Below are 57,671 nucleotides of genomic sequence, written 5' to 3'. Positions count from 1 at the left end.
CATCAAAAAGATTCGTTAACCAAGGTGTTGGGCTGGGAAGGCGGCATCAATAAAGCGGCACTTATTGACCAGGTGGCATCGATGCTGCCGCCGGAAATTACCTGGAAGGAAGCCTGGGTGGACCCGGTTGACCAAGCGGCAAGCCGGAACCAGAAGACTATTTTATTTTCTACGCGGAAAATACGGATAACGGGAAATTCGGAGCGGATAATACCCGTAAATGAATGGATAGCCAGGATAAAAACAAAAAACTGGGTGAAAAATGTGCAACTGGATAGTTATGCATTTAGCAGCGAGCAAAATACCGGGATATTTACGATAGTAATTGATTATTGATATGCTTAAACAATTGCCATTTAAAAAACAATACCTGCTGATAGGCGCAACAATAGTTTTATTGCTCCTTAGTTACCAGTTTGCTTTTAAACGAACAATTGAAGCCTGGCAGATTAATAAAAACCTTAAAACGCAAATAGCGCAATCATCCGACCTGAGTTTGCAGCCCGCCTATCTTGAACGGAAAAGTAACAACCTTAACAAAATACTTAGTTTATATAAAACGGATACAGTAGCTTTCAGAAGCAATATCATCAGTACTATATCATTGATTGCGGAGAAAGAAGGGGTAAAGTTGAGTGATGTACCGTTGCAGAATGCATTGTATCGGAGCGATAAATTTATTATTCAGAAATTGAGTTTTGAGGGGGGATATTTCTCTTTAATCAAAGTGCTAAATCAACTGCAAAACTCACATGGAATTGGAGTTGTTAGAACAGTGACGTTAAAAATGCAGAAAGCAAATTCAAATGGTGATGTAAGAAGCAATATTGTTATGGATGTTTACTTTGTTGCAACAGTCTAGTCATCTGTACGGCATGGTTGATAGGCTTTGCTTTAACTACTCACTTTTTAAAATAATAGCGTTTGAGAAAAATAAATCAACTGCAAAGTGATTTTATATTTTGATGATTTAAATAATATTTATATTTGCCTTCAATTTAATGGGCTAATCGTTGCTCATTGCCAATTCCTTATCATAAACAAACACTGCTATCCTAATTTTCGGCATCGCTCCGCAAATCGAATATCGTGAAAACTTTATAAGGTCCGATTTTTTTGCTAAAACGCAAGGTAATCACGGGTTACTCTTGTCATTTTTTTGCAAAATATGAAATATCAATAGGCTGGTATTGACTTTTTTCATGCTCCCTCATTGAAAAATGTCTGATAGACCGTCCGGCGTTTGTGATTTTGAAAAAAATAAATTGAAAACTATAAATAACTAAACACAGTAATATGAAAACCTTTCTAACAACCGCATTCGCAATTTTATTATTTACCGTTACATGCTGCGCACAATGGACGGCCGGAACAGGTATTATAACAACTACTAACAGTGTTGGTATTGGCACAACGACCCCGTCGGCCAAATTACATGTTGTTTCAGCCGAGGTCAGGCTTACCGGCATAGGAACAACCGGTATCGCATCGAGCGGGGTATATTCTGTTTACGATTCAAATAACACCACCAGGGTTGGCTATTTTGGCGATGCTTCAGCAGGAAATTCAGATATGTACTTAAGAGCCGATGTTGGCGCGCTAAACTTTTCCACCAGCAGCGGCTCGATGTATTTGGGCACGACGGGGAATTTCGGCATCGGGACAGTGGCCCCCATCGCAAAACTTAGCGTTGCAGTAAATACTACCGCTACCGACGGGTTGTTTATCCAAAATTCAAGTAACACCACATATGGTACATTCATGGCAGCTGGTTCTGCCGGTGGTGGTTTTTCAAACTGGGCAAATTCAATGGTTCTTGAATCCGTACCGGTTTCAACCGGTGGATTTGTGCTTAGTTCATATACCGGAAACATAACGTTTCAGACAAGTAGCAGAACTAACAGAATGACCATTACTTCTGCAGGTAACGTTGGCATAGGTACCACAACGCCCGACCAAGCTCTCAGTGTAAACGGCACCGTACACTCAAAAGCAGTAGTGGTTGATAACAGCATTTTCCCGGATTATGTATTTAATAAAACATACGCTCTGCGCCCGTTATCAGCAGTAAAAACCTATATCGATTTAAACCATCACCTGCCCGAAATGCCATCAGCAGCCGAGGTTGCCAAAAACGGGCAGAACCTGGGCGAAATAAATACACTGCTGCTGAAAAAAGTGGAGGAACTTACGCTGTATATGATTGAAAAGGATAAGCAGGTAAAAGCCCTTGAACAACAAAACGAAATTTTGGTACAGCAGCAGGCCGAGATCGACCAATTAAAAAAACAGGTTAAGGAACTATTAAACAATAAAAACTAAATACAGCTTATATGAAAATCCTTTCAGCAACCATTATTGCAATTTTATCATTTACCATTACTTGCAGTGCGCAATGGACAACGTCTGGAACGACTATTTATAATAGCAATACCGGGAATGTTGGAGTTGGCACAACAACCCCGACGTTGGGTAAATTGCAAGTTCAAGGAGTTGCCGATGTACTTTCTCTTTTTTCCGATGGAAACGTACTGCAATTTAATGGCTGGGCAAACAATGATTTTAGAATAATCCAACGAACGAACGCCCCAATGACTTTTTGGACCAATACCATTGAGCGAATGCGTATAGACCAAAGCGGTAATGTAGGGATTGGCACTACAACGCCTGCACATCTATTGTCGTTAAATCACGGTGGAGTATTAGCGTGGAGGAACACTGCAAATAATTCGGAAACCGTAGGCTTTGGAACAGGCGGTTCAGATCAATTAATTGTTTATACCGGCGGCGTTCAACACCTGACAATCCTGGCCAATGGTAATTTAGGCATCGGCACCACAAATCCTGACCAAGCCCTCGCTGTAAACGGCACCGTGCACTCAAAAGCAGTAGTGGTTGATAACAACGTACTCCCCGATTATGTATTTAACAAAACATACGCCCTGCGCCCGCTATCGGCAGTAAAAACCTATATCGATTTAAACCATCACCTGCCCGAAATGCCATCAGCAGCCGAGGTTGCCAAAAACGGGCAAAACCTGGGCGAAATAAATACACTGCTTTTGAAAAAAGTGGAGGAGCTTACGCTGTATATGATTGAGCTTAACAAAACTGTGAAGGCACAGCAGCAGGAAATTGAAGCATTAAAAAAGAAAAACTAAACCTATATGAAAAAGATACTTTTTAGTTTATGTATTGCGCTTTGCTTTACGGTGATGCAGGTGATGGCACAATCGCAGGGGTTTATTCCCACGGTGTTTCAAAAATCGCCAAACTCGCAGGCATTTGATAAATATGGCAATTACCCGGTAAACCTGTTTAGCGGCTTGCCTGAAATTTCAATCCCTTTGTATACGGTTGAAGCAGGCAGCCTGCAGGTGCCGATTACGCTTTCGTACCACGCCTCGGGGCTTAAGGTTAATGAACCGGCAAGCTGGGTGGGCGCAGGATGGTCGCTTAATACGGGTGGCGGTGGCGTGACCCGGAATGTGTTAGGCCGGTCGGATGACAATGGCGGCTATCTTGGCAGCTTTCGTGATGCCAGTACACTGGCTCCAACTGCAGTAGATGCTGATATCGACTGGCTGTATTTCGTTACTAACAACCCTAACAACAATCAATACGATACGAGGCCGGATATTTACTCGTATGACTTGCCCGGACATAACGGTAAGTTCTTTTTTAATGTAAAGGATAGTTACAAAATTGAAACTATACCATATGCACCGTTAGCCATCAAAAAATCGAGCTCGGCGGGCAATATGTGTTTCAATATTGTTGATGAGCACGGTACCAAATACAATTTAGGCTACAATACCAGGGAGATAACCTCCACACCATCTGTATCAGGAGGGGTTGACGCTACTAATATAACCGCCTGGAAACTGGAAAACATGATTGGCCAGAATGGCAGGGATACTATAAACTTTGGCTATGCCAGCCAAAGTGTGACAACTATCGACAGGGGCCAGTCTGTAACCGTAGAAGACCAGCAGAGCCTCATTTATAGTTACGGTACGCCACCTTCCGGGTATGCCAATTTAATCCCGGTTGTGTCTGATAGTAATACTAGTTCGGGAATAACAGAACAGGACATCAGCACCATTACCTTTAAAAACGGGAAGGTTACTTTTACGCTTGATGATGCACCCCGCTCCGATTTGAATAACAAGGGGCTAAAAAACATAAAAGTATATACTTATAACTATGCCCAAAAAGCATATGAATTGCAAAAAACCATCGTTTTTTATAAAAACTATTATAATGCTTATCCAAGTGGTGCCGGCAGGTTAAGGCTCGACTCGTTACAAGTTTTGGATAAAGCCGGCGCCGTTACCCAACGTTACCGGTTTGCATATAACCAGCAGCTTGTGCCAACTTACAGCTCGTATTCAAAAGACTACTGGGGCTATTACAACGGTAAAATGAACGGGGTTTCGAACCCCACGCTGATACCGATGAAAGTTATTCAATTTGAGGGGCATCTCGGCGACACCCCAACACCACTTACCATTGGCAGTAGCGACTCGACCAGCCGCAACCCCGATACCACCTATATGCAGGCGGGCGTGTTAAAAACAATTTACTACCCAACCGGTGGATACACCACATTTGGCTATCAAACCAACCGGTACAAAGATATTTATGGTGCTACGCATTTTACCGGCGGCTTACGGATTGACAGTATTGCCAGCTACGACAATATCGGCTCCATCCCTGTTTTAAAAACATATCAATACAATACTGCCCTGCCCAATTTTATGACAGCGGGGTTTACAGGCCTTGTTAACTATGGCTTTTTTGTACATACCATAACAGCCCGAAACTGGGTAAACACTTCGGGTTACCCTGGGATAAACGCCACAAAAAGAGTAAGAACCTACCTGGCCGAATCGGCATTAAACCTTACACCTACAGACGGCAATCCGGTCGCCTATACCAATGTTACCGAATATACCGGTACACCGGGAACCAATATCGGAAAAAGTGTTTATACATTCAGAGATACGACCGACCAGTGGTCGGGCAGCGCAACTTCAACAGGCGTGCCTACTATTTTAGATTACTTTTATGCCCGGGGGCAATTACTTACCAAGGCAGATTACTTGCACAAAAGCAATGGCACTTATCAAATTGTTAAGAAAACAACCAATACATACACAGCATTCAAGGATACGGTTTATGCGGATGTGGGCATGGTTGTAGGCCAGTCTAAACGATCGGACGGCGTTGTTACCCAAGCTCACCCGGAACACGTCCTCGGTGGCGATAACGACTCTGATGCCTACCCGTTTGATGACTATAGTATCGCATCGGATGATAATTATTTAACAGGTACTACCACAACAACCTATGACCTTGCCGATACCACCAAATTGGTAAGCAGTACAGTGGCATATAATTATGGTACCGACATTGTTCACCAGCAAATTGCGAGCACCACCCATGTTGACAGCAAAGGCAATACCCGCACTACCAGTAACAAATATGCCTTTAATTATCCAACCGGAAATGCGGTAATTGATACCATGGTAAACCGTCATATGTGGGCCGATGGATTAGAAAAATCGGAAACCTACAAAATAGGCGCAGCTGCAGCCAAAACAACTTCGGCACAATTAAACCAGTTTAAATTCGGATACATAGCCAATTCCATTGTACCCGATAAGGTGAGCATATTAAATATAACGGCCCCGGTTACCGATTTTACCCCGTCCAGTGTAGCCTCGGGCGCGTTAACTAAAGACAGCCGGTACGCGCAAATGATAAGCTTTGATACCTACGATACCCAAAATAACATCGCGCAATACACGCCACGCAATGGTACCCCCGTATCTATATTATGGGATTACGAGTACCAGCTGCCGGTAGGGCAGGTTAAAAATGCCACCTTTAGTAATACGACAAGTGGGCAGGAAGCCTACACCAGCTTTGAAGCGCCCCGTCATAACGGCTGGAATTATACCGGCCCTACGGTTACCGACCCAACCGCGCCGAGTGGCAGCCGGGTTTATAACCTGGTGGGCGGGTCAGTTACATCGCCCAACATGGATGCGGGTAAAAGCTACGTGGTATCGGTGTGGAGCAATAACGGCGCACCAACGGTAACCGCCGGCAGCAGCCTTACCGGTACTCCGCTACGCTCAACGGGCAGCTGGACCTATTATGAATATACCGTGCCGGCCGGTAATAGTACTGTTACAGTTAGCGGAACGACCACCATCGATGAGTTGCGCATATACCCAACAGATGCGCAAATGACGACTTACGCCTATGCCACCGATGGCATCAGCGACATTGCCGATACCAAAGGCGCTATCAACCACTTTGATTACGATGCCTTTTCGCGCCTGAAAAACACTAAAGACTGGGCCGGCAATATTGTAAAAAATTATGGTTACCATACTTACGACCAGACGCATGGCAATGCTGCTATCGGCGCTACTACTTTTACGCGCGATAACTGCCCGGCGGGCACCTCACCAACCAGTACTACCTACTCGGTGCCGGCAAATAAGTACTATGCTGTAACTACCGCCGACGCCAACGCCGAAGCTACGTACGACCTTAATGTAAACGGACAGATAAAGGCGAATACAGTATGTGGTTGTCCGGTCAACATGATATCCTACACGCTAACCAACAATACCGGGCACTCGGGGTACCAGGCCACGTTCAGCGGTATTGCTACGCCCTATAACTTCCCGGCTACGGGAAGCACGGTGGTAAGCGTGCCGGCAGGCACCTATGCTACAGTAAGTATTAACCCCGTAGGCAGCTTTACGGCAACATTTACCATGGGCACACGCACGCCGCAAACAAGTGTGCACAGTGCAAGCTTTAACACCGTGGTGGTAGCCACAGGCAGTTCGGACTTAACATTAACCATTAACTAGGCCATGGTCATGAAAAAACAAACAAAACTTAGCTTATGGTTAACCAGCTTGTTAACCATTTGCTTTACCGCCATAAATGCACAAACTGTTGGCCCGGTAACTCTTTCGGCGGCAGGCACCACGGGTAATTATACCAGCAATGTAAGCATAACACTTAGCGCCGGCTTTAGCACCACGGTGCCATTTACCGCAAAAATAGTGTCGGTTGATTGCATCCCACTTACCACTACGCCAACGCTGAATGCTAATTACATTATCAGTAACAGCCCGCGCGTGGCCGGTTTTACCGACGAAAGCCAGCTAAATGGCCTGGGCACCTGCCAGCTAATGCAGGGCATACAGTATGTTGACGGATTAGGCCGCCCCATACAAAACATACAGGTTATGGCCAGCCCTTTCGGGTATGATATGATACAGCCGCAGGCGTATGATATTTATGGGCGCGAGATTGCCAAATACCTGCCTTACACACCATTAACGGGCACGGCAGGCAGCCTGCGTTCATCGGCCACCACAGCGCAGCAAACATTTTACAGCGCGCCGCCCGATAATGTGGCCACCATACCCAATGCCAATGCGCCAACCGCGTTTGATAACTCGCCGCTAAACCGGCCGGTTGAACAAGGTGCGCCGGGCAACGACTGGCAGCTTGGCCAGCATACCGTAAAAATGGATTACAGCTCGAACAACAGCATTATTTATACCACAGATTCGGTAAACAGCAGGCGCGTGGCAATATACGGCTCCAATATTGGCACCCCGGGCAACCAAACGCTGTATCGCAACGGCGGCGGCACAGCAGTGTACGCGGCAGGCACGCTTACCGTAACCATCAGCAAAGATGAAAACTGGGTAAGCGGCAGGGCCGGTACCATGGAGGAGTATAAGGACGTTGACGGCAAAGTAATATTAAAGCGGGTGTTTAATTATGCAGCAGGTGTTTTACAACAGCTGAGCACGTATTATGTGTATGACGATATGGGGCACCTGGCGTTCGTATTGCCGCCGGGGGCCAAGCCCGACAGCACAGCGGCCATCAGCAGCACCACACTGAATAACTTTTGCTACCAGTACCAGTATGATGGGTTAGGCAGAATGATACAGAAAAAGCTGCCGGGCAAAGGCTGGGAATATACTGTTTATAATAACATGGATCAACCTGTTGCCACGCAGGACAGCCTGCAACGCGCCGCCGGACAATGGATATATATTAAGTACGACGGAATGGGCAGGGCCATTAATACCGGGATATGGGCAAGCGCCACATCAAGGACATCGTTGCAAACAACGCTAACCGGCATAAACACCAACCTGTTTGAAAAGACACAAACCACGGGTACTGGGTATACAAATGTAGCCTGGCCTACCAGCGGCACAACGCCGCTTACCTGGAGCTTTTATGACAGCTACGCCAATGCACCCAGTTTACCTACGCAATTTGCGACCCCACCATCGGGAGCTGATTTAAGTACACGGGGGCAACTGGTGGCCACCAAAACAGCGGTGCTAAATACCCCAACAGATATGTTATGGGGTGCCCACTATTACGATTATTTTGGCAGGAGTTTCGCGGCTTACCAGCAGCATTATTTGGGCGGTACGCTGAATGCCGGTAATTACGATGTAATAAGCAGCACCTACGATTTTACAAACACGCCTACAACCACGGTTAGAAAACACTGGAACACCACCAGCGCCACCAACCCCTTGCTGACCATAACCAATACTTATTTGTACGACCACGCAGGGCGTAAGCTAAAGACCTGGGAGCAGATACAAAATGGTGCAAGTTCGCCCACTACAAAAACGCTGTTGAGTAAAATTGATTACAACGAAATTGGGCAGGTAAAAACCAAAAACCTGCACAGCACGGATAGTGTTACCTTTTTACAGCCTATTAACTATGCCTACAACGAAAGGGGCTGGCTGACTGGCAGCAACGCTGGTTTGTTCCAGATGCAGCTGCAATATAATACAGGCGCCAATAAGCAATACAATGGCAACATTGCCTATCAGCTTTGGGGAACGGCAGCAGCGCCGAATTCAAATACCTATACTTACACTTATGATAAGCTGAACAGGCTTACATCTGGCGCATCAAGCGACCACTTTGCTGAACGCGGAATAAGCTATGATGTAATGGGTAATATCAATACGTTGAACAGGGTGTACAATAATGTACTGATTGACAGCATGGTGTATGCCTACAGCAGTACCAACCAGCTGCAAAGCGTAAATGACAGATCATTAGATGCAGGAACTACAGGCTATCCGGCAGGCAGCCATGCTTATGGTTATGACGGTAACGGCAACGTAAAAACCGATAACAGCAAAGGGATTACAATAGCTTATAACTTATTAAACCTGCCGCAAAATATAACAGGTGGAAAAACCATTACTTACACTTATGACGCCACAGGAAATAAGCTCCGCAGGGCAAGTACAATAACCCATAACACCGATTATATAGGCGGCATCCAATATGACGGCACGACAACTGATACCCTTAGCTTTATACAAACCGAAGAAGGAAAAGCGGTACCAAACGGAGCAGGATACAACTATGAATATTACCTCGGCGACAACCTGGGCAATACCAGGGTGACTTTTGGAACGAAAACGGGAGCGGTAGTAACTTATCAAAATGATGACTACCTGCCATTTGGGATGGAAATTAACCGTAACGTATTAAATCCAAAAAATGAATATCTTTACAATAAGAAAGAATTGCAGGAGGAGTTGGGGCAGTACGATTATGGTGCCAGGTTCTACGATCCTGTAATTGCTCGTTGGACAAGCTTAGATCCATTAGCAGAAAAATCAAGAAGATGGTCACCTTATTCTTATGGATTAAATAATCCTATCAGGTTTATTGATGTCGATGGGATGTTTGCTGCACCACCGCCTGATGAATTTAATGTTGATACTAAAACGGGGACTATTACAAAAGTGAGTGACTGTGGAGGTGATGTAACAGATACGTATAATATAGGAACAACTGATAAAAAAGGAGTGTTTACATCAACTCAAACTATAGCAATCGACAGACCTGCCGATTGTGTAGGTGAAAACATAAATACTTTTAGAATTGAAGAAACAGCTAATTCGACTACAAGTACCTTTAATATCCCTGGTACAAAGATAACCGGCTTCATTTTGGAGCCCGGAGGCCCTTCTACAAGTGCTTCCGGCAAAGATCAGAGAATACCAGAAGGAACATATAATGTTGATGATCATAATACTAAAAAGCATCCTGATAGCTATGTATTATCCAATGACCAGGTTTCACAGGACAGAGCAATCCTCATTCATCCGGGTAACACTGGGGTTGATACGGAAGGATGCCTATTGCCAGGGGGTACCAAAGCAGCAGGCTCAGTAGGAGGCAGCAAAGCTAAAACGAAGGAAATATATGACAATATTAAAGCTAAGAAGCCTGAGAATGTCCAAGTAAATATCAATAATGTTATTCCACCAAAACCAGATGAAAAAAAATAGAGCCGTTTTAGCCTTGATGGTATTGTTGGTTTTTATACATGTAATTTCATGTAAAGGACAGGTTAACAATACACAAGCGAAGAATAGAAATAACAGCCAAACTGAAGCGCTGAAAGACGATTTTAATAAAGTGCAAGGGAAAGATAGCGTCAGATACGCCAAACTGTTTTTTGCTGCATTTCCAACTAACTTTGTATCCTTTAACTCAATTTATGGTTATAGCGATAAAGCAGGGCCTATGCCTTTATATAGTTTATATGAGAAGCACATTGGTTTGTTTTGTAAGTTAAATTCCACTCAACCAACGACAGAACACTTCAGTAAACTTATAAAGTTAGGCATAAACGGACATTGGGATGCTGATGCTGTAAATGCGTTACAAGACTGCATCTTAAGTCACGTAAGTGAAAAGCCTGGCTTGACTGTTACTTTACTTAAGCAATATAAAGACAAAGAAATACGTAGTTTTTGGCGGTTTTTATTCGATGGCCCTCATCCTGATCATAAAGATGTTAAAAAACAATACGATGTATTATATAAGAGTATTGGATTGATAGATAAAAGCATGGCAAATCTCATGCAAAACGAGTATATGAAACTTGTCAAAAGTTCAAGTAAGGAATAGTTTACACAAAGCCCGGCCACACCGGGCTTTGTTATTTAAGCTAAATTAAGGGCCTCCGACAGCGAATCTTTCAGCCTCTTTTTAGATACCAGGGCATCCAATATTGTAAAAAAGGCCGACTTCTCTTTTTCTTCTAATTGATCGATCAAAGCCATTTTCTCAATGACAGATTTATCATAGGAGTTTACTTCTGTGAGCATATCGTCAGCATTCACCAGTTCGGCAAGCCCAACGCCTAATGCCTGGGCCACCTTTTCAATGGTAGAGAAGGCAGGGTCAGTCTTGCCATTCTCAATACGTGAAAACTGGGCCTGATCCATGTCCAAAGATAGAGCCACCTCTTTCTGTGAAAGGTTCTTAGCAGTTCTTATCCTCTTTATTTGGTCGCCAATGTTCATGTAAATGCCTGATAGCACAACTAATTTCGCTAATGATGATTGATTATTCAAATTGTCCAGTGATGTAAGCAAATACAAATTGATTAATATATCAAATATAATAACTCTGCATCTTAATTGATAAGTCAAGGCTTACATTCCCTTTCAAAATCTATAAACCTGCCCTATCTGATATACAGCATTAGCTATCTGCGCAAAAAGAATATGCAAAATCGTTCGCGTTATGATAAATTATTCAAACAGGCAATGATAAAACACAGTATATTTGATTAATTAATCAAATATGATAGCTTTGGTAGTTGATTAATAAGCTATAAACTTTATTCATGACCAAAACCAAACTGATCACGGAAAACCCGGAGTTATTGCTTTACCTGGATGGTAAGCTGCATATCAGCATACTTGGCGGGATCAAACTGACAGGACTTGACCGCCTGAAAGTGACATTAAAGGTTGTTAGTACAGAAGACAAACAAAACGCCTTCCGTCATAGCCTGGATCTGTACAACAGTATTCAAACCGAACAGATGATCGAGAAATCAGCAGAGGCGCTCGACATCGGAACGAGCGAGATCGGTACGGCCGTAAGCCGATTGACTGCCGCTTTGGAGCAATACCGTTCAGAACGCTTGGAGGCCATGAAACCCATTCAGCCGGAAAAGAAGCAGCTTACCGAAGCCGAGCGTAAAGCGGCCATAGGGTATTTGAAATCAGCCAACTTATTGGAAAGAACAAAGCAGGCCATCGGCAAAAGCGGGATCGTAGGTGAGGAAATCAATGCTTTGATCGCCTATCTTATTTATACATCACGAACCCGTGAAACACCGCTTCATCTGTTATGCCTGGGCGCAAGCGGCACCGGCAAGACCTGGTTACAAGAGAAAGTAGGTGAACTTATCCCGGAAGAGGATAAGCTGGAGATCACCACGCTAAGCATGAATGCTTTTTATTACTTCGGCAAAGAGGAATTGAAATATAAGCTGCTGTTGCTCGAAGATATGGACGGCGCAGATAATGTGCTTTACCCGATCAGGGAGCTGCAGAGCAAGCGCCGGATCTCCAAAACGGTACCCCTGAAAGACAGCAAAGGAAATCTCAAAACGATAACCCTCCAGGTAGAAGGACCTGTTTGTATAAGCGGTTGCACCACCAGGGAGCAGATGTACGAAGATAATGCTAACCGCTGCATCCTGCTGTACATGGACAATAGCCCGGAGCAGGATGTCAAGATCATGGATTACCAGCGTAAAATGAGCGCCGGACTGATCGACCAGTACGCGGAAAAGAAAGTAAGGGAACAGCTTAAAAACGTGCAGCGCATGTTAAAGCCAATCAGCGTTAAAAATCCTTATGCCCCTTATTTGCAGCTACCGGAGGCGGTATTCAAACCCAGGCGCACCATGCTCCTGTTGTTACTGTTTACCGAAACGGTCACCTATTATCACCAATATCAACGGGACCTAAAAACAGACGAGGACACCGGGGAGCAGTATATTGAAACGACCATAGAGGACATACAGGCCGCTTTTAGCTTACTGGAAACCACCTTGCTTAAAAAGAGCGACGAGTTAAACGATGCCTGTCGCTCATTCTTTGAAAAGCTAAAAACGTACCTGAAAGAACAGGACACCGAAACCTTTTACAGCAAGGAAGTACGGGCTGCATTCCGGTTAAGCCCGAGCAGTATAGGTCGCTACCTGTATGAGCTGGAACGGATGGGCTATATTAAAATAGCCCGTGGTAGCCGCTACAAGGGCTTTGAATACAAAATACAAAGCTGGAACGACCTTGAAAACCTGGCAAATGATGCACAGGGCATGGTAAAATCCATTATGGAAAACATACAATCAGTAACCCGTATCCCACCAGTAACCCAAAGCTCTGATGGGTTACATAAAATGCAGGATACCAGCGAGAAAGACGCAGTAACCCACGAGCAGTAGAAAATGCAAGGCACACTAAAAAATCCGCTCTATATCCGCCATCTGGCGGGCTTTACCCAATGGCTGCGTATCCTCAACTTTGAACCAAGCAGCCCACGGGATATGCCCAAAATCCTAACCGAGTTCCTGGTCTATTTAGAGATTCAAAACTGCAACCACCCGCACGACATACAGCAGGAACATTTGAAAAAATACCTTGAACACCTGCACGAACGGCCAAGCAAAACCGCAGCCGGTGCGATCAGCCTTAACTACATCCGCAAGCACTTACAGGTGATCCGCAAGTTCAGCCGTTATCTCACCGAGGGCGGGCAGGAAAGCTTTGCGGTAAAAGTGCGCATCAAAGGTAAAAGCACCAATATAAAATGTATTCTTAGCCTTGCTGAAATCAGCAGCCTGTACGAGGCTGCAAAGGATGATACATTGGGTATGCGGGATAAAGCCATACTGGCTTTATATTATGGATGCGGCCTCCGGAAAAACGAAGGTGCCAATATCAATGTCCGGGATATTCTGCTGGATAAAGAACTGGTTTACGTTCGCAAAGGAAAAGGCTATAAAGAGCGTTACGTTCCACTGGCAGGGACCGGCAAAACGGACCTGGAGAACTATATCCTTTACGCTCGTCCGTTACTGGCCGGTGATAAAAAGGATAATGCTTTATTGCTGAGCGTTAACGGAACGCGGCTAAGCGGCCATATGGCCTATGAGCGGCTGCAAAAGTTAAAAGGAGTGGCAGGTATAAAGAAGCCAGCAGGTCTGCATACGTTGCGCCACAGCATTGCCAGTCACTTATTACACTCAGGAATGGCTTTAGAGCAGATACAGCGCTTTTTAGGGCACAGCAGCATGGAAAGTACACAGATCTATACGCATTTAAAGCATGAACAAATATAAGTTTGCCCCGGATATCCTGGAAGCTTTGAAAAGCTACCATACCTATTTGGAGCAAGAACAATACGGCAAAAACTACATCCATCAGAATAAAAACTATGCAGGCATCTTCCTGGAATGGATCGAAGAGGCAAGCCTGGCAGCAGAACAGGTTACTCATGCAGATGTGTTAGACTTTGCCGAGAAGCTAAAACAGGATGGCCAAAGCATCCGCCTGATCAACCGGGTGATGCTGGCCATCAGGTATTACTACACCTGGCTGCAACATGAGGGGCGAACAGGCTATAACCCGGCTGCCGGTGTTATTCTGAAAGGTACTATCAGGTACATTCCCCATGACCTTTTGACCAAGCCCGAACTGGAAGCGCTTTACGAAAACTACCCTATAAATGATGAACGCACACATCGGAATAAAGTGATGATCGGCCTGCTCGTTTTCCAGGGATTGACAAGGGACGAACTTCAAACCTTACGCGCGGAACACTTGAAACTTAGAGAGGGGAAAATAAACGTACCACAAACGGGCAAGCTTAATGGCCGGATGCTTAGCCTTGAACCACATCAAATACTGGAGCTACAGGAATATATCCTGGTGATCCGGCCTAAAATACTGGCGGAGCGCATGACCGACCGTTCAGGCAGAAAGCCTGATAAATATAAAGCAACGGAGGATATACACCGTCTTTTCATCAGCATAAACAGTCTGGATGATATGAAAAACAGCATCCTTCATCTCAACTATGCTTTGAGAAAGTTGAACCCGAAGTATAAACATGGTATGCAGATCAGGCAAAGCGTGATAACGGAATGGCTGAAAGAGAAGAATCTGCGGACGGTTCAATACATGGCGGGCCACCGCTACATCAGCTCTACCGAGCGATACCAGACCAATAATCTGGAAGATCTGAAAGATGCCCTGAATAAACACCACCCGCTGAAGCTATCTTAAATCATCAGGGGTTCAGGTGATCTTTTGTTAAGCAACCAAAAGCGGGAGAAGACGGGGCTGTCAAGGGAACGTGGAATAAATGGCCTGTGCGTGAAAAGCTTGCGGGTTTATGCCGCGAAAGTCCCTTTACTGACCTGGATTCGGAGGCTATCTTTGCTTTAACAAATGATCAACAAACACGGCCACCCCGTCGCAAAAAAACGACCAACATACGGCCTTGCAAATGAAAAACTATCCCTTATCTTTACCCCTAACGAACGTTCTTTATGGCACCTTGAAAGTGCAAACGGAAAACAGCCGACAAAGTTAAAACTTGATGGTAGCCAATAAGATTATGGCGCGCGGTTCTATGATCCGGTGATAGGGAGGTGGACGACCATTGATCCGCTGGCGGAGAAGATGCGGAGATATTCGCCGTACAATTATGGATTTGATAATCCGATACGGTTTGAAGACCCTGATGGCATGGGGCCAAAAGATATAATTTTAAGTGGCTCGGATGAATTCAAAGCAAAGGCATTTGAAGCACTTCAAATGCTCTCAAGTACAAAATTGGAACTAAGGAGCGATGGACAAGTTAAAATTGCAGAAAACGGTGTTTCTAATACCAATGAAAAACCTATAGGAACGGAACTCGTTACAAGTTTAATTAAATCTGATAAAGTGGTTACGATAACAGAAACATCAGGGGGTAACTCGACATCGGCCAATAATGAAACGGATGCCAATAAAACTGCAACTGGAAATGGCCCAGGCACAGGATCGACAGTTGAATATAACCCCGATGGAAAGGGATCGACTATCGTTAATGCTGATGGGTCTACAGGACGTCCTGCTCAAATTGGATTAGCTCATGAATTAGCCCATGCAGAAAGGAATAAAGATGGGAGCAGAGATATGGCTATCGATCAGAATAAAACAGACCCTGATTCAGGCCAAAAGGGTGTCTTAACTAAGAATGAAATTTTAGTTCGACAGAAAGACTCTCAAATACGTAAAGAGCAAGGAGTAGTTGAAAGAGCACAACCAAATTAATTATATGATTTTTCCTATGCAATTACTATTATATTTTTTACTTATTTTTTCTTGTAATAATGGCGTTAAAAATAATCAAATGCCTGTAAATAATGATGTGGTTTTCATCAATTGGAATAAGGCCACTCTTAAATCTATAAATAAACAAATTGAATTGGCAAAGAACAATTCCGAAATGGTTCTTTATAAAAATAGGCTATTGGCTTTTAAGGCGTTGATTAGTATTGATGATTCTGAAAAAGTAAATGCTAATTCTATACGTTATAAATTCATAAACGAGATAATGAAAAACGGTACTAATAGAAAAGAGTTTTACATAATTGAAGCAAATCATTCCGGAGAACAGGTTGAATTAAGAAACTATGTTGTTTATCCGATAGCCGGAGATATAGTTGATACTTACAATCTTATTGGAAATAGATGGGTAAAAGGTGTTTCATCAAAAAAGCTGAACTTAAACCTTAATGTCAAATTAAAAAAGAATCGTACGCAGTTTGGATTGGGGATTAATCAAGATGACATTATAATTACTCAATTTATAGATAATACAGTAAACGAATCAGAATATTATTTGTTTACAACGTTATCAAATGTAAGTGGTATTAAAAAGTTGTTGATATTGAGGTAAGCACCCGCTGTCCGTAGATTGCATCTACGGACGCCTATGCCTGTAGTTTTTAACTACAGGCATTTTTTTTATATTTACCACAACCTAATTTATCATTTTATGGCTCGCAAAGGTTATATCATTGGCGATCAGCAATCAATGTACTATCTTACTTTTACCGTAGTTGGCTGGATCGACATTTTTACCCGCCAATGCTACCGCGACATTGTGATCGAATCGTTAAAATTCTGTCAGCAAAATAAAGGGCTGCATTTGCATGCCTATGTCATCATGTCAAATCATGTGCATTTAATTGTATCGGTAGATGAAGGCTTTACTGTAAGTGGTTTTATAAGAGATTGCAAAAAACATACCTCAAAGAGGATACTTGATGATATTGAAAACAGCGGCGTTGAAAGCCGCCGCGAATGGATGCTTCATCAATTTAAGTATTATGCGTCGCGGCACCAGCGTAACGACACTTATCAATTATGGGAACACGATAATCACCCGGTTGAATTAATATCACGCGAATTTATACAACAACGGATAGACTATATTCATCAAAACCCGGTTGTGGCGGGCCTGGTTTATCGTGCGGAAGATTATATTTATTCCAGCGCATCCAATTATGCAGGCCTGGATCAGATTATTGAAGTGGACTGTTTGTTTGATATACTGTAGTTAGAAACTACAGGCATAATTGTCCGTAGATGCAGTCTACGGACAGCGGGGGGTTTCCTGTAGTTAGAAACTACAGGCATATTTGTCCGTAGACACAGTCTACGGACAGCGGGTCATTTTAATATAATTAAGAAATATATAGCTCCATAATGTCATGAAGGTTACAATTAAAAAGTTGTTGTTGATACTTGCTATTGCGATACCTATATTAGCAATAGCTGCACATTTTGTCCCTTTAATAAGAGATCAGATTTGTGTATATAAGTTAGGACCGGAATCAAATCCTTTAAGGAAAAAACTAAAAGCGCCGATAATTCCCGAGGGCTGGATCCTTGCGTCCAGTAACGAAAATTCAGCGCATTGGATCCGGAAACATGGTTACATTGGACACGAGGGAAAAACGGTTGTTTTTTTTAATTGTGAAATTAAGAAGGAATTAGATCTATATATTCTTAAACCAGCAAATAACAGCTTTAGACGAATTGAAATTTCATCGACATTCTCCGATATTAAAAGTTTGAATATCATGACCTTCACATATCGGAAAGGAGACAGTTTGGAGCTAATATCAAAACAAAAAGCCGATAGTCTATTGATAACAGAGGGAATTAAAAATGATTGGTAGACTTGTTAGGTGATATATTAAAACCTTTCATTCAGGAGCGAGTATGCAGCTTGGAGGCGTTTAGAGGTTACGTACTTGTGACCCGCGTTTAGGTAGCCAGCGTTTTTAACAGTATTTAGGTAGCCCGCTTTACAAACAAAGCGGGCTATTTTTATATAAACCGTTTTGCCAACCCAAAGCAAAAAATGTAGCTTCAACTCGTGAGCACCAAATACAAATTCCACGACCAGAACAAACTTTACTTCGTGAGCTTTGCCGTTGTAAATTGGATTGACCTGTTTATCAACAATGGGTATAAAGGTAATGCATAGACGCGCCCCGCTGTCCGATTTCTGTAAATTTTAACGGGGTTTACAGGTGTAAAGGCCTTTTATTTTATAATATATTGGATGCCAGCAATTTACCATTGGGTCGGGCTATACTGTAAACCCCGCCTGTAAACCCCAAATTAATATGTTGACTATCAGTATATTATAAAAATATAAAACTAAATACCACTGATAATCAGCAAGTTTCACAATGTTCCGCTCCGTTCCGTAAAAAAATGGAACGCTTTGGTCGCATTCAACCTTATGAACAAGGACCAAAATGTAATGATCAATCCCTACTGAAAACTATTACTCATCTGGAACAACGGCAGATACATCGATATTAAAATAACCCCCACAACCAGCCCAAGGAAGATAATGATCAGCGGTTCCATCATGCTGCTGAGGGTGCTGGTTTTGTATTCTACTTCGTCGATGTATTGTTCGGATATTTTGGCGAAAAACATGTCCAGCTGGTTGGTTTCTTCGCCAACTTTTATGAGTTGTATCATTTTGGAGGGATAAACCTTAAACTGCGCCAGGCTCTCATGTAACGATTTGCCGTTCATAATGTCGTCCTCCACCTTTTGCAGGGATGATTCGATGGGGTAGTAATTAATCATCTGCCTGATAAGTGCAATTGCACGCAGCAGGGGCAGGTGCGCGTTGATGAGCAGCCGCATGGAGTTGCAAAAGCGCGCCAGGTATATTTTTTGCACCAGATTGCCTACTACCGGCACACGCATTAAAATTTTGGAGGAGATCTCTTTAAACTTTGGTGTTTTGCGGGTAAACAGGATAAAGCCAATTATCAATGCCAGCAATATCAAAAAACGCCAGAAATTATTTTCCATAGCGTTGGAGATGCCGATGATTTTTTCGGTTATCCAGGGCAGCTTGCCGCCAAAACGCTTAAACACATCGCCAAACATGGGGACCACAAACTTCAGCATAAAAAATACGGCGCCCAATGAGGTGGTGAGTACTACGCAGGGGTAGGTAAGTGCCGATGTTATTTTACGGCGTTGCTTTATTTTGTTATGGTAAAATTTGGCCAGATCGTGCAGCACTTCAATCAGTTTGCCGGTTTCTTCGCCAATTTGCAGGCTGTATACCTCGTACAACGAAAATTTGCCGGTTTGCTGTAGCGCCTGCGAAAATGTGGTGCCGGTTAAAACGGCATCCTGTATTTTTTGGTAAAGTAATTTATCCTGTACTTTTTGCTGGTCGGCAGTTATCAGCTCAAAGCTGCTTTTCAAATTGATGCCGGCCTGCAGCAGTGAACTTAGTTCGAGATACAGGTATTCTTTCTTTTTATCGCTCAGTTCCTTGCTGCCAAAACTGATGTCGCGGTTAAGCAGGGCCATAAGGCCGCCTTCATCCTTTTGTTTGGATGGCTTCGCCTTTTTTTTGGTTTCGTAGCCGCTTAAATCAATTGATGGCATTTGGATTTTTTTCTATCAGGTTTTCGGAGCTGTATGTTTTATGGTAATGGTAACCAATGGTATCCTTTTGATACATCAATACAAAATCAAGCGCGTCTATTATATTCAGGTCGGCTTTGTCGTTTAACTCTGTCAACGGCATACTTTCAAAGCTTGCGTTTACGTCGCGGTTTTTTATTTTAAAGGTATCAATCCTGACGGCTTTTCTAAGAATATAATCGCCCGAAAATTCATACCGCACTAAGGCGCTGTCTTTTACAAAGGAAAATCCGGCCGAATCTTTTTTTATGATTTTTGCCTGATCAAAATCGCGGTTAACCAAATGGTCGAGCGTTACCAGTTCGCCCATGTCATTATTCTTGCTGGTAAACGAACTATAGGATTTTACAATTATGGAATACGAACTATAGGTGATACCAATAAGTATGGCGGCAACCATCATGGTGATGGTAACTTCCATTATGGTATATGCCCTTACTTTGTGTTTATTCATTGCTGTTGGTTATTACCTGTTGCAATTCGGCTATTTTTTGCTTGTTACTGTCGTAAGCAGTTAAATGTATTTCGAGGAGGGCGGCATCGCCGTTGTATGGCTTTGTTTCCTGTTCTATCCGGAAGTCGTCTACTATAACATCGGGTATTGCGTCTGCAGTGCTGTGTTCTGCCTTCTGCGCCATTTCATTTAGTATAGCCTGCGCCTTTAGTTTTTTTACCGATAGCGACATGCGTAATACGTTGGTGTATATCATCATGGCAATGCCAAACACAACGACAATAATTACCATCGATATGACCACCTCCAATATGGTGGAAGCCTGCACCTTGCTTTTTAATTTGCTTCCAGCCATTGTAAAATTTTCGTTCTTTTTTTAACTACCGGTACAAGGTCGCTGCTTACATAATATGGCGATAATGCTTTGGCATCAATTGTACTGTTAATCAGGTAATTTTCGTACAGGGTGAAAGTATTCCGGTACCAAAAACGACTGGTGAACAAACTGCCGTCGACCTCGCTTTTATCGTTCATCTGTGTAATACCATACGAATAAACCTGCCCTTTAATTTTCACATCGTTACCAATTAAAATTAACGGTTTCACAGGTTTGTCCAACTTATCGTAAGTGAAAATCAACCCGCAAAAAGTGCTGCTTTTTCCTATCGATAGTTTGGGCTGGCTATTTACCACGGGGTTTTTGAAGCGCATAACCCCGAGGCACGATGGGTAACTGAAATTGCAATTAGCTTCAACCCTTATAGAATCCGTGGCGAAAAGCTGGCAATTGCCGTGAAAGCCTGACTTAACTACGATGGCCCGTGCGTATACCTGTATGTTTTTGAAACTGGCAGTGCTGTCGACGGTTATCGTTGTGTCCGAAAATAAAATAATGTTGCCTTGTAGCTTAGTGTTTTCAATTGTTTTCGCTTTTTTCTTAAAATTGAAGATAAGCGCTTTGCGTAAAAAAGAATTTGAAATGGAATCAGCTTTAGTCAGTGTGGTATCGCCATTTGTATGCTGGTCAAGAAGCTGTTCAAATTGTCCCAGCCTCGCATTATTCATGGCAGGTAGTTTTCTTTCGCTATTATGTTTTGTACCTATAATAAGCCTTTTATCACCTTCGTACGATTTATTATCAACGTACGCTGTTTGTACTCCTGCTTTAGGTATAAAAACATCGCCGCGAATGGTGGTTTTTCCACTCAAGGAAAACGGCCGGTCTTCGTCAATTAAATAAAGCGCCGCCCATTTAGTTGAATCAATCGCATTTGCGAACGAAAAAGTTTTATACAGTGTGTCTTGTTGGATAAATGCTTTAACAATACCAATGTCAAATACGCCCCATGAAATTCTTCGCACACTTATTGAATCGGCCTGACCTTCAAACAGGTTCAGCGCTTTTTTGGTGACAGAGGAACTATCTGAACCGGCTAATAAAATATTTATACCAGAATTGAGATTGCTTTTTAACTGATAATACCTTGCTTTTGCCTGGTATTGCGCCCTGTAATAATAAGCCGCAACGATGATTGATGAACAAAGCAATCCGATTACAAGGGCAATGATAATTACAATATACAAGGCTGAAGCTTTAACCATGATGTTAGCTTAGCTATTTGGGGCTTCCTTAACAGGCTGGCTTTTCTTTTTATGGATGAAAGGCAATCTTTTCCAAAAAGAAACTGTACTATCCGGAAGCATCGTGCCATCTTTCCAGGTATGCTGATATAGCAATGTCCCATCTTCCTTCCAGTCGCGCCAGTCACCGGTTTTTAAGCCATTTTTATATGTGCCCTGTTCTTTGAGGTTTTTGTTTTGGTAGTATTCAGTGTACTGCCCGTTCAGCAACTTGCCGTTGTATCCGCCTTGTGTTGAGTGGATGGCGTTGGCCTGGTACCATGCGTAAAATAAATTTTTTTTTGCATGCAAGTTTTTGTTGGGAACCCTTATTTCTGCTACAATTACTTTACCTGCGTCAAGCAACCTAACCTTTTCGAAGCCTGAATTAGGTAAGTCCTGTCCAAACATCGTTTGGGTAATACAACAGCATACGATAATGATTAACTTTTTCATAAAGCAGCGGGCTTTATTGGTATAAATTTTATTTTTCCGTTATAACTGATTTTAATGGAATCGCGCAGGTTTTTTATCAGTTTAACCTTGTCTTTTTCCTGCCCCTCAATAAGCATTTCGCTCCGGCCATTAATGCTGATTAAAGTTATTAGCTTTTTTGACGCCGGATTGCGAATATACCCCGAGTATTGTATGAATCCCCAATTAATAGCAGGTTTCGGTGCTATTACAGCAGGTTTATAATTAATTTTTTTTACAGTAGTCACCGTGTCCTTTTGCCTTGTTAAGCCGAACGGATCGTGATAGTTCAGCAGCAAGTGTGTTGTGTCTTTGGCAATAGCATAATCGTCATAGACTTCTTTTTTTACAGACGCCGGACCGGGTGCCACGTCGTCATTACCTGCCGCGGCATCGAAAATGCGGTAGATGATAATGCCCCAGACTATTGCTACCACTAAGCCCAGAAGATATGTGACCATTTTATTTTTCATCTGGCTTATTGCAATACAAAATTCCGTAGTTCACTTACCGCGCCCTCGTTACCGGCGGCGTCAATTGCCGATACTTTCCAGTATAACTTATCGCCCGAACTACCCAGGTTAAATGTATAGCTGTTTGTACTTAACACCATCGGAAAGTTGCTGTTGAATGCGGTTGTCGAATCACTTTTAAACACATAAAGTTTGTACCGTTGTGCAGTTTTTACGGTGTTCCACTGGAGGGTGACCGGCAACTTTACGCTTAAGCCATTTACCGGGGCCGATAAAGTTGGTGCATCGGGGGGGGTATGATCGAACGTAATTGAATTAATGGCTGACCAGCGTGACTGAGCTGTATCGTTCTCTGCCCTTACACGCCACTGATAGGTTTGGTCTTTGAGGAATGTATAATTTATTTGAGTGCCAGGTACAAGCTGGTTCGACAATACCGTACTTTCATTGACAAAATTGCTGGTATCAATTTCAAACCGGTACTTTGTAGCTCCAGACATGCTGCCCCATTGAAAAAGTTGGGCGCTTTGGTTGGTGATAAAATTATTTGCTGGCGACGATAATTGAACGGTTTGCTGTTTGATGGACGATGCTTCAACCTCAAAACTCCGGGCTATAGAAAAGTCAGTTGATGTACTTCCATTTTGGGCGGCTACACGCCATTGGTATTTTCCCGGATCGAAATTGAAAGAAAAGCGGTTTTTGGTAACTACGGTATCCAGAATAAGTCCTCCTGGCGTGGTAAAAGTTTGCGATACAACTTGCAGATGGTACGAAAGTGCATGTTCAACTTCGTCCCACCAAAAGTTTATGGTAAAACTGGCGCTTTGGTACTGCTCAACAGGAGCTTCCAGTTGTACAGTTTTCTTGCTGATCGATGGTTCAATTATCGCGTCACAGGATGTTTGCGCTATTATGTAAGCAAAGAATATGAAAAAAAGATAAGGTTTGAGCATGAATTTCATTGGTGACTAATTTACAAACTTCTTTGAAAAATTCGTCGTAATTAATCTTTTTTAAAAGCGTGGGTTAATTCTGTCTTTGTGTCGACTGTATGTGGACATTCCGGAGCCGTTGATCACCATATTCCGTAATAGTAAACCGCTAACTCTGTAACACTTTGACTATATCAATTCATTGATTAATAATAGCTATTTTATAAAAAGATAACAAAAATCGGTGGTCTGTATCCCACGGAATTGCTTGGTCAAGCCTTCCGGAATATCCAAATAGACTTCATCCGCCTTCAAAACGCTATCGCCTTTTCAACTCATAAATGATTGATTTTTCAATTGTTTTATCCTTGTGAAAATCACATCAATCGCCTATCTTTATATTTTAAGATTTGCACTTAATCTGTATCAAAAAAGCGGTGAGTAATTCGGTGAGTACGTAATTTAGCCCGCTACAAAATATTGAAAGTCAGCGATTTGGGAATACAGTTCGATTCTCGTCGGGACCACATTTACACCCCATCCATGGGAAAGATTATTGAAAAGCCTTTAGATGAAAATCTAAGGGCTTTTTCCTTTTATTTTAATGGAGTAGTAATACAGGGCCTATCAAACATCCGGTCATTACGGAAATTGCTGCGCGGGTTGGAAAGACGCCAGCCCAGGTGCTTTTGCCCTGGGCTCTGCAGCGTGGCACGGCTTTGCTTACCACGCCAAAAAACGCTGCCCGCGCGCGAGAATTTTGACATCTCTTCACTGCCGCAAAACTCCTTTGATGAAATCAGCCGCATTGAGACCATGTAGCGATTCAATGAAGTAGTGAAGACTGGCGTCCCGGGTTTCATCGCACGGGGTAATTGAGCGGAAAAATCAAACAATAGGCGACTCATTGGTTTTGTGTATTAGCATTATCTAATTATGATAATTAATATGTGGACGCAAACGAATAGGTTCGCTTATCAATAAAGCTATTTTAAATTAATTGCAGGCAGCAGGCTCTAAATTTTAATCAGTTTACCCTGGTTAACAATTTTCCCTTGCAGTGTTATTACATAAATATAAACTCCGGGATTAACGTTTAGCCGGAAAGTGTTACGCAATCCATTAATTGCTTTATCCAGGTTTAACCTTCCGCCGGCATCATAAAGCTTAAACTCGTAGTTATTGATTTCGCAGCAAGGTCAGAATAAATGATCCTGCCATCGTCGGTAATTAGTTTCGCCCGGTAATACTGAATACCTTTTTTGGGATTGGCATCGATAAACTGATAGGCTAATGCCGAACTAACTGTGGTAGTACCCAGTGTTGCATAAGTGTTATTACCGGTCAGTTTTTCCCAGGTGATGGATTTGGGGTTTTCCCTGATTTTTGTAGCCATTAAAAACTACCGGGATACACACAACAACGGCCAAATTACTTTTGGTAAGGGGTTGGGTATCGGCCTTTGGATAACGCTTATCGCGTCAACAATTTATGTTATTATATGGATGATAGACTTTAGCTACTTTGTGCCTGATTTTGGCGAAAAATACACGGCCCAGATGGTGGCTGAATTGAAAGCCAGCGGAGCAAGCGCTGCCGAAATAAAAAAGCAGGGAGCCGCAATGGCGGCTACCATGGCGAAATACAAATCAAACTTCGTCTTTAGAGCGATGTGACCTATATTGAAATTGTTCCGGTAGGCATCATAATATCGCTGATAGCTGCGCTTATACTTAAAAAGAATTCTAAATTAGCTACAGCAAACGCATAGATTAAAATAAAACTGGATAAATATGAAAAAAGTAACGGGCCTGGGCGGCGTATTCTTTAAATGCAACGACCCGAAGGCTATGAACGACTGGTATGTCAAAAACCTTGGATTGCCGACAAGCACATACGGAACTACGTTTGAGTGGGTAGATGCCGATGAACCGTCAAAAAAAGGATCGACATCCTGGTGTACATTTCCGCAGGATACCAAATATTTCAATCCATCCGAAAAGCCTTTTATGATAAATTACCGGGTAGAAAACCTGGTTGCGCTGCTTGAAGAACTTAAAAGCGAAAACGTGACCATTGTTGATGAAATTGCCGAATATGACTACGGCAAGTTTATCCATGTGCTTGACCCGGAAGGCAATATCATTGAGCTTTGGGAACCGAAGGACGAATAATACAACGGATACGAATACAGCGGAGATTATTTATTTTCGTAACTCGCAATAACGATATATTACAGGCCGACGGATTTGCTGTCTTTCGGATCATTAAAAACCTGCAATTTAAATTTTTGCGGGTTTTTTGTGCATATAAGGGTATTCCCCCTTCAAACAATTACGGCAAGTATTAGTTATATAGCGGTTTAACTTTCTAATTATAATTGATTTGACCGCAAAACTACAAAGTAATACCGTTAAGGGATTTAACGTCACCCGGCTATTGCTGATACTTGGCCTTGCTGTGCTTTTATGCGGCGAAGGCTACTTCGGCTACCAGCTGCATACCCTTTCAAAGCAACAGGAACAAATCAAGTCAGACTATTCCGATATAAATAACATCACGCTCGGGCTGTTTTCGGTTACGCAGTGGCAGGGTAAAATAACCGGTATTATAAATCACCAGGTTAAGCATTTTACGCTTACGCCGAAACAGAAAAAGGATCTGCAGGTAGAGGTGCAGCAAATACTACTTGCACTCATCAACAAAGCCGAAGGCCTGCTCAACAAAAAGCCAACCTCGCTGGGCGGAAAGATTAAAAAACTGGCGGTTAAAACCTTTGTTAATACCGACACCATAAAAGCCCAGGTACCCGCTTTCGCAAAAAAGATCATCGCCAAAATTGATAATCCGAAAAACAAAAGCAAGTTGAGCAACCTGGCGATGAGCAAGTTTGACGAGGCAAAGCAAAGCGGCTATTTAGATAGCACGATTACTGCAAATGACTCGGTGAGGAATATCATGTTTAAGAAATATCATGTCTCCTCGTCCGAAGAACTTGATAAAAAGCTTACTGCATCGTTGAGCAGTATCCGGGCGCAAACGTATAATTATTCGTTTGGTATGCTGGGCTGCATTGTGGTGGTGTTGATGCTCTGGTGGATATTCAGGAAAAGGGTTGAATTGCACGCGGCACTTTTTATAATGTCGCTGTTATTCGCATTTATCCTGCTGGCGGTAGGCTTAACCGCATCAATGGTAGAGGTAGATGCGCGCGTTAGCTCGCTCGACTTTGTGCTTTTAGGGGAGCACGTAGTTTTTAAAAACCAGGTATTGTTCTTTCAAAGTAAAAGTATTTTGGACGTGGTGGAAGTGCTGATAAAACAGCCGGCTGTTGATTCTATAGGGGTTGGTATTTTGATACTCGCCTTTAGTATCCTGTTCCCGATCATGAAATTAAGCTCTACAGGCATTCACCTGCTAAGCAAAAGGAAACTGGCCGAAAATAAAGTGATCAAATATTTCGCATTTCAATCGGGCAAATGGAGTATGGCCGATGTTATTGTTATCGCCATATTAATGACTTATATCGGCTTGAATGGCTTATTGGAGCGGCAGCTGGCCAGCCTGAATATTAAGAGTGATGCGTTAACCATCATCACCACAAATAATACGGCGTTGCAGCCCGGCTATATCATTTTTATCAGTTTTGTTTTATTCGGATTGGTGCTTTCTACCATTCTGAAGGCTATTACACCCTACGATTCGCATTAATATTAAATAATCAGTTACAGCATTGACAAGTAACCAGCAAAATACCGCGGCAAGGAAATTCGGATTGCCCCATATCATACTCATTCTCGGGTTAGGTATCCTGCTTTGCGGTGAGGCTTATTTTGGCTACCGCCTGCAGGCACTTTCCAGCGAACAGGAGCAGATCAAAGAGGATTACAGCACAGTGAACAATATCACGTTTGGTATATTTTCTGTCGACAAGTGGCGCGAAAGAATAGCGGAAGTTATTAATCGGCAGGTAAGTGATTTTCATATGACCCGTGCGCAAAAGAAAGCTTTGCAGGCACAGGTAGAACATGAGCTGCACAGTTTGGTGAATAAGACGGTGGCAGAGATCAATAAGCCCCAAAAATCATTGGGAGGCAAGCTGAAGAAACTGGCATTTAATGCCATGGTGAATGCGGATGATATACAGGCACAGGTACCGGCGTTTTCGAAAACGATAATAGACAAGGTAAGCAGCCCGGCAAGCACCAAACGACTGAAAAATATTGCAACAAGTAAGCTAACCCAGCTTGAAAACCAAACCTATGACAGCACTTACGAGGCCGACTCCGCAGTTACCAAAAGCTTATTCAGCAAATACCACGTTGCCGGTGCCGACGAGTTTAACAAAAATTTAGATACCCGGTTAGCCGCCATCCGTACAGTTACTTACAACTACGCATACGCTATGCTGGGCTGTGTGGTATTTGCACTTGCCCTATGGCTGTTAATGCGAAACCAGGTGCACCTGCATACCCCGCTTTTTGTGATGTCGCTATTGTTTGCTTTGATTTTATTGGTGGTGGGTATAACTGCAACTATTATACAGGTAGATGCACGGATACAGACCTTCAATTTTACGCTGATGGGCGAAAAGGTGGCATTTGACAACCAGGTATTGTTTTTCCAAAGCAAAAGCATATTCGGCATAGTTAAAGCATTGATAAGCCAAACCAAGCCCGACGCTGTATTAGTGGGTATACTTATCCTGTTATTTATTATTGTGCTGCCGATGTTAAGGATGATAGCGAAAGGGATTCATATCGTAAGCCCGAAGAAAATTGCTGAAAACCGGGTGGTGAGATATTTAGCGTTTGAGTCGGGCAAGTGGGATATGGCCGATGTGATGGTGGTGGGTATCCTCATGACCTATATTGGCCTGAACGGCATCATCAAAAGCCAGCTTTCCAACCTGAATATTCATAGCGGCTCGTTGAATGCCATAACGGAAAACAATACATCACTTCAGCCGGGATATATCATATTTGCAGGCTATGTGATTTTTGCGTTGATATTGTCGCGCATTTTAAAACGGATTACTGCCCACGGTGAGGTGTGAAAGTGCCTGTAGCTTTACGAAAGCTTATAACTTAACGTTAGCCAGGCATCCCTATACCGGTAAGGCATTCCATTTTCTCACGCGGAACACCCGGAACGCTGCGAAACATGCTGATTATCAATTGTTTTGATTTTTGCCAATCGTAATATGCAGATAATAAGCGCTTGCAGGTTTTTACATCTTCTGTCCCCGCAGGGTCTCTCGCAGATTTAAGTTAACCCATAAACATATGCGAATTTTGCAGCAGATGGTTAGATGAATTAAAGAGGCATAGCCTCGGCCAGATATTGTAGTCACGGGTTTTAACCCGTGGAATAAAGACGAAATGGGTTCAGAACCGTAGGTTCGACCAATATTGTTGAATATTTACACCTAAATATGGCTCGTGCCGACGGCACTCGTTATTTTTTTTTCAATCTACCACGGGTTGAAACCCGCGGCTACAATATGTTCCGGGCCGATGGCCCTTTCTGTCGCCGCAGGGTCTCTCGCAGAGGACCCTGCGATGGTTTGCAGCCATACATAAATGGAGCACGATCCCGCGCATACCTGGCACGTGGCGCAGGGTCCCTTTCAGGAGACCCTGCGGGGACGAAAACTATTCGAATGACTTCAGGAATATAGTTTTTTGTATATTTTAGCTCATGATTCATTTCGAATTTGGCTTTTACAGTTCACTGCTGCTGATTTTTTTTGTACATGGGTTGGTCTATGCCATGCTACTATTCCGAAAAGGCTTCAACAACGAAAGCACGGCGGACAAATGGTTAGCAATATTTTTGCTGCTTTGCATTTTGCACATCACCCCCTGGATGGTAGGCTTTGCCGGCTGGTACGATAACCAGCCTTACAGGGATTTTCTGTTTTATTTCCCCTTTCAGCATTTGTTTTTCATTGGCCCGGTTATATTTTTTTATGTACAAAGCCTTCTTAACCCCGCTTTCCAATTTGGCAGGAAAGAATGGCTCCAATTAGTGCCGGGGATCTTATATCTATTGTTCACCCTCATCATGTATATTACAGACAAGGTCATACTGAAGAAATATTTTTTTCTCGCCGGTGGAACTGACCCTGATTTTGACAGTTGGTATCAATACGCCGGTTTTATATCTATGTCGGTTTATTTTCTACTTAGCCTCCGTTACTATATGATCTATAAGAAAATAATCGTGCAGGTAATAAGTTATGCTGATGTGGTCTTATTTCGTTGGGTGCAAAAGTTTTTAATTGCTTTTTTATTAATGCTTCTGCTAAAGCTCTTATATTTTGCCGGTACTCAAATTCCTGCATTCAGAAAGCTTTCTTATACCGGACCGTGGTTGGAATATTTTTCTTTTGCCATTGTGTTTTATTATATAGCTATAACGGGCTATTCAAATTCAATTGAGGCAAAAGTTTCTTTTAAAATTAACTTACTGGAATATAAAAAAGCAACTTTATTGCTGGCTCCGTTTTCATCGCTGCATAATAATCATATCGTTGAAGATGCGCAGATGGTTGAAATTAATTTAGAGGACGCAGAAAGCCAAAAACACGATGACGCAAGTATATTTCTAAACGAATGGCGGCTAAGAATTATTCAATTTGTAGAAAGTGAAAGAAATTATGAAGACCCTGAATTATCGCTAACCCAAATGGCGAAGCAATTGCAGACCAATGTCAGCATACTCTCCAAAGCTATAAACCAGGGTTTCGGCTTAAATTTTAATGATTTTATTAATCAATACCGCATTGAAAAAGTGAAACAAATGTTATATGCCGGTGAACAAAAAACTAAAACACTGTTAGGTATCGCATACGATTGCGGGTTTAATTCAAAAGCAACTTTTAACAGGGCCTTTAAAAAGGCAACCGGTTTAAGCCCGAAAGATTGGATAACAAAGGAAATATCCAATCACCAGGTATAAAATATACGGATTCCGGCTTTTACAACCCGGCGCATCCAATACCCGCTCATTGCGGCAATTTATATTTTACCGCTTTTAGGATCAATAGTAAAAATGTCCCTTAACGAAAGCCCCTGCTTATTTTTCTAAGTCAAAAACCGCATTGTAATAAGTAGTGTCCTTGTCACTAAAAACTAATCTGCGGTTTGGCCGTTCCTTTAACTCAAATTCGCCATTTACGGTAAATTTTATTTCAGCGAATTTATAACCGGTGTTTACGGTAGCCGTTAAAGTATATAATGAATCCTTAACCAGTGGTGTCAACGGGAAATCTTTATCCCAACTTAAGGGGGTGCCATTCCCTCGTATGCCGACTGTTTTAATGTCTTTAATATGGTTTACTGTTAGTTTAATTATAATGGTTTTTTTATAAGATTTCTGCACGCAGCTGCTTGCTAGCCATACCAATAAGGTTATTAAGATGAGGTGATGTTTTTTCATTTTTATAATTTTTTAGAGATGAGATGATCCAATCCAAAACGCCCGCTGCCCAGTACCATCGTGAACAAACTTACCCAACCAAAGCCGAGTGCGGGCAGCGTATTCCATGCCCCATTACTCCACTGCTGCAGAAAGATTGCTACCATCATGGTGCAAAAAATCAGGAAGGAAAAAATTCTTGTTTGCAAACCCAGTAGTAAAAAAATCCCACCTACAGCTTCGCTAAAGGCACCCATCCATGCAAAAAATATTGGAAACAGCTTAAAAATGCCACCATATTCGGCAACATCGTGCGGAAACCAGAATGCCACTTCAAAAAAGCCGAGATTGTTATCGGCGGGGCTCCACGGTAATCCAAATTTTGCAGCCCCAAAATTCGACGTCAAAAGGAAGCCGCAAACCAATCTTGGTATCATCAACATGACATCCTGCCACCAGTATGGCAATAAAATAGGGGAAGTTAAGCGTTGCAGCAATTTCAATAATTTTGTTTTTAATAGCATATGAAAAGTATTGGTTTTTAAGGTTCTTTGATATTTATAGTTAATTCTTGTTTTTACTGATTTTATTTCCCGGCTATCGGGCTACCGTTTGACAAAGATTGGAGTATACTAAGGATCAGTCGCCGCAAATGATAATTTGAGACCGAATAAAAAGATTGATTGAAGTAAGAAAATGAATTTAACCGACAATATGAATATCGTGATCGTCAAATAGTATAGGGTTAAGATTAACCTTGCTGTCACCGGTTGCCGTGAAAAAGTCTGCCATTTTTCCCAATGAACGATGAGAATTTAAGCGGGCTTAAATTCGCGAACTATTATAATACGGACTGGCAAAATCTTGTGTTTAAGCGGAACGCTTAAACTTTTTTGTGTCCAGGAAGCATGCTTGGACAGGCGGGAAACCCTAAAACTAATGTCTAAAATCCTAATAATGCTTTTTTGCACCTTTTTGAATATAATATTGCGCCATTCTCATGTGATCGCCATATGATGATGAATCTATTGGAAGAGCTATTTCATGCGCTGACTTAAATTCATCATAAGCTTGTTTATACATCTTCAAATTCATATAAATGCCACCAATATTATTATATGCTTCTGCGCTTGGTTTAATTAAAATAGATTTATTATAGTCGGCAATAGCTCGTTTTAGTTGTCCGGAGCGTTTGTATATCACCGCTCTTTCGTAATAAGCATGGCTGTTTTGAGGATTTAGTTTTACTGCGTAAGAGTAATCATGTAAAGATGCTTCTGTTTTGTTTTCACCGTCATCTTCAATGTCTCCCCTTAAAATATACAAATTAGCCGAATCAGGAGCTAGGTTGATACACAAATTAATATCCGAAAGCGCTTTTTTATACAGTTTAGACCAATAGTAATACGCGCACCGCCTAATTAATGCTTGATATAACAGCTTGGGGTTTTTTCCTTTTTCATTTATTTCAACATCATGTTCATACTTATTTTTCATTTCTATGAACATTGCCATGTTTGTCAAAGTAGTTGAATCCCCGGGATAAATCATAAAAGCATGATTGAAACAATCTTCAGCCAAATCATACTTATGGGTTTTGATATAAACTATTCCTTTATTATTATAAGCCATTAAATCATCTGAATCATAATATAAGGCTTCATCGTAACATTTCAGCGCAAGAGCGAATTCATTGCTTTTGCCGTAAACATTTCCTAATCCAATGTAAGATGGGACATATTTTTTATTGTACTTAATAGCTTGCCTGTAATAAAAAGCAGCACTATCATTTGTATTAAGCTCATAAAACGAATTTCCTTTAAACAAATTGATAGTCGACTTATTAATATCGCTTGATTTAAAGTTTAATGCTTTGTTAAAATAAGATATAGCCGAATACCATTTATATTGTACATATTCCAAATAACCTATACAGGAAAAAACAAGAAAAGAATTGTTATTGGTAACCTGAGATTGAAGTTCAAAACTGTTTAATTGCGAAATTTTGAACGTACTTTGCTCATTTTGGATAGATAAATCATGTTTGACATTTTGTATTGTCGAATCTAATATCTCAAATTTTGTTTTTAAATAAATATCTGTCGGAGACTTCGAATACCAGCCCCATATCACAATTGCCGCCTTTTTTTCTCTTGCAATGGCTTTGGCTTTAGTGATCCCACCCGCGCTTTCGGAAATGGGCGTTTCTAATAGTTCAATCTTTATACTTTTATCGGTGTCTAATTGTTCATTTAACTCACCATATAATTTGGCCGCAAAAATGTCCCTTGATGAATCTGTCTCATTTTTAAATGGTATGATTAGAACAAGGATTTTATTTTTGTTAATTTTAAATTCGTTTCTCAATTTATAAATAGAAAAAATTAATGCAGGCAGTAATATCAGCGCTGCAATAAGTAGATAGCGGTTTCGGTATTGATATTTAGGAAGGGAAAGTATTGAGTCTGCCGACGATCGAATCAATGAAGTTTTTTTTTGGCTTAGGATTATGTATGTCAGAATGCCAACAATTAATATACAAACCATTACTGATATGTAAAATTTATAATTATCCTCGTAAATCTTGAAAATAAAGGGAATAACACATGAAATTATAATGAAAAAAATCTCCTTATATGCCCTATATGTTTCCAAAAGTGTTTTACCGACTTTCTGAATTTTTTCTAATGAATTCAATGCCAATTAATAAGATGAATACTTGTAAATTTAATAATTAATAATTGAAAAGATTCCCTTTGAGCACCGTCGTTGGATATTGACATTATCCTCTTCTGCTAGTGCAAACGTTTTAATGCAGGGCCCATATGGTTGTACTCCCTATGCGCTACCGCAGTTCCCGTTAACGCGTAACAAGCGTCAAATAACCACATTTTGATCGCAATACTTTAAAATACAAATATTTTATGATAAGGGTAGCCGCTTTGTTAGCAAAGCGATTCTAAATAAACGCTGACCACGCGTACTTTGCTGGCGGAGTTCTTATGTAATTATTCCTAATTCCCTAAGAATGTCATTTTTAAATTTACTAAATGGTCGGTGACCAAATTTCCCCTCTTGCATCTCACTGCCGAATGCTATACTGTAAAGTTCCTCTGCGGATATGCTTATACCACATAGAACTTTCTCCTGAAGAATACTCAAATAATTATCTGAAAATTTGTACCTCATATCAAGTAAAATCTTTAGTTCATAATCGTGACTATTATAAATTACTTTCGTTTCAAGTTCGCTTAGAGTATTTGAGGATTTGACAGTACGGGTATTTAAAAGTATCCCAAGACCAGAGGGTGTTTTATTGGTATACTCATATGAAAAAGTATATTCATTTAAATAATCATCGAAATAAGGATGATAATGTGTCCCCAATTGGAAATCGGCTGTATGTTTCACACCGGAATTGCAGACGCCGCAACTTGGTATTAGATTATAAAATGACAAGGCTAACAAGGGATGCAATCCTTTACTAAAATAATGGTCAAAAGTCGGCCTAGTTATTTTTCTGCGGTCATGAGCGATTACGGTATGGGTGTAATTGCGGTTGCAATAAACACATACGTTAACTTCAAGTGCAGCGGCAAGATCATAAGCGTCATATATTGTCTTTTTTTTTGTAATAAACCAATCGTAGTCAAAATTGTCTTAAGCGCTTCTTTGTTTGCCGGGGTAAGCGTCTGGTTAATGGCAGCGCTCATAGCAAATATTTCTGCAGGTCTTCCTATCAGAATTTTCAGTAGCTGGTCTTCTATTGAATCTAAAAAAATGCGTGATGTCCCGGCATTCGCAGCGTCGTCCAGACGATCAAGTACCGGCAAAGCCATATTGTGATAAAATTCATTTTTGGCTTTGAGCACTCTGCGATCACTTGTTGGTATTTTTATCATGTCTAAGCTTTTGCTCTTTCTGTTTTTGCAATTCGACAATCTGCCGGTCAATTAAAGAAAGTTCTAGATCACTATTCATCTTGTGATCGTACATTTCAGCCAATTTTTTCCTAACGATCGGTTCGTCGATTATATCAATAAGTTTGCGGTACAATTCTGATTCGTCTGATTTTTCATCTTTGAGCCAAGTAATTATATTCTGTATCTTATATTTAGCAAAATCTCCAATGAGTCCGTCATCCACAAAAAAAGAATTTGCCAATAAGTCTGTTATGTTCGCTCCAAACGTTTTTAACATCTTTAACGAATTAAGTATCTGGACTTTGTTATCCCTGTTTTCTAAGCAAACAACGTTAGAACTGGGTAAGTCTGACAAGGTTAAAGGATCATGTGTGGTAAAAATAATCTGGATACAAGGCGTTTGCGTGTACTTTTCAAAAAAGTAAGGTAGAGTGCTAATAATTGCTTTTACAAACTTTTTCTTCCATACAGGATGAAATCCAAGGTCAGCTTCGTCTAAAAGCAATATAAAGGTCTTTATTCTTTTTTTGGGATTGACCCTAGGATTTAATTTGACATCGAGGAAACTGTACAATTTGGAAAACAAGTTCAGTAACGCATTTTCGCCTGAACTTAACCTTTTTTCGGCTGGTGAATAATAAATAAAATCGGGCACTAGAAAATTAAGATCACGAAGGATTTTGGAACCTTTTTTCAACTGCTTGTTATAATAGCTGGAGATGTCATAAATGACTGTTCTGTGTAGTTTTAAAATCTCTATAGCATCTTTGGCTGAACAAATCATCTCATTTTGGTTTATTTGTTCTCCATCACGAATGGAGTCAGCTACTTTATATATTTTGTCGAAAAGCGATTTTATTCCCTTAACATCAAATGCCTGTTTGTTGCCCGCGGGTGTCGGTATTCTAGTTGCCGAAAGAAAGGCCAAAAATAATTCATAGGCGCTTTTTGCGTGTTTTGCCTGAAATTCTCTCTCATCAAATTGAACTGAAGTTAGATAGTCATTGCTTCGGTCCATATGTTTAAAAAGCAGAGAAACCAGATGCCTGATCAGGTTTCTTTTGAGTAAGTACCCTTTTACTTCAGCTTCGTTTATCGTTCTATTGTTTTTTTCGATTTTACGAATTTTGACATGATCATTGAGTTCTGATTCAATTCTTTCCTCTAATTCTTTTAATGGCTCTCTTAATACATAGGGCACGTTTCTCGGTTCTTTATCGGTAATTAAGCCCCGGAAATAAAGTGATGCATTTCCATGCAAAGGAAAATCAAAAATATTTTCAAAACGATGTTCCTCTACTACCAATGAACTGGTCATAAATAGAATCTGCCGCAGTGAGTTTTTAAAGAGTAATTCCTGCTTGACTGGAAAATTTACGCCATATTCATTGGTATCCATCGCCTCCATATCTATCAGGTCGAGATCTATAAATTTGTCAAGCGAAATATCAAAATAATCAATTTCATCAAAGTTTGGATTGAAACGATAATCAAGGTGTGGTGAATAATAAATGGTTTGAAGGCTGTTTTTACTTATTCCCTTGATCTTTTTTCCTGCCATGTATAATGTTTCGATGTCATGCGAATAAAATAGCAATTGGTCTTCGTTTTCAACTAGTAATATAGATTTAACATGAGGGAGAGCATTTGTATTATCGATAAAACAGCGGCGGATGATGTCCAGCAGGGTTGACTTTCCAACTCCATTTTGACCAACAATAGCACTAACATTTTCTATCGTATTATTTGAATTAGTTATATTGAAAAAGCCTTTACAATACTGAGGATTGATTTTCCTAGTAACAATGAAATGATTGTCGTTTTTTTCAATTTCATATAAATACTTTCCGCCGAGATTAACCATATTGAAATCATATTGCAGGTAGGCATGTTTTTCAATAAATAATGCTGCAATGGTAGGTTTCATGAAGTTTTTGGTTAAGGTTTGCGTAGATTCTTTATTATCTACTGGTCTGTTTTTTTAAGATGATGCGGTAAATTAGTAATTACTTTAATAATATCAATAAAAATCCAGCAAAAGCAACAATGTTTTTTTAAAGGTTAGGTGCCTAAAGCTTTCCGATAAGCCATCCGCTGCAAGACTCACGCCTTGCGCCCCGCTTAAAGTTAACCGCTAGTATTCCCGGTTAAGAGCAGTAGCCGCATCATCCCCCTCCCCTCCAATTAAATTTTTTATTGTATTTTTCACACTTAAAAAACTTACCTTAACCTGTTCATAATTCCACTTACCAATTCTAATAAAACTTAATAAAATGAGAAGCATAAAGCTTAAGGCAAAACTTTTGAGTTCCTTTATTATTTTGCTCTTTTCGTGTTCACAGCTAATGGCTCAAATCAGCGGTAACAAACTATTGTACGGCGTGGCCTATTATGATGAATACATGCCGTATCACCGCCTGGAGACGGATGTTAAAATGATGAAAGCCGCGGGAATAAATGTGGTGCGTATAGCCGAATCGACCTGGAGTACAGAGGAACCGCAGGAAGGCGTTTATGATTTCAGCCATATTGATAGTGTTTTAAATGCAATGGGTAAAGCCGGTATCCATGTGATCCTGGGCACGCCAACCTATGCAGTGCCAACGTGGCTGGTAAAAAAATACCCTGATATTTTAGCGACTACCTCAAGGGGGCAAAATCAGTACGGCGCGCGGCAGAATATGGACATCACCAATGTGCATTTCAGGGCCTATGCCGAAAATATCATCCGGAAAATAATGGAACACGTAAAGGACAGCCCGGCAATAATAGGCTACCAGGTTGACAATGAAACAAAGCCATATGGCACCAGCGGCCCGAATGTTCAGTTGCTTTTCCAGCAATACATGAAGGATAAATTCAAGTCGCTGGATACCATCAATAAAGCATTTGGCCTCGACTACTGGAGCAATCGCATCAACAACTGGGACGATTTCCCTTCGGTGAATGGCAGTATCAACGCGAGTTTATCGTCCGAGTTTGCAAAATTTCAACGCAAGCTGGTTACAGATTACCTGGCATGGCAGGCAAGCATTGTGAGGGAGTATAAACATCCCAACCAATTTATTACCCATAATTTTGATTTCGACTGGCACGGCTATTCCTACGGCATACAAACGGAAGTGGACCATTTTGCGGCTGCTAAGGCCCTGGACGTTGCGGGTGTCGACATCTATCACCCAAGCCAGGACCATTTGACAGGCCTTGAAATTTCCTTTGGGGGCGATGTTGGCCGGTCGATGAAAAACGGGCAGAATTACCTGGTGATGGAAACGGAGGCACAGGGTTTTCCGCAGTGGCTGCCGTACCTGGGGCAGTTGCGGCTGCAAGCGTTCAGCCACCTGGCGTCGGGCGCAAACATGGTTTCTTACTGGCATTGGCATTCCATCCATAACTCTGCCGAAACCTACTGGAAAGGCCTGCTCAGTCACGATTTTCAGCCAAATCCTACCTATGAGGAAGCCAAAACCATCGGTGCTGATTTCGACAGGTTAAGTTCGCATTTGATCAATCTTCAGAAAAAAAACCAGGTGGCCGTGTTGTTCAGCAACGAGGCGCTCACCGCTTTTAATGCATTTTCATTCGGACCGGGGCCCCGCGAAGGCTATAACGATATTTTAAGGCCCCTTTATGATGCCTTGTACCATATTAATGTGGGGGTAGATTTTATCGACCCAACGAGTGTAAACCTCGAAAAATATAAATTGATTATTGTGCCGGTGCTGTATGCCGCGCCCGACAGCCTGTTAAAACGGCTAAACCTGTTTGTAAAAAACGGCGGCCATATAGTTTACACGTTCAAAAGCGGCTTCTCCGACCAAAATGTAAAAGTGAGGAGCACAATACAACCGGGAATAATCAATGAAGCATGCGGCATTGAATACAGCCAGTTTACGGCGCCTGAAAATGTGTCGTTAAAAGACGATCCTTTTCATGTTGGCAAGGATAAAAATACCGTAAGCAGGTGGATGGAGTTAATAACACCTACAACAGCAAAAGTACTGGCCTACTACGACCACCCGGTATGGGGAAAATATGCGGCTATAACACAAAACAGCTATGGCAAAGGGCAGGCAACGTACATAGGCTGCATGACTTCGGACGCTGTAAATGAAAAAATAATGGAAAATGTCACCAGGTCGGCCGGGTTGTGGGGCGCCGACCAGGAATTGAAATTTCCGCTGGTGGTTAAATCCGGTATCAATCAGCAGGGAAAAGTAATCCACTATTATTTTAACTACGCGCCAACCCCTGCAACTTTTATTTATCCGCATAAAAATGGCACCGAGTTGTTGAAAAACGTACCTGTACTTTCGCAGCGTAGCATTGAATTGCCTGCATGGGGCGTAAAAATCATAGAGGAAAATTAAAAGCCTGTAATGCCCGGCAAACACGGGTTTTTATGAAAAGTGCTGACACTAATTTGTCAGTACTTTTCGCATTTTTTAGGGTAGCAAACGAGGTAAAAAGTGCATTTTTGAGACAGAAACAGGCTTTTTGCACATTGGGCCGGGCTTTTTGCTGTTCCACCCTGTTCCTTGTGTTTCAGTGTGCACAGGAACACAAAACTATACTAAAATACTGACACTCGTTTACACTGTGAGCCTGGCTGAAATCAAATGTTGCGCATCGCCCAAAGTTGTTTTCTTCCAATTGCCAACAAATAATCCTTAATTTGTCTCAACATAACACCTCCATGATAAAAAACATACTATGCGCTGTGCTTGCCCTTTCCGCCAGCCTCGCCTATGCCCAAAAGGCAAATACCATTGATAACTATTACCCGCTGCTAAGAAAAACCTTTGTAGAAGCCAACGCCTTTAAAACCGTAGCCTTTGTTGAAAAACGCTGGCGGGTGCCGGGCAATTCGGGTTTTAACGAGAGCATTTACGAGGTGGAGAAAATACTGCAGGCTGCCGGGTATAAAAAGGAAGTTAAAGGCGAAGCGGATGGTCCGTTAACCTATCGCCTGGAAACCCGCGAGCTGCGCCAGCCCACCTGGGAGCCGGTAAATGCCACAGTGACCATTGAGGGCGAGCAGCAGCCATTATTAAAGTTCGCCACCAACCGCAATATGCTGGCCATGTACTCGGGCAGCACGCCTGCGGGTGGTGTTACCGCCGAAATTATTTATTTAGACAGGGCCTCCCTTAAAACCGCCGACCCGGAAACGGTAAAAGGTAAGATCATTTTTACTGAAGGATCGATAGGCCAGGCATACCAGGTTGCCGTAAAAAATGGCGCATTAGGTGCTATGGCCTACAGCATGCCGGCCTATACCCAGCCCGAAAAAAATGTTAATTCCATCCAGTTTACTGGCGTGGGAAACCAGGATACCTTGAGCCATAACTTCGGGATATTGCTTTCATACCAGGCAAAAGAACGCTTGAAAGCTGCCCTGCAAAAAGGCCCGGTTAAAGTACATGTTGAAACCGAATCGAAAATGTACACCTCTAAAGAATTGACGCTGGTCGCCAATGCACGCGGTAGTGTAAAGCCCGATGAGCGCTTTGTATTCAGCGCCCATGTGCAGGAACCCGGCGCTAATGATAACGCTACAGGTGTTGGCACCTTGGGCGAAATGGCCCGGGTTACTGCGGAGCTTATCAAACAGAAAAAATTTGAGCCGGCGCGCACCATTACTTTTTTATGGGGCGTAGAGATCAGTTCGACCGCAAGGTATATTAAAGAAAATGCGGAACGTGCCAAAGGCATAAAATGGGGCATGAGCCTTGATATGGTGGGCGAGGATGTAACCAAAACGGGCGGCACTTTCCTGATAGAAAAAATGCCCGACCCGTCGGCCATATGGACACGCGGTGCCGATAAACACACCGAATGGGGCGGCAGCGTATTAACAGAAAAAGATATGTTCCCCCATTATTTTAACGACCTGGTGCTAAACCGCTGCAAGCAACAGGGAAAAGACAACGGATGGGTAGTAAAAAGCAACCCCTTTGAAGGCGGCAGCGACCACACCCCATTTTTGGAAGCCAAAATACCTGGCCTGCTGATGTGGCATTTCACCGATGTGTTTTACCACACGGATGCGGACCGGCTGGACATGGTTTCGCCGCAGGAAATGAAGAACTCGGGTGTAAGTGCATTGGCCACAGCCTATACCTTAACCGCCGCCAACCAGGCCACAACCCTGGCGCTAATTGCCGAACTGGAAAAAAATGCGACCGACCGCTTGCAAGCCGAATATGAGCTGGGTTTGCAGGCCATAAAGGCAGGCTCACCTGCCGCTGCCGAAAAACATAAAATTGACGTATGGGCAAAATGGTATACCGATGCCATCGGAAAGATGACCGATATTAATGTGGAGGGTGTTACCGGGGCAATAAACAGCAGGATAGCTGCGGCACAGCAAAATATAAATGGATTGAATGCGAAATTTGATGAAGGGCTTAAGTAAACTTGATTTAATTAATTTTTGATTGGTAAGACGGCCCGTGCCCTTTTAGTTGCCGATTCGAAAATAAAGGTGTCCCTGGTTGGTTTGGGCTTTTATGGTTTTGTAACTTTAATATATAATAAAACACGTTAGCCGGCTTTAGCCAAAATGTACGAGCGATAATTTGATTTGCGCCCCCTGTAGCGTTTGGGGGCTTTTTTTCATAATGTTTTAGCAGATGTATTTGAAAAACAAAGCCTTACATTCTTTTAATAGAATGTATTAAGCCTGGCGCCAATTATCATCCCAATGAAAGATTTTTATCAAATCTATAAATATCGATATGTAATTATATCTTTGTGGCATGGACATCATAAAAATAAACGCCTCGCTTGCCAACGCCGCCCGTTATGATATTTTGAGATGGCTTAAAGACCCTGAAAACAACTTCCCGCCACATAAGGAAGTCAGCGGTTTTGGGGATGGGGTATGTGTTTCGTTCATAAAAGATAAATCGGGTTTGTCGCAGTCCACCATTTCGCATTATTTGAATATGATGGAAAATGCACAGTTGGTTATCGCTACCCGTATAGGAAAATGGACCTATTATAAAAGGAACGAGGCAACGCTGGCCGCATATTTTAAAGCCTTACAGGAAGAGATATAAAAAAATTTAGACGTATAAATCGATAAAGTTAAATATATAGATATGAAAATTCTGATTATCGGCGCCTCGGGAATTATAGGGAAGCCATTATTTGAATCGTTAAAAAAGGAGCATGAGGTATTTGGCGCATACCGGAGCAGCACGGAGTACCCGGTAGATACCAGGGATACTGCGTCGGTGCGGTTGTTACTGGAAACACTGCCCAAACTGGACGCCATAATTAATGCTGCGGGCTCGGCCGTTTGGGAAGAGTTTGATTTGTTGACAGAAGCCGACTATTACGTGGGGATCAAAGACAAACTGATGGGGCAGGTTAATCTTGTCCATACCGCTAAAGAATTTTTGAACCCAAATGGTTCGATAACGCTTACAACAGGTATCCTTGCTGATTTTCCAGAGCCCAGTTCAGCGGGTTTGGCATTGGTAAACGGGGCCTTGCATAGCTTTGTTATGGCCGCCGCTCCTCAGTTAAAAAATAACATCAGGCTCAATGTTGTCGCTCCCGGGGCAATTAAAGGCTCCATTGAGGGCGAGGAACTTTTCGCCGGGCATGCGCCGGTAACCATTGAAGCTGTAATTGATGTATACAAAGAAGCATTATTGGGCTCAAGAACAGGCCACGTATTAAAAATTTATTAACATGAAAATCCCAATTTATCAAATCGACTCGTTTACTAAGACGCTTTTTGGTGGTAACCCGGCAGCCATATGCCATTTACCTTATTGGTTGAGCGACCAAACCCTGCAGAACATTGCCATTGAAAATAATCTGGCCGAAACGGGTTTTTTTGTAGAAAAAGATGGTAAGTACGAGATCAGGTGGTTTATGCCACATGCCGAGATCGACTTGTGCGGGCACGCAACACTGGCCGCTGCTTATGTGATTTTTAATTATTTGGATACAAAATTAACGAAAGTATCGTTTTCGTCGCTTAGCGGTATCCTTTCGGCAACAAAGGAAGATAGCGGCGCCATCACGTTAGATTTCCCATCGTGGCCGCCAAAGCAGGTGCCAATACCCCAACAGGTTATTGACGCCTTCAAGGCGAAACCGCTGGCGGCGTTTGCCGCAAGAGACCTCATTGTGGTTATGGAATCAGAAGAAGAGGCTTTAAATGCAGACCCCGATATAAATTTGCTGAAAGGCCTGGGCTATGTTTGCCTGGCTATAACGGCGAAAGGAACTATAGCCGATTTTGTTTCCCGCATTTTTGACGCCGAAGCAGATATGCCCGAAGACCCGGTTACCGGCTCTACCCATGCTACCCTGGTGCCTTATTGGGCGGATGTTTTGGGTAAAACGGAACTGCGGGCTCTGCAGCTGTCAAAGAGAGGGGGCGAGATTGCCTGCCGACTGGAGGGTGAGCGGGTATTTATGACGGGTTTCGCCGTGCCTTATCTGAGTGGGTTTATTGAGGTTTAAAGGTGCTTCCACAAAATAATACGAAAGGCAGTTCATTTGAATATTGATTGCCTTTTTTGTTTATCACTAATTCTTTTTTAGCATTATTGCCGAATCAATGTACATGTTCAAAAATCCTATCTAACAAAAAGCGAAAATTGACTAAAAACGAACCGGGTATTAACGATAACGAGGAATCGTTCTTTAAAATCCAGGCGGATATCGAAGCGTTTGAGAAGGATGCCGCACTTTACGAAGAGCAGAACTTCGATAATCGTTTAGATGCCATCGATTTCCTGGAGTTTCATATTATTGACCATATTGAAAGCCTAATTAAAAAAGCAGCCCAGCCAGATCAATTGATATTACTGATGCAACGGGCCGAAAATATAAAGTTAGCATTAGAAGCAATAGACAATAACATGTTCAAAAAGCTCCGGGCACATATCCGGTCCAACGGATGTACCGGGGAACAGTTCAAAAAGCTGCTGGGCAAATACATTGATTTTAACGCCCATGGAAGTGACCATGAAGAAGCTGGTTATGACAACCTCGATATTTTTATAAACGGATTGCTGTCTCCCCTGACTATCCCGGAGCAAACCACGGCCTTAGAACCGGAAATGGTTTTTTACCAAAAAACACCGGCGAGGATAATTTTCGAACTCGTAGAAATGGCTTTTATAACAAAGGATGACGTTTTTTTTGATTTGGGTTCCGGCCTGGGCCAGGCATCCATATTGGTTAACCTGCTGGCGGGAGCAAAAGCGGTAGGTGTGGAATTTGAGCCTGCTTTTTGCAGTTATGCAGGCGGGTGCGCGGTGCAATTAAACTTACCAAACGTATCCTTCATAAATGCAGACGCCCGGCAAGCAGACTACAGCGACGGCACCGTGTTTTTAATGTACACCCCCTTTAATGGCGAAATTTTGCAGGATGTTTTAGCGGTGCTGAGAAAGGAATCGCTGACAAGGAAAATTAAAATCATCACTTATGGGCCCTGCACGGCCCAGGTGGCATCGGAGGGTTGGCTGGATATTACTGTGAGCAACAATGATAATATTTATAAGCCCGCGGTTTTTACGTCTATTTGAAGGGGAATAACCTGAGATGCCGGGAAAATGCTACAAATAATATTGCCGGTGTTCGAAGTTTTTGCGATACGCGAACAATTACGCAGATATTAAAAATATCATACTTTTATTACCCGTTCGCCACGGTTCAGGCTGCAATTTAAGTCGTACGCAATAGAAATTTAATCTAAACAGTGCCAGTGTATCTTTTTAATTAATTCATGCACTAATGTTGTTACTTATTAAAAAATATTAATAACTTTCTTTCGTGTTATTATTACACGTAACCCTCCCTAACTAATTTAAAATATGCAAAATAAAGCGATAAACGTTTTGTTGATAGATGATGACGACCTGAATAATTTAATATCGACAAGGTATATCAAAAAATACTTTGCAAACTCAAACATTACTGCTTGTTTAAACGGCAAGATAGCCATCGACCTCATCACGGAGAAAAAAGCTACGCAGCCAACGTTCGGCTACGATTATATTTTGCTCGACCTGCATATGCCGGTAATGAACGGCTGGGAGTTTTTAGAAAACTACACATACCTAAGCATGGTCGGGAAAGAGAAATGCGAAGTTTTCCTGCTAACATCATCGGTGCACGATGAGGATAAGCTGCGTGCAAGTAACTACCCCTTTATAAAAGATTATATTATCAAGCCCTTATTTTCTGATAAAATCTTTAAAATTTTCAATTTGGTGGAATAAGGGTTGACGCAATTATTGGTTGTTTGTATTATCTGTTTTTTTATCTGGTAATTAGCTAATAACGCTTCAGGCGGCACGGTTTACTCCTGCATACATACGTTATTTTAACTCAGCGGAACCTCCACTGTTAATTCATAATGACCTTCGGGGCCGATTTTGCCATGGATGCCCTGCCCGCCCTTCTCTGCCGACTTCGCCACGCCATTTATTGTGCAGCTAAAAAACACATTGTAATCTCCCGGGCCGCCCGAAAAACGGTAAACGGCCTTGAGTACCTTATTGTCGATGTTTTGCTGATAGGAGATACCTGATGCGGTTACCGGAACCGGGTTGCCGTCAATATTTACGTCAAGATACCTGAAATTACCCGTAATTGTTGAAGTAAAGGTAGCCAGCGGAAATGTTTTGGGGTCTATAACAGGTTGCGGCGTAAAGCCTTTTAACAAGCCCCAACTGGTAAATTCCTCTTTTAAAGTGCTAAGTATTGCTTTTGTTAGCAGGCCGCGTAATAGAATAAAAGTTCCAATCCCCAGGAAGAATTTAGCTACGGGCTTGTAGTCCGTTATATTCAAAATCACTTTTTGGATGCGGCTTTTAAGCGCGCCGCTATATTGTTCAATGGCGTCCCAGTTTTGAACGGGCCATTGTTTGTTGCCGCCGCAAAAGTTTATTTCCGGCATTTTAATTTCACCGTTTCCTACGGGTAAAATCTGAATGCTCCCGTCTTTTGCTGTAAACTGAGTCAAATCAACGCCTCTGTAGCCTGCTGCAAAAATCGGGTTAGCCTCCAGGCCGGTTGCCGGGATTGTAAAATACTGCTGCAGAAAAACCTGGCAATTATACCGGCCAAGGAAAAAATCGTGCACACGAAATTCCTTATTTAAAAAACCGCTAAAGCCACCCAGCGCGCCACAGGCAATTGCCCGTTCACCCTGTATTGTTTTTTGTTCTGTCGTTCCCCTGTTGATGGTACGCGAGGGATCCACCAGGTACTGTCCGGCACAGTCAGGGTTCATCGCGTCCTTAATTTGTGAGGCTTTGGCGCGCATCTGGCTAATCATAGCCGAAAGGGTAAGGCCAACAACATGCAGCAGTTTATCGCTAAGGCTTATGGTCTGTGGTTTTGTGCTTGGAAAAGGGGCAATCATCAAAATGGTAGACTTGAACTTATTATAGCTTTCGTAGTCATTTTGATCCGGTTGTTCAGTTATGACCGCTAACACCTCCCTAACTTTATCAAAAGGCTCGTTATTTATAATGCCACCATCAACATTCAGACTGTTATAGGGGTCGCGGTCCGTCTGGATAGCCTTAATCGTTTTATTATCATATAAAGGGTTGTTGTTGACTGTTTTTTCGGTCCGGCTCACTACCCTTGAACGCAGGCCAACCGGGAAAGCGCCCGTTGCCATAGCTGCATCCATGGCGGCCCGGGTGTTTTCGCCCGATTTGATATTGAGCGGCATCCACCCATCCGAAGTTGGCTGCTCTCCCTGCCTTAGCAATTCAAAGCAGGCATAATCATTGTGAAGCTGCATGTAATAAGGGTGGCGGGTACCCGGCGCATCCGATTTGAACGTTATATCATACGTAAAACCTTCGAGGTTGCTTAATGTAGTAAACAATTTGAGTTTACGGGGAAAAAAATCCGGCAGCTCCTGCCAGGCAACAGACCCGTCGGGCCTGATGGCCCGCTGCGCCACCTCATCTATAAACCGGCAGTTAAGTGCCGAAACAACATCGCTGCCTATATCATCAGTAGCGAGCATTTTACTGAACATATCGCGTGCGGTCAAATCAACCCACGAATGATAAAGGATGTTTTCCGGGCGCTCCTCCTGCGGGTCAGGCAATGGTGCTGTTACAGGGGTAATGCCCTGCTGCAAGGCAGCAGCGGTAATAATAGCAGTCATCCCGCCGGCCGAGGCGCCACCCATAACCGGGATCTCAATTTTGTGCGAAGGAAAGCCGTTTTGCCCGCGTGTTTTTTCGTACGCAGCCAGCGCTTCTAACAGGTAGTCCATAACGCCCGCGGTGTAGGCGCCTGCCGAGACTGCACCAGCCATGCAAATGCCAAGCTGAAATGCGGGATTGGGTGTATGGTTGTCCGTCATATTTTTTTTAATTGAAAAGCAGGATGATTATCAAGAAATTAAGGCTAATAATAGAAAAACTACAGGACATTTACCAGCGTAAAAACACGGTAATTGCCTGAGTATTTTCACCTGATTTTTGTAGTTGGAACCAACTGCGCCCCTGCAATAAATGGAATAACATTAATGATGCCTGCTCAAAACCAGTGAGAATATTTATTATAAAACTAATTTACCTGTTAAAACGTTATTACAGTAATAAATACACATTGCAATGGAAGATAATATCATACCCATAAACCGCAATCATAATATTATAGATATAACCGAATATTACGAAATTGAATATTGGGCAAGCAGGTTTAACGTCAGGCCTGAACAAATAAGAGCTGCGGTACTGGCTGTTGGTAGTTCAATAACCTCTGTTGAGCATTATTTGAATAAGAAAGCATCGTAGAATAGAATATTCGATGCGATAATACCTGGCGGCTTAGCTTTCCAGTGTTTTCTTCCTGCGTTCGGTCAAGTACTTTCTTACAGGGATATCAAACCCCTCCATAATCAAATACGCCACACCAACCAACAAAATAATTCCTGTTATGATGATCAATGTCAATTGGCCTGTGCCCGGTTTGTGACTTGCATAGTAATTCCCGAACATCCATATTGCGGCGTAGTGCGTCATGTACAGGGGATAAGATATTTTACCGGAAAATACGCACAGCTTTTTCAACCCATTGGTTAAAACTGCCCCGGCGCCTAAGGCAATCAGCAGAGGGAAGTAAAATAATACTACAAATGACTCGGTTAGCCAATTCCATTTAGTGAATGGCATTACAAATGCCAGGGCTAATAATATTGTTAAGCCAATAAAACCCAGCTTATTTTTAATAATCCAGTTTGAGCGGTAAATCAGCAATCCCGCTAAAAACGAAAAGGAAATCCGGGCGCAGCCATCCCAAAAATTCGGCCCGCCCCAGCCGCCCATCAGGTTGCCGGTACGATAGCCAACAAAACAAAGCCCGACGGCCGAAATCACGGTCAGCAATAATAAAAACTGACGATTTAACCTGCAAAGCACAAATGCATAAACAATGTTTGCAACATACTCCCAAAACAACGACCATGCCGGCGCATTGAAACTAAAGAGATTGAATGCTCTATCGGTAACCACCGGGAATGGCACCATGAAAACGGAGCAAATAAAAACAAGAAGGATTTTGCCGGCACTATACAATTCCGGGTGCCCGCCAAATGGGTCGAACAGGAAGGCGAACAGGCCTAATATTGAACCCAGAATAACCTGCGGGTGCAACCTTATCAGCCTCGATTTAAAAAATTCTAAAACACCTATTTTGGCAATCCGGTCATCGTAAGCGTAGCCGATAACAAACCCTGACAGGCAGAAAAAGAAATCGACCGCCAAGAAACCGTGACCGATAAAATTTTTGCTATAATCGGAATAAGCCATCTCCATAAAATGGAAAGTAACAACGGCTAGCGCTGCTACACCACGCAAGCCATCAAGGATTTCGAAATGCTGTTTGGTTTGAAGTATTTCCGGAGCTGGTTTTTCCATTTTTATTGCGCCTGTTACAGCATTCGCAATAACGTAAATTTAAATGGAAATTTTCCGGTATTTTATTGACATTGGAGCACCTGGAAACACACATGAAAAACTATCGTATCCTTATATTTCTTTTTTTAATTCAACCGGTTTTCGCACAAACAAAACTGCCGTTTATTAGGGCGTCATCAAAAAGGGTTGCCATAAACGATGGCGGCTATTTTGATAAAAATGCTTGGTCACTCTCGCCTCAAATTAAACCGGATGTTTTTACTGCCGACAGAACACGCAAAACAAAGTGGGTTACTTTTTATACCGATATCGACTCCATCAAAGTAAAAGTAAAGCCCGGAACCCGGTTCAATTTTGTGGTGGTGCTGAATGGAAAAGATTCATGCTTTACCCAAATTGCCAGCGCCATACCGCCGGAAGCCACGGCGAAAAGCAATGTTGCTGCGCATGATACCATCCCGTTTGTACTTACCTCCTACAATGCAATTGCGGTAAAGGCTATAGTTAACGGTACTGATACTTTAACCATACATTTTGATACCGGGTCGTGGGATTTCAGGTTAACCAAAGACGCCATCCTGAAAAAGACGAGATTGCTGTCGAACCGGCCCGGCGCTTTATCAGGCGCCACTAACCCGGATTATAATAAAATAAACAAGGTATTTAAAATACAAATGGGCCATTTGGTTTGGAACAACCCGGAGGTTGGCGTAACAACGTTAACCGCCCACGACATGGATGGCCGTTTCGGCTGGAACCTTTTCGAGGGTAAATGCGTGCAAATCGACTATGATAAAAGCATTATTATTATCCATTCAAAACTACCAAAGGAGCTGAAGGGTTACACCAAATCAAAACTGGATTTCAGAAACTCATTTGTTATAGCCAAAGGAAACTTTGAAATTGGTAAAAATAAATTTGCCGGTAATTTTTTAATGGACACCGGCGCCGACCAGGCTATCATCCTGGACAGCGCCTGGGCCGCCAGCCGGAATTTCGCAGCTGATTTAAAGTTGATAAAAACAACGGTGCTGAAAAACCCACGGGGCGTAAAATTTGGAATTAAAGTAGTGCTCGCACCGCTGTTAAAAATAAACAACATTGCGCTTACCAATATTCCAACCTCAATTTTGGCAGGTAAAAACCCGGCCGGATTTGAGATCAATAACTTCGGCAACGATTTACTGAAGCGCTTTAATATGATACTTGATTTTAAAAATGATTGCCTGTACCTGCAACCCAATAAACTGATGAACATGAAATACCGGGAAGGGGTATGATTAAACCCGTAGAGTAACAATACTTTGTGTCTCTACAAAAAAACCATGTTTTTGCTTGAATTAACATATATTGGCTCTCGTTATCCTGATAAACCTTTTGTAATACCGTTATGAATAAAAAACTTGTACTGTGGTCAATAACCGTTGGGTTAGGCGGCCTGCTTTTTGGTTTGGATGTTGCCGTAATTTCGGGCGCCGAACAAGCCATCCAAAAATTATGGGGCCTTAGCGACCTGATGCATGGTACAGCTATTGCAATGGCGCTATATGGCACAGCGGTTGGAGCGGCATTAGGTAATATCCCGGCAAATAAAATTGGCCGTAAAAAAACGCTGCTTTGGATAGGATTACTGTTTTTCATCACCTCGCTGGGCGCAGCGCTGTCGCCAGGAGTTTATTTGTTTATGTTTTTCAGGTTTGTTGGCGGTTTGGCTATTGGCGCATCTTCAGTGGTGGCACCGGTGTATATTTCAGAAATCGCGCCACCCCAATACCGCGGTCGCATGGTGATTTCGTTCCAGCTGAACATTGTTGCCGGTATTTTGGTGGCCTATTTATCCAACTATTTATTACAAGGCTTTGGCGGCGTGGACGATTGGCGCTGGATGCTGGGCGTTGTGGCAATACCTTCCCTGGCATTTTCGGCCCTGATGCTGTTTACTCCCGAAACACCTCGCTGGTTGGTGCTTTATAAAAAGGACTATGCTGCTGCCAAACAAGTACTGCTGCTTACCGGAGAAGCCACCGATTCCATGATCGACCAAATAAAAAATTCTGTTTCGTCGACCAAAGAAGCTTTATTCAGCAAAAAATTTTACAAGCCTTTAGTACTGGCATTTTTAATTGCGTTTTTTAACCAGCTTTCGGGCGTTAATGCCATTATTTATTTTGCACCAAAGGTGTTTGAAATGGCCGGCATCCAGCGCAGTGGTGCCTTGCTGTCAACAGTGGGTATTGGTGTGGTTAATTTAATATTCACCATAACAGGCTGGTATTTAATCGACAGGTTTGGCCGCCGTACACTTATGTATATAGGCTCCTTTGGATATATCCTTTCCCTCTCGCTTATTGCGTTCTCTTTCAATGGTACCGACCATAGCATGATAGTGTATTATGTATTTGTGTTTATTGCGGCACACGCCATTGGGCAGGGAGCTGTTATATGGGTGTTCCTGTCGGAGTTGTTTCCAAATTCGGTGCGGGCAAGCGGCACCTCGTTTGGCTGTTTAACACATTGGGCTTTTGCCGCGCTGGTGGCGCAGGTGTTCCCATACTTTGCAGCTAATGTGCCCGGTGCGTACATATTCGGCTTTTTTGCCTTTATGATGGTACTGCAACTGCTGTATGTATGGAAAATGATGCCCGAAACTAAGGGTGTTGCACTGGAGGACATGGAGAGTAACATTGTACTGCATTAGTGATTATGGAGATAAAAATCAACGGTTTTCAGCATTTGGGGATTCCCGTAACAGACCTTGGACGGTCTGCGGCGTTTTATAAGGGGCTGGGGTTTGAAAATGTAATGGCTTCGGACTTTGTAATGAATGGAGAAAAGGGCATTATGGCAATGATGCAACGGGGAGATATGATTATTGAAATATACCAGCTACCCTCATCATTATTGGGCGATATTAAAACCCGGAAGGATGGCCATATAGACCATATCGCTTTTGATGTGGACGACGTTGACACAGTTTTTGAAACGCTTAAAAGCAATGGTTACCAGGTTATTGAACCTGCCCCCGTTTTCCTTCCGTTTTGGCAGAAAGGTTGTAAATATTTTAACATCACCGGCCCAGATGGCGAAAGACTTGAGTTTAACCAAATACTTTAAATGTATACCGGAGGATTGCCGGTTTTGGCCATCCTCTGGTATTCTTTGTAATGGTTTTGATACAAAACAATCACAAAAACTAAACCGCCAATAATTTCATAAATTTGATTTTACTATCAACAAAAAAACTGACCATGTTAAAATCATTTACTCTTGCCGCAATTCTTTGCGGGGCGTTTATGTTTGCCAATGCGCAAACACTAACCATGCCGCCCGAAATAAAGCAGGCCTTTGATAAAGGCACCCGTTCATTGAATGGTAAACCCGGTAAAAAGTACTGGCAAAACCACGCCCGCTACGATATATCGGTAAGTATGGCGCCGCCAAACAGAACCATTACCGGCGTTGAAGCCATCACTTATTTTAATAACAGCCCCGATACATTACGCCGACTTAACATGAAGCTGATCGTAAACGTTCACCGTGGCAGAACGGCTACCGCTGCAAATGCGCCCCTGGGCATTAAGGTTGATGATATAAAAATAAACGGCGCCAAAGCCGAATGGGATAACGATAAAGCCGTTACCACCAACCAGATGGTCGGTCTAAAATCGCCGCTGATGCCCCACGACTCGTTAAAAATGAACATCGCCTGGCATTACGACCTGGCTGGCGGGCAAGGGCGGGATGGGGCGATTGACTCTACCAGTTATTACCTTGCATATTTTTATCCAAGAGTATCGGTTTATGATGATTACAAAGGATGGGATACCCAGCCGCACACCGGTGGACTTGAATTTTATAACGACTTTTGCGATTATAAACTGAGCGTAACTGTACCTAAAAACTACCTGGTATGGGCAACAGGTACCCTGCAAAACCCCAACGAGGTTTTACAGCCCGAATTTGCCAAACGCCTGCAGGCCTCAATGACCAGCGACGAGACCATACACATAGCTACCGCGCAGGACCTTGCCGCTAAAAATATTACTACCCAAAACGCCACCAATACCTGGAAATGGAACTCGACCAACATATCTGATGTGGCCCTGGGCGTCAGCAATCATTACGATTGGGATGCAGCAAGCGTTATTGTTGATGACAAAACACAGCGCCGCACTGCCATTCAAGCAGCATTCGCCGATAGTTCGAACGATTTTCACGAGTATGTGAAGTTTGCACATAACACGCTTGATTGGTTTTCGCATAACCTGCCGGGCGTGCCATACCCATTCCCTAAAACAACATCATTCCAGGGATTTGCCGATATGGAATATCCTATGATGGTAAACGACAGCCATACAAAAGACCTGACGTTTGCGCAGCTGGTGCAGGACCATGAAATAGCCCACACCTACTTCCCCTTCTACATGGGCACTAACGAAAGCCGTTATGCTTTTATGGACGAGGGCTGGGCCACAACGTTTGAATTATTAATAGGCACCGCCGAAAATGGCAAAGCGAAAGCTGATGAGTTTTACAAACAGTTCCGCGTTAACCGGTGGACACACGGCCCTCATGCCAAGGAAATGCCGATAATAACCCCGTCGCCAGAAGTAACATTTGGTGGTGGTAACAATGCTTATGGCAAGCCATCGTTAAGCTACCTGGCTTTAAAAGATATGTTGGGCGACGAACTGTTTAAAAAAGCGTTGCATACCTACATGAGTAACTGGAACAGCAAACACCCGATCCCCTGGGATTATTTTAATTCGATGAAGAGCGGCTCTGGTAAAAACCTCGACTGGTTTTTTTACAACTGGTTTTACACGCCTTACTACATCGATTTGAGCCTGGATAACGTTGAAAAAACATCAGGCGGATATAACCTGGCCATAAAAAACATAGGTGGTTTTGCAGTGCCGTTTGATGCCATTGTGACCTATACCGACGGCACAACAGAAACCATCCATCAAACCCCTATAGTTTGGGAAAAGGACCAGAAAAATATCTCCGTAAAAATTAAAACCGGGAAAGAAGTAAAATCAGTAACGCTTGACGGCGGCATTTTTGTGGATGCCGATATGAAAAACAACACCTGGCCGGCAGTTGCGGCCGCAAAATAAGCGAATAGTATTTTGTATTAAGAAAATAATAGGCCCCGGATAAAGTTCCGGGGCTTTTTTGTGACGATTAATAGCTTGCACCGTAGGTGCAAAACGTCGGTAGAAAAAAACACCCACCCCAATTTTTGCGCCGTAGGTGCAATACTTAACGAACTATTTATTCCAACGGTTTAAAAATATAACGCTCGTCATATTCTATTTCTGATTCCTCTAGAATGTGTTTATATTCTTCTAGAAATGTCTTCTTTCGATGGTGCTCTTCCTGGTTTTCAATGTATTTGCACACGGCCGGTATTTGTGAACGCGAATAGGAAAATGCGCCATAACCTTCCTGCCATCTGAAAGTCGAGGAATTGAATTTTTCCTTGTTTATCCATTCAGAAGATTCGCCTTTAACCAGTCTCATCAAATCAGATAAAGATTGGTTTGGCCTGAATCCAAAGAAAAGATGTAAATGATCCGGCATAGCGTTTATCGAAATTATTTTATGCCCATTGTTTTGCACAATCCCGGTTATGTATTGATGCAGGCGTTCTTTCCATAAAGGTTGAATAACCGATGCCCGGAATTTTACTGCCATTACGCATTGAATATGTATTAGTGTGTAGGTATTAGACATGATTATGATAGGTTTTATAAATTGGTTTAAATATAATAACCCGGATATATTATTGCAATAAAATACACGGTGTACAAGGCGGCTAAGTTGCGTACCTACGGCACGCTAAAATCCTTTCTCCGTATTTCTACCGACCTGTTGCACCTACGGCGCAATTTGGAAAATACGTATAATCACTAATTCTTCGATGTGAGGTAGAATATCTATTTCAGTACACAAAATTGCAGCTTCTTTCGGACTTCCGGACTTTCCCGACTTTCGGACTTTTTCTACCCCTCCGCCTGCTCAATCAATTTACTCCACCCCTTATCCCCTGCATTTTTAATCTCTTTCTTCCTGGCTTCCATTACCTTTTTTATGCGTGAACTATATGCCCAGCAGGTGCTTTGGCGGATAGACAGGATCTCGGATAATTTATGCGATGATATTTTGCCGTTGGTAGAATACATTAAAAATATCATGTAAAACGCCTTATTGATGGGTATGCGCGTGTTTTGCAGGATGGTATAAGCAATAACCGACTCTTCGTACCCGCATTTGGAGCAGCGGCGACTGTAAGGCAAATGGCCATGCCCGTAATGCGTGTTGTTACACTTGCGGCAATTATAGCCTTTATCCCATTTAAGGTCAGATAGGAATTTGAAACAGGTGTCCCTGTCAGGATATATCTTGCTGAATTCTTCGAAATCTACCTCGGTAGACATCACCCGGTCGTGGCTGATTTTTTCGATATCCTGGTGGAGGATGGTATTGTCCTTTTCGAGCAAAACATTCATCCGGGAAATTTCTTCGGCTTGTTGCTGTAATAGTATGTTTACCTCTTTCAGCTCTTCGTTCTGGTGCTCAATTAACGACGACTTTTCAACCAGTTCTTTGGTGCGTTCCTGTACTTGTGCCTCTAGGTTGCGGTTTAGGGCATCTTTCAGTTCCTCGTTAAGCCTTAACTGCCTTATGGCCTGTAGCTGTGCCTTTTCCTGCTGTTTTTTCAGCAGGCGTACTTTATCGCCTATGGCGAACGATATAAATACCATCTCCATAATAAAGCAAAAGCTGAGGCTGTAATAGTTGGCGGCTGTTACCGGCAGCCACCATATGTTGAGGGCTATTAGTGCCTTTATTACAAAACCGGTTAACAAAAACGAATAGCCGATCACAAAAAAACGAGCGGCCCGGTAACCTTTTATCAGCACATAACAACCGGTAAAAAGGGCCAGTGACAGCGGCACGATCTCTATAATTTTATAGCTGAACCAGTTTGGGTTAACAGTGAGGCATAGCACAAAATACAGGGTTCGGAACCCGATGACCCACCAAACCAATTTATTAAGCCTTGGCGCGTTTGCCTTTAAATTGAGCAGGCTTTGCGTAAACAACACCGAGAAAATACTGGCCGAAAATAAAGCAATGCCATAGGCATTATGGTTCCATATAGGCGAACCGGGCCAAACATATTGGTAGGCAATGCCATCGGCACACATTTCGTACAGTCCTATGCTGAGGTTGTAGGCCACATAGTATAAATACTGCCTTTGCCGCATGGCAATAAACATCATTAAGTTATACAGGCCGAACACCAAAATCATCCCGTAAAAAACTCCGAAGAAAAAATATTCTTCGAGAGCATAAGTGATAAACCAGCTTACCGAGCGCAGCACCATAATGACGTTTACCGGCTGGTGCGATTTGATGCGTACATAATAAACCTGCTCGCCTGGCACGCTGTTATCGAGGTTAAGGGTGAAGTTTTTATGCTGGTAAAAGCGCGCCTGGAACGGCCTGCTGCTGCCCAGCAAAGTTGCTTTGTAATGGCTGTTTTTATCTGGTGCGTAAACAGCGATACTATCTATGGTTTGATCAAAAAACTCAATTATCCAGTTATTACGCGACTGCGGGTTATGCCTTATTTTAAGCCGGTACCAATAGGCCAGGGTTGGGTCCGTAGTGGTCGGAGTGGCGGTTTGATTAACCTTAAATTTGGCCTCAAAGCCGGCGCTCTTTACATCATTTATGGTAAGAGTGCCATGAAGGTCTTCCAGGTAATAAAGCTGGTCGTGCCTAAAAATTTGCTGTTTTGCAGTGTCGCTGATGATGACAGCACGCTGGGCATTTGTCGTAATTGCAAAACAGAGCAAAAACGGGGCAGAAAGAAGAAATCTCAATAAAAATTTACTCATGCGCACAGGGGGTTAGTAACGCTTTAGGTTTATTTAATATACGTTTTCTCAATAAATTAGTTGCGCAGGTTCAGGCTGGTACGCAATGTTAACATTTTTACTTTTACAATCCTATTAAGGGTAAATAGTACAATTAATTTTAGTCGAAAGCATAAAGCTGAAACACCAAAGCTAATTGTCGGGAGCAGTTTCGCTTTTAGCTTTATGCTTTGCGCTTTTTGCTCTTTACGGCACCTTAAACCCTAACGCTTCCATATATCCTTTGTTTGGTTTGCAGTTTTCAAACTTACAATTGTTTAAAAAGCCATATAGCGCTTTTACCAGCTCTTCACGGTTTTCGGGGGCTGCCTTGCGGATGTCCTCGAAAGTGCTACGGTTTTTCTCGGTATAATCAATTACCTTATCATACCCGGCAGGTACGTCAAAAGTGATGATGCCCGCTGTGTTGTCTAATTTTTTGTACGGCCAGTAATGCCAGCCGATGTTATTTTTTTCGAGCAAATCTTTAAATGTCTTTACCCACCCGTCTTTATTCTCGCCGGTTTCGCCGCAGTAAATGGGTACATTATATTTGTTGCTGAAA

General features: G+C 42.4%; 53 protein-coding genes and 1 pseudogene (2 of these 54 cut by a window edge). 32 read left to right on the top strand and 22 right to left on the bottom strand.

Features of this window, described 5'->3' with window-relative positions; genetic code table 11:
* The 7 genes from NAF19_RS23405 to NAF19_RS23375 form a co-directional block, all read left to right on the top strand.
* Positions 1 to 336: the 3' portion of a hypothetical protein gene (locus NAF19_RS23405; RefSeq protein ID WP_252792777.1), read on the top strand. 876 nt of this gene lie to the left of the window's left edge; only the last 336 of its 1,212 coding nucleotides appear in the window; its start codon lies off the left edge, out of view; the stop codon is at positions 334 to 336.
* Position 337: 1 nt separating this feature from the next.
* Positions 338 to 862, top strand: coding sequence for a hypothetical protein (locus NAF19_RS23400; protein WP_252792776.1), 525 nt, complete (start codon positions 338 to 340; stop codon positions 860 to 862).
* Positions 863 to 1,296: 434 nt separating this feature from the next.
* On the top strand, positions 1,297 to 2,322 hold the full coding sequence (locus NAF19_RS23395) for a SlyX family protein (RefSeq protein WP_252792775.1): 1,026 nt from the start codon (positions 1,297 to 1,299) through the stop codon (positions 2,320 to 2,322).
* Positions 2,323 to 2,333: 11 nt separating this feature from the next.
* The gene (locus NAF19_RS23390) at positions 2,334 to 3,161 is read left to right on the top strand and encodes a hypothetical protein (RefSeq protein ID WP_252792774.1); all 828 of its coding nucleotides are present in this window, start codon (positions 2,334 to 2,336) and stop codon (positions 3,159 to 3,161) included.
* Positions 3,162 to 3,167: 6 nt separating this feature from the next.
* Positions 3,168 to 6,896: a DUF5977 domain-containing protein gene (locus NAF19_RS23385; protein ID WP_252792773.1), complete on the top strand. Its 3,729-nt coding sequence runs from the start codon at positions 3,168 to 3,170 to the stop codon at positions 6,894 to 6,896.
* Between the two features lie 9 nt (positions 6,897 to 6,905).
* Entirely contained in the window at positions 6,906 to 10,394 is a 3,489-nt protein-coding gene (locus tag NAF19_RS23380) for a DUF5675 family protein (protein WP_252792772.1), read from the top strand.
* Entirely contained in the window at positions 10,381 to 11,019 is a 639-nt protein-coding gene (locus tag NAF19_RS23375; protein WP_252792771.1) for a hypothetical protein, read from the top strand. Before NAF19_RS23380 ends, NAF19_RS23375 begins: the two co-directional genes overlap by 14 nt.
* Positions 11,020 to 11,054: 35 nt before the next feature.
* Here the strand turns inward: NAF19_RS23375 and NAF19_RS23370 are convergent, their stop codons facing one another.
* Entirely contained in the window at positions 11,055 to 11,489 is a 435-nt protein-coding gene (locus tag NAF19_RS23370) for a helix-turn-helix domain-containing protein (RefSeq protein WP_252792770.1), read from the bottom strand.
* 254 nt (positions 11,490 to 11,743) lie between these two features.
* Here NAF19_RS23370 and NAF19_RS23365 point away from each other — a divergent pair, with 254 nt between their 5' ends.
* From NAF19_RS23365 to NAF19_RS23335, 8 genes and pseudogenes are all read left to right on the top strand, one after another.
* Complete coding sequence (locus NAF19_RS23365) at positions 11,744 to 13,360, top strand: MTBMA_p00010-related P-loop-containing protein (protein ID WP_252792769.1); 1,617 nt, start codon at positions 11,744 to 11,746, stop codon at positions 13,358 to 13,360.
* Positions 13,361 to 13,363: 3 nt separating this feature from the next.
* Positions 13,364 to 14,257 (top strand): tyrosine-type recombinase/integrase, encoded by an 894-nt coding sequence (locus NAF19_RS23360; protein WP_252792768.1) that lies wholly within the window; start codon positions 13,364 to 13,366, stop codon positions 14,255 to 14,257.
* The gene (locus NAF19_RS23355) at positions 14,244 to 15,203 is read left to right on the top strand and encodes a tyrosine-type recombinase/integrase (RefSeq protein WP_252792767.1); all 960 of its coding nucleotides are present in this window, start codon (positions 14,244 to 14,246) and stop codon (positions 15,201 to 15,203) included. Before NAF19_RS23360 ends, NAF19_RS23355 begins: the two co-directional genes overlap by 14 nt.
* A 330-nt stretch (positions 15,204 to 15,533) precedes the next feature.
* A pseudogene (locus NAF19_RS30610) lies at positions 15,534 to 15,677 on the top strand (RHS repeat-associated core domain-containing protein); the annotation flags it as partial.
* Entirely contained in the window at positions 15,669 to 16,238 is a 570-nt protein-coding gene (locus NAF19_RS23350; protein WP_256484440.1) for a M91 family zinc metallopeptidase, read from the top strand. The pseudogene NAF19_RS30610 and the gene NAF19_RS23350, both read left to right, overlap by 9 nt.
* A gap of 79 nt (positions 16,239 to 16,317) precedes the next feature.
* On the top strand, positions 16,318 to 16,866 hold the full coding sequence (locus NAF19_RS23345; protein WP_252792765.1) for a hypothetical protein: 549 nt from the start codon (positions 16,318 to 16,320) through the stop codon (positions 16,864 to 16,866).
* Positions 16,867 to 16,965: 99 nt separating this feature from the next.
* The gene (locus NAF19_RS23340) at positions 16,966 to 17,529 is read left to right on the top strand and encodes an REP-associated tyrosine transposase (protein ID WP_252792764.1); all 564 of its coding nucleotides are present in this window, start codon (positions 16,966 to 16,968) and stop codon (positions 17,527 to 17,529) included.
* Between the two features lie 154 nt (positions 17,530 to 17,683).
* Positions 17,684 to 18,154 carry a hypothetical protein gene (locus NAF19_RS23335; protein WP_252792763.1) on the top strand — a complete coding sequence of 157 codons (471 nt, stop codon included), beginning with the start codon at positions 17,684 to 17,686 and terminating at the stop codon, positions 18,152 to 18,154.
* A 604-nt stretch (positions 18,155 to 18,758) separates the two neighbouring features.
* Here NAF19_RS23335 and NAF19_RS23330 read toward each other — a convergent pair.
* The 10 genes from NAF19_RS23330 to NAF19_RS23290 all read right to left on the bottom strand — a co-directional run bounded on the left by NAF19_RS23330 (position 18,759) and on the right by NAF19_RS23290 (position 25,298).
* Positions 18,759 to 19,907: a type II secretion system F family protein gene (locus tag NAF19_RS23330; RefSeq protein WP_252792762.1), complete on the bottom strand. Its 1,149-nt coding sequence runs from the start codon at positions 19,905 to 19,907 to the stop codon at positions 18,759 to 18,761.
* A complete protein-coding gene (locus NAF19_RS23325; RefSeq protein ID WP_252792761.1) occupies positions 19,894 to 20,400 on the bottom strand; it encodes a PulJ/GspJ family protein in 507 nt (168 codons plus the stop codon). Before NAF19_RS23325 ends, NAF19_RS23330 begins: the two co-directional genes overlap by 14 nt.
* Positions 20,393 to 20,755: a hypothetical protein gene (locus tag NAF19_RS23320; protein ID WP_252792760.1), complete on the bottom strand. Its 363-nt coding sequence runs from the start codon at positions 20,753 to 20,755 to the stop codon at positions 20,393 to 20,395. The genes NAF19_RS23325 and NAF19_RS23320 overlap by 8 nt, the downstream gene beginning before the upstream one ends.
* Complete coding sequence (locus tag NAF19_RS23315; RefSeq protein WP_252792759.1) at positions 20,737 to 22,002, bottom strand: hypothetical protein; 1,266 nt, start codon at positions 22,000 to 22,002, stop codon at positions 20,737 to 20,739. The genes NAF19_RS23320 and NAF19_RS23315 overlap by 19 nt, the downstream gene beginning before the upstream one ends.
* Positions 22,003 to 22,011: 9 nt before the next feature.
* Positions 22,012 to 22,476 carry a toxin-antitoxin system YwqK family antitoxin gene (locus NAF19_RS23310; RefSeq protein WP_252792758.1) on the bottom strand — a complete coding sequence of 155 codons (465 nt, stop codon included), beginning with the start codon at positions 22,474 to 22,476 and terminating at the stop codon, positions 22,012 to 22,014.
* A complete protein-coding gene (locus NAF19_RS23305) occupies positions 22,473 to 22,955 on the bottom strand; it encodes a hypothetical protein (protein ID WP_252792757.1) in 483 nt (160 codons plus the stop codon). Before NAF19_RS23305 ends, NAF19_RS23310 begins: the two co-directional genes overlap by 4 nt.
* A 17-nt stretch (positions 22,956 to 22,972) precedes the next feature.
* A complete protein-coding gene (locus tag NAF19_RS23300) occupies positions 22,973 to 23,932 on the bottom strand; it encodes a fibronectin type III domain-containing protein (RefSeq protein ID WP_252792756.1) in 960 nt (319 codons plus the stop codon).
* A gap of 566 nt (positions 23,933 to 24,498) precedes the next feature.
* On the bottom strand, positions 24,499 to 24,810 hold the full coding sequence (locus NAF19_RS23295) for a hypothetical protein (RefSeq protein WP_252792755.1): 312 nt from the start codon (positions 24,808 to 24,810) through the stop codon (positions 24,499 to 24,501).
* A gap of 108 nt (positions 24,811 to 24,918) precedes the next feature.
* The gene (locus NAF19_RS30855; RefSeq protein ID WP_370362912.1) at positions 24,919 to 25,029 is read right to left on the bottom strand and encodes a hypothetical protein; all 111 of its coding nucleotides are present in this window, start codon (positions 25,027 to 25,029) and stop codon (positions 24,919 to 24,921) included.
* Between the two features lie 14 nt (positions 25,030 to 25,043).
* Positions 25,044 to 25,298, bottom strand: a complete 255-nt coding sequence (locus NAF19_RS23290) for a hypothetical protein (protein ID WP_252792754.1) — start codon at positions 25,296 to 25,298, stop codon at positions 25,044 to 25,046.
* On the opposite strand from NAF19_RS23290, the gene NAF19_RS23285 reads away from it, so the two are divergent.
* The 5 genes from NAF19_RS23285 (at position 25,270) to NAF19_RS23265 (ending at position 30,865) form a co-directional block, all read left to right on the top strand.
* Complete coding sequence (locus tag NAF19_RS23285; RefSeq protein WP_252792753.1) at positions 25,270 to 25,578, top strand: DUF4199 domain-containing protein; 309 nt, start codon at positions 25,270 to 25,272, stop codon at positions 25,576 to 25,578. The genes NAF19_RS23290 and NAF19_RS23285 overlap by 29 nt on opposite strands.
* Before the next feature lie 117 nt (positions 25,579 to 25,695).
* Complete coding sequence (locus NAF19_RS23280) at positions 25,696 to 26,076, top strand: VOC family protein (protein WP_252792752.1); 381 nt, start codon at positions 25,696 to 25,698, stop codon at positions 26,074 to 26,076.
* 211 nt (positions 26,077 to 26,287) lie between these two features.
* A complete protein-coding gene (locus NAF19_RS23275) occupies positions 26,288 to 27,613 on the top strand; it encodes a paraquat-inducible protein A (protein WP_252792751.1) in 1,326 nt (441 codons plus the stop codon).
* A gap of 22 nt (positions 27,614 to 27,635) precedes the next feature.
* Positions 27,636 to 28,958, top strand: coding sequence for a paraquat-inducible protein A (locus NAF19_RS23270; protein WP_252792750.1), 1,323 nt, complete (start codon positions 27,636 to 27,638; stop codon positions 28,956 to 28,958).
* Between the two features lie 644 nt (positions 28,959 to 29,602).
* On the top strand, positions 29,603 to 30,865 hold the full coding sequence (locus NAF19_RS23265) for a helix-turn-helix domain-containing protein (protein ID WP_252792749.1): 1,263 nt from the start codon (positions 29,603 to 29,605) through the stop codon (positions 30,863 to 30,865).
* A 117-nt stretch (positions 30,866 to 30,982) separates the two neighbouring features.
* On the opposite strand, the gene NAF19_RS23260 is transcribed toward NAF19_RS23265, so the two are convergent.
* The 6 genes from NAF19_RS23260 to NAF19_RS23235 all read right to left on the bottom strand — a co-directional run bounded on the left by NAF19_RS23260 (position 30,983) and on the right by NAF19_RS23235 (position 37,174).
* A complete protein-coding gene (locus NAF19_RS23260) occupies positions 30,983 to 31,345 on the bottom strand; it encodes a hypothetical protein (protein WP_252792748.1) in 363 nt (120 codons plus the stop codon).
* Between the two features lie 2 nt (positions 31,346 to 31,347).
* A complete protein-coding gene (locus NAF19_RS23255) occupies positions 31,348 to 31,827 on the bottom strand; it encodes a DoxX family protein (protein ID WP_252792747.1) in 480 nt (159 codons plus the stop codon).
* A gap of 448 nt (positions 31,828 to 32,275) precedes the next feature.
* On the bottom strand, positions 32,276 to 34,021 hold the full coding sequence (locus NAF19_RS23250; protein ID WP_252792746.1) for a tetratricopeptide repeat protein: 1,746 nt from the start codon (positions 34,019 to 34,021) through the stop codon (positions 32,276 to 32,278).
* 303 nt (positions 34,022 to 34,324) lie between these two features.
* Positions 34,325 to 34,735, bottom strand: a complete 411-nt coding sequence (locus NAF19_RS23245) for a hypothetical protein (RefSeq protein WP_252792745.1) — start codon at positions 34,733 to 34,735, stop codon at positions 34,325 to 34,327.
* 125 nt (positions 34,736 to 34,860) lie between these two features.
* Entirely contained in the window at positions 34,861 to 35,226 is a 366-nt protein-coding gene (locus tag NAF19_RS23240; RefSeq protein WP_252792744.1) for a hypothetical protein, read from the bottom strand.
* Positions 35,204 to 37,174 (bottom strand): AAA family ATPase, encoded by a 1,971-nt coding sequence (locus NAF19_RS23235; RefSeq protein ID WP_252792743.1) that lies wholly within the window; start codon positions 37,172 to 37,174, stop codon positions 35,204 to 35,206. Before NAF19_RS23235 ends, NAF19_RS23240 begins: the two co-directional genes overlap by 23 nt.
* A 346-nt stretch (positions 37,175 to 37,520) precedes the next feature.
* On the opposite strand from NAF19_RS23235, the gene NAF19_RS23230 reads away from it, so the two are divergent.
* The 7 genes from NAF19_RS23230 (at position 37,521) to NAF19_RS23200 (ending at position 45,503) form a co-directional block, all read left to right on the top strand.
* Complete coding sequence (locus NAF19_RS23230; protein ID WP_252792742.1) at positions 37,521 to 39,617, top strand: beta-galactosidase; 2,097 nt, start codon at positions 37,521 to 37,523, stop codon at positions 39,615 to 39,617.
* Positions 39,618 to 39,943: 326 nt separating this feature from the next.
* Positions 39,944 to 41,665 carry a M28 family peptidase gene (locus NAF19_RS23225; RefSeq protein ID WP_252792741.1) on the top strand — a complete coding sequence of 574 codons (1,722 nt, stop codon included), beginning with the start codon at positions 39,944 to 39,946 and terminating at the stop codon, positions 41,663 to 41,665.
* A gap of 343 nt (positions 41,666 to 42,008) precedes the next feature.
* Positions 42,009 to 42,311, top strand: a complete 303-nt coding sequence (locus tag NAF19_RS23220) for an ArsR/SmtB family transcription factor (protein WP_252792740.1) — start codon at positions 42,009 to 42,011, stop codon at positions 42,309 to 42,311.
* Positions 42,312 to 42,353: 42 nt separating this feature from the next.
* Complete coding sequence (locus NAF19_RS23215) at positions 42,354 to 42,950, top strand: short chain dehydrogenase (RefSeq protein WP_252792739.1); 597 nt, start codon at positions 42,354 to 42,356, stop codon at positions 42,948 to 42,950.
* Between the two features lies 1 nt (position 42,951).
* Positions 42,952 to 43,734, top strand: a complete 783-nt coding sequence (locus tag NAF19_RS23210) for a PhzF family phenazine biosynthesis protein (protein WP_252792738.1) — start codon at positions 42,952 to 42,954, stop codon at positions 43,732 to 43,734.
* Positions 43,735 to 43,871: 137 nt separating this feature from the next.
* Positions 43,872 to 44,807: a class I SAM-dependent methyltransferase gene (locus NAF19_RS23205; protein ID WP_252792737.1), complete on the top strand. Its 936-nt coding sequence runs from the start codon at positions 43,872 to 43,874 to the stop codon at positions 44,805 to 44,807.
* Between the two features lie 288 nt (positions 44,808 to 45,095).
* Positions 45,096 to 45,503, top strand: coding sequence for a response regulator (locus NAF19_RS23200; RefSeq protein WP_252792736.1), 408 nt, complete (start codon positions 45,096 to 45,098; stop codon positions 45,501 to 45,503).
* Between the two features lie 104 nt (positions 45,504 to 45,607).
* On the opposite strand, the gene NAF19_RS23195 is transcribed toward NAF19_RS23200, so the two are convergent.
* The gene (locus NAF19_RS23195) at positions 45,608 to 47,617 is read right to left on the bottom strand and encodes a patatin-like phospholipase family protein (RefSeq protein WP_252792735.1); all 2,010 of its coding nucleotides are present in this window, start codon (positions 47,615 to 47,617) and stop codon (positions 45,608 to 45,610) included.
* Between the two features lie 253 nt (positions 47,618 to 47,870).
* Here NAF19_RS23195 and NAF19_RS23190 point away from each other — a divergent pair, with 253 nt between their 5' ends.
* Entirely contained in the window at positions 47,871 to 48,053 is a 183-nt protein-coding gene (locus tag NAF19_RS23190) for a DUF3606 domain-containing protein (RefSeq protein ID WP_252792734.1), read from the top strand.
* 33 nt (positions 48,054 to 48,086) lie between these two features.
* On the opposite strand, the gene NAF19_RS23185 is transcribed toward NAF19_RS23190, so the two are convergent.
* Entirely contained in the window at positions 48,087 to 49,175 is a 1,089-nt protein-coding gene (locus tag NAF19_RS23185) for an acyltransferase family protein (RefSeq protein ID WP_252792733.1), read from the bottom strand.
* A gap of 92 nt (positions 49,176 to 49,267) precedes the next feature.
* Between NAF19_RS23185 and NAF19_RS23180 the strand changes: the two genes are divergently transcribed.
* From NAF19_RS23180 to NAF19_RS23165, 4 genes are all read left to right on the top strand, one after another.
* Positions 49,268 to 50,455, top strand: a complete 1,188-nt coding sequence (locus NAF19_RS23180) for a hypothetical protein (protein ID WP_252792732.1) — start codon at positions 49,268 to 49,270, stop codon at positions 50,453 to 50,455.
* Positions 50,456 to 50,565: 110 nt separating this feature from the next.
* Entirely contained in the window at positions 50,566 to 51,873 is a 1,308-nt protein-coding gene (locus tag NAF19_RS23175) for a sugar porter family MFS transporter (RefSeq protein ID WP_252792731.1), read from the top strand.
* A gap of 5 nt (positions 51,874 to 51,878) precedes the next feature.
* Positions 51,879 to 52,289 carry a VOC family protein gene (locus NAF19_RS23170; protein ID WP_252792730.1) on the top strand — a complete coding sequence of 137 codons (411 nt, stop codon included), beginning with the start codon at positions 51,879 to 51,881 and terminating at the stop codon, positions 52,287 to 52,289.
* 134 nt (positions 52,290 to 52,423) lie between these two features.
* The gene (locus NAF19_RS23165) at positions 52,424 to 54,295 is read left to right on the top strand and encodes a M1 family metallopeptidase (RefSeq protein WP_252792729.1); all 1,872 of its coding nucleotides are present in this window, start codon (positions 52,424 to 52,426) and stop codon (positions 54,293 to 54,295) included.
* Positions 54,296 to 54,452: 157 nt separating this feature from the next.
* On the opposite strand, the gene tnpA is transcribed toward NAF19_RS23165, so the two are convergent.
* From tnpA to NAF19_RS23150, 3 genes are all read right to left on the bottom strand, one after another.
* Entirely contained in the window at positions 54,453 to 54,914 is a 462-nt protein-coding gene (gene tnpA, locus NAF19_RS23160) for an IS200/IS605 family transposase (protein WP_252792728.1), read from the bottom strand.
* Between the two features lie 269 nt (positions 54,915 to 55,183).
* Positions 55,184 to 57,088: a 7TM diverse intracellular signaling domain-containing protein gene (locus NAF19_RS23155; RefSeq protein WP_252792727.1), complete on the bottom strand. Its 1,905-nt coding sequence runs from the start codon at positions 57,086 to 57,088 to the stop codon at positions 55,184 to 55,186.
* Between the two features lie 225 nt (positions 57,089 to 57,313).
* Positions 57,314 to 57,671, bottom strand: the 3' end of a protein-coding gene (locus NAF19_RS23150; protein ID WP_252792726.1) for a glycoside hydrolase family 5 protein. 872 nt of this gene lie beyond the right edge of the window; 358 of the gene's 1,230 nt are visible here — the last part of the coding sequence; its start codon lies off the right edge, out of view; the stop codon is at positions 57,314 to 57,316.

This window comes from Mucilaginibacter flavidus (assembly GCF_024055575.1).
GTDB lineage: Bacteria > Bacteroidota > Bacteroidia > Sphingobacteriales > Sphingobacteriaceae > Mucilaginibacter > Mucilaginibacter flavidus.
Note: the sequence above shows the minus strand (reverse complement) of the source record. Positions and strands in the feature narration are given on the sequence as shown.

Coding starts and splice junctions, on each gene's coding strand:
- NAF19_RS23155 (WP_252792727.1), bottom strand. CDS start 57,088: ATGAGTAAATTTTTATTGAGATTTCTTCTTTCTGCCCCGTTTTTGCTC.
- NAF19_RS23180 (WP_252792732.1), top strand. CDS start 49,268: ATGAAAAACTATCGTATCCTTATATTTCTTTTTTTAATTCAACCGGTT.
- NAF19_RS23305 (WP_252792757.1), bottom strand. CDS start 22,955: ATGGTCACATATCTTCTGGGCTTAGTGGTAGCAATAGTCTGGGGCATT.
- NAF19_RS23230 (WP_252792742.1), top strand. CDS start 37,521: ATGAGAAGCATAAAGCTTAAGGCAAAACTTTTGAGTTCCTTTATTATT.
- NAF19_RS23330 (WP_252792762.1), bottom strand. CDS start 19,907: ATGCCATCAATTGATTTAAGCGGCTACGAAACCAAAAAAAAGGCGAAG.
- NAF19_RS23315 (WP_252792759.1), bottom strand. CDS start 22,002: ATGGTTAAAGCTTCAGCCTTGTATATTGTAATTATCATTGCCCTTGTA.
- NAF19_RS23200 (WP_252792736.1), top strand. CDS start 45,096: ATGCAAAATAAAGCGATAAACGTTTTGTTGATAGATGATGACGACCTG.
- NAF19_RS23375 (WP_252792771.1), top strand. CDS start 10,381: ATGAAAAAAAATAGAGCCGTTTTAGCCTTGATGGTATTGTTGGTTTTT.
- NAF19_RS23220 (WP_252792740.1), top strand. CDS start 42,009: ATGGACATCATAAAAATAAACGCCTCGCTTGCCAACGCCGCCCGTTAT.
- NAF19_RS23280 (WP_252792752.1), top strand. CDS start 25,696: ATGAAAAAAGTAACGGGCCTGGGCGGCGTATTCTTTAAATGCAACGAC.
- NAF19_RS23260 (WP_252792748.1), bottom strand. CDS start 31,345: ATGAAAAAACATCACCTCATCTTAATAACCTTATTGGTATGGCTAGCA.
- NAF19_RS23365 (WP_252792769.1), top strand. CDS start 11,744: ATGACCAAAACCAAACTGATCACGGAAAACCCGGAGTTATTGCTTTAC.
- NAF19_RS23390 (WP_252792774.1), top strand. CDS start 2,334: ATGAAAATCCTTTCAGCAACCATTATTGCAATTTTATCATTTACCATT.
- NAF19_RS23175 (WP_252792731.1), top strand. CDS start 50,566: ATGAATAAAAAACTTGTACTGTGGTCAATAACCGTTGGGTTAGGCGGC.
- NAF19_RS23355 (WP_252792767.1), top strand. CDS start 14,244: ATGAACAAATATAAGTTTGCCCCGGATATCCTGGAAGCTTTGAAAAGC.
- NAF19_RS23215 (WP_252792739.1), top strand. CDS start 42,354: ATGAAAATTCTGATTATCGGCGCCTCGGGAATTATAGGGAAGCCATTA.
- NAF19_RS23185 (WP_252792733.1), bottom strand. CDS start 49,175: ATGGAAAAACCAGCTCCGGAAATACTTCAAACCAAACAGCATTTCGAA.
- NAF19_RS23325 (WP_252792761.1), bottom strand. CDS start 20,400: ATGAATAAACACAAAGTAAGGGCATATACCATAATGGAAGTTACCATC.
- NAF19_RS23320 (WP_252792760.1), bottom strand. CDS start 20,755: ATGGCTGGAAGCAAATTAAAAAGCAAGGTGCAGGCTTCCACCATATTG.
- NAF19_RS23195 (WP_252792735.1), bottom strand. CDS start 47,617: ATGACGGACAACCATACACCCAATCCCGCATTTCAGCTTGGCATTTGC.
- NAF19_RS23345 (WP_252792765.1), top strand. CDS start 16,318: ATGCCTGTAAATAATGATGTGGTTTTCATCAATTGGAATAAGGCCACT.
- NAF19_RS23340 (WP_252792764.1), top strand. CDS start 16,966: ATGGCTCGCAAAGGTTATATCATTGGCGATCAGCAATCAATGTACTAT.
- NAF19_RS23165 (WP_252792729.1), top strand. CDS start 52,424: ATGTTAAAATCATTTACTCTTGCCGCAATTCTTTGCGGGGCGTTTATG.
- NAF19_RS23350 (WP_256484440.1), top strand. CDS start 15,669: ATGGGGCCAAAAGATATAATTTTAAGTGGCTCGGATGAATTCAAAGCA.
- NAF19_RS23300 (WP_252792756.1), bottom strand. CDS start 23,932: ATGAAATTCATGCTCAAACCTTATCTTTTTTTCATATTCTTTGCTTAC.
- NAF19_RS23400 (WP_252792776.1), top strand. CDS start 338: ATGCTTAAACAATTGCCATTTAAAAAACAATACCTGCTGATAGGCGCA.
- NAF19_RS23265 (WP_252792749.1), top strand. CDS start 29,603: ATGATTCATTTCGAATTTGGCTTTTACAGTTCACTGCTGCTGATTTTT.
- NAF19_RS23170 (WP_252792730.1), top strand. CDS start 51,879: ATGGAGATAAAAATCAACGGTTTTCAGCATTTGGGGATTCCCGTAACA.
- NAF19_RS23295 (WP_252792755.1), bottom strand. CDS start 24,810: ATGAGTCGCCTATTGTTTGATTTTTCCGCTCAATTACCCCGTGCGATG.
- NAF19_RS23225 (WP_252792741.1), top strand. CDS start 39,944: ATGATAAAAAACATACTATGCGCTGTGCTTGCCCTTTCCGCCAGCCTC.
- NAF19_RS23385 (WP_252792773.1), top strand. CDS start 3,168: ATGAAAAAGATACTTTTTAGTTTATGTATTGCGCTTTGCTTTACGGTG.
- NAF19_RS23290 (WP_252792754.1), bottom strand. CDS start 25,298: ATGGCTACAAAAATCAGGGAAAACCCCAAATCCATCACCTGGGAAAAA.
- NAF19_RS23360 (WP_252792768.1), top strand. CDS start 13,364: ATGCAAGGCACACTAAAAAATCCGCTCTATATCCGCCATCTGGCGGGC.
- NAF19_RS23240 (WP_252792744.1), bottom strand. CDS start 35,226: ATGATAAAAATACCAACAAGTGATCGCAGAGTGCTCAAAGCCAAAAAT.
- tnpA (WP_252792728.1), bottom strand. CDS start 54,914: ATGTCTAATACCTACACACTAATACATATTCAATGCGTAATGGCAGTA.
- NAF19_RS23210 (WP_252792738.1), top strand. CDS start 42,952: ATGAAAATCCCAATTTATCAAATCGACTCGTTTACTAAGACGCTTTTT.
- NAF19_RS23190 (WP_252792734.1), top strand. CDS start 47,871: ATGGAAGATAATATCATACCCATAAACCGCAATCATAATATTATAGAT.
- NAF19_RS23235 (WP_252792743.1), bottom strand. CDS start 37,174: ATGAAACCTACCATTGCAGCATTATTTATTGAAAAACATGCCTACCTG.
- NAF19_RS23395 (WP_252792775.1), top strand. CDS start 1,297: ATGAAAACCTTTCTAACAACCGCATTCGCAATTTTATTATTTACCGTT.
- NAF19_RS23380 (WP_252792772.1), top strand. CDS start 6,906: ATGAAAAAACAAACAAAACTTAGCTTATGGTTAACCAGCTTGTTAACC.
- NAF19_RS23335 (WP_252792763.1), top strand. CDS start 17,684: ATGAAGGTTACAATTAAAAAGTTGTTGTTGATACTTGCTATTGCGATA.
- NAF19_RS23310 (WP_252792758.1), bottom strand. CDS start 22,476: ATGAAAAAGTTAATCATTATCGTATGCTGTTGTATTACCCAAACGATG.